General features: G+C 70.2%; 55 protein-coding genes (2 of these 55 cut by a window edge). 25 read left to right on the top strand and 30 right to left on the bottom strand.

Annotated features, from left to right (window positions below):
* Positions 1–1,965, top strand: the 3' portion of a protein-coding gene (locus AC1D29_RS16950) for a TonB-dependent receptor (protein ID WP_477899464.1). The gene continues 1,032 nt to the left of window position 1, outside the view; the window shows 1,965 of its 2,997 coding nt (coding positions 1,033–2,997); its start codon lies off the left edge, out of view; the stop codon is at positions 1,963–1,965.
* Between the two features lie 59 nt (positions 1,966–2,024).
* On the opposite strand, the gene AC1D29_RS16945 is transcribed toward AC1D29_RS16950, so the two are convergent.
* From AC1D29_RS16945 to AC1D29_RS16935, 3 genes are all read right to left on the bottom strand, one after another.
* Positions 2,025–2,279: a glycine zipper domain-containing protein gene (locus tag AC1D29_RS16945; RefSeq protein ID WP_477899462.1), complete on the bottom strand. Its 255-nt coding sequence runs from the start codon at positions 2,277–2,279 to the stop codon at positions 2,025–2,027.
* 153 nt (positions 2,280–2,432) lie between these two features.
* A complete protein-coding gene (locus tag AC1D29_RS16940; protein WP_477899460.1) occupies positions 2,433–2,732 on the bottom strand; it encodes a PsiF family protein in 300 nt (99 codons plus the stop codon).
* A gap of 94 nt (positions 2,733–2,826) precedes the next feature.
* Complete coding sequence (locus AC1D29_RS16935; protein WP_477899458.1) at positions 2,827–4,173, bottom strand: protein kinase domain-containing protein; 1,347 nt, start codon at positions 4,171–4,173, stop codon at positions 2,827–2,829.
* A gap of 30 nt (positions 4,174–4,203) precedes the next feature.
* Here AC1D29_RS16935 and AC1D29_RS16930 point away from each other — a divergent pair, with 30 nt between their 5' ends.
* From AC1D29_RS16930 to AC1D29_RS16890, 9 genes are all read left to right on the top strand, one after another.
* On the top strand, positions 4,204–4,599 hold the full coding sequence (locus AC1D29_RS16930; protein WP_477899841.1) for a VOC family protein: 396 nt from the start codon (positions 4,204–4,206) through the stop codon (positions 4,597–4,599).
* An 83-nt stretch (positions 4,600–4,682) separates the two neighbouring features.
* Positions 4,683–6,392 (top strand): arginine--tRNA ligase, encoded by a 1,710-nt coding sequence (argS, locus tag AC1D29_RS16925; RefSeq protein WP_477899456.1) that lies wholly within the window; start codon positions 4,683–4,685, stop codon positions 6,390–6,392.
* Positions 6,389–7,072 carry an SPOR domain-containing protein gene (locus AC1D29_RS16920; RefSeq protein WP_477899454.1) on the top strand — a complete coding sequence of 228 codons (684 nt, stop codon included), beginning with the start codon at positions 6,389–6,391 and terminating at the stop codon, positions 7,070–7,072. Before argS ends, AC1D29_RS16920 begins: the two co-directional genes overlap by 4 nt.
* 35 nt (positions 7,073–7,107) lie before the next feature.
* Entirely contained in the window at positions 7,108–7,770 is a 663-nt protein-coding gene (locus AC1D29_RS16915; protein WP_477899452.1) for a thiol:disulfide interchange protein DsbA/DsbL, read from the top strand.
* Complete coding sequence (locus AC1D29_RS16910) at positions 7,767–8,420, top strand: thiol:disulfide interchange protein DsbA/DsbL (RefSeq protein WP_477899450.1); 654 nt, start codon at positions 7,767–7,769, stop codon at positions 8,418–8,420. The genes AC1D29_RS16915 and AC1D29_RS16910 overlap by 4 nt, the downstream gene beginning before the upstream one ends.
* Before the next feature lie 45 nt (positions 8,421–8,465).
* Positions 8,466–9,083, top strand: coding sequence for a lipopolysaccharide transport periplasmic protein LptA (lptA, locus tag AC1D29_RS16905; protein WP_477899449.1), 618 nt, complete (start codon positions 8,466–8,468; stop codon positions 9,081–9,083).
* Positions 9,083–9,841: an LPS export ABC transporter ATP-binding protein gene (lptB, locus tag AC1D29_RS16900; RefSeq protein ID WP_477899447.1), complete on the top strand. Its 759-nt coding sequence runs from the start codon at positions 9,083–9,085 to the stop codon at positions 9,839–9,841. The genes lptA and lptB overlap by 1 nt, the downstream gene beginning before the upstream one ends.
* 166 nt (positions 9,842–10,007) lie before the next feature.
* Positions 10,008–11,510 (top strand): RNA polymerase factor sigma-54, encoded by a 1,503-nt coding sequence (locus tag AC1D29_RS16895; protein WP_477899445.1) that lies wholly within the window; start codon positions 10,008–10,010, stop codon positions 11,508–11,510.
* A gap of 11 nt (positions 11,511–11,521) precedes the next feature.
* Positions 11,522–12,013, top strand: a complete 492-nt coding sequence (locus AC1D29_RS16890; RefSeq protein ID WP_477899443.1) for a hypothetical protein — start codon at positions 11,522–11,524, stop codon at positions 12,011–12,013.
* Between the two features lie 73 nt (positions 12,014–12,086).
* Here AC1D29_RS16890 and AC1D29_RS16885 read toward each other — a convergent pair whose 3' ends face one another.
* The gene (locus AC1D29_RS16885) at positions 12,087–12,950 is read right to left on the bottom strand and encodes an alpha/beta hydrolase (RefSeq protein ID WP_477899441.1); all 864 of its coding nucleotides are present in this window, start codon (positions 12,948–12,950) and stop codon (positions 12,087–12,089) included.
* A 58-nt stretch (positions 12,951–13,008) separates the two neighbouring features.
* Here AC1D29_RS16885 and AC1D29_RS16880 point away from each other — a divergent pair, with 58 nt between their 5' ends.
* Entirely contained in the window at positions 13,009–14,271 is a 1,263-nt protein-coding gene (locus tag AC1D29_RS16880) for a THUMP domain-containing class I SAM-dependent RNA methyltransferase (protein ID WP_477899439.1), read from the top strand.
* The gene (locus AC1D29_RS16875) at positions 14,261–14,755 is read left to right on the top strand and encodes a hypothetical protein (RefSeq protein ID WP_477899437.1); all 495 of its coding nucleotides are present in this window, start codon (positions 14,261–14,263) and stop codon (positions 14,753–14,755) included. The genes AC1D29_RS16880 and AC1D29_RS16875 overlap by 11 nt, the downstream gene beginning before the upstream one ends.
* Here AC1D29_RS16875 and AC1D29_RS16870 read toward each other — a convergent pair.
* The 7 genes from AC1D29_RS16870 to AC1D29_RS16840 form a co-directional block, all read right to left on the bottom strand.
* Positions 14,743–15,900 carry an MFS transporter gene (locus AC1D29_RS16870; RefSeq protein WP_477899435.1) on the bottom strand — a complete coding sequence of 386 codons (1,158 nt, stop codon included), beginning with the start codon at positions 15,898–15,900 and terminating at the stop codon, positions 14,743–14,745. The genes AC1D29_RS16875 and AC1D29_RS16870 overlap by 13 nt on opposite strands.
* Complete coding sequence (locus tag AC1D29_RS16865; RefSeq protein WP_477899433.1) at positions 15,897–16,613, bottom strand: 16S rRNA (uracil(1498)-N(3))-methyltransferase; 717 nt, start codon at positions 16,611–16,613, stop codon at positions 15,897–15,899. The genes AC1D29_RS16870 and AC1D29_RS16865 overlap by 4 nt, the downstream gene beginning before the upstream one ends.
* Before the next feature lie 39 nt (positions 16,614–16,652).
* Positions 16,653–17,177, bottom strand: a complete 525-nt coding sequence (locus tag AC1D29_RS16860; protein WP_477899431.1) for a hypothetical protein — start codon at positions 17,175–17,177, stop codon at positions 16,653–16,655.
* Between the two features lie 81 nt (positions 17,178–17,258).
* Positions 17,259–18,932, bottom strand: a complete 1,674-nt coding sequence (locus AC1D29_RS16855; RefSeq protein WP_477899430.1) for a long-chain-fatty-acid--CoA ligase — start codon at positions 18,930–18,932, stop codon at positions 17,259–17,261.
* A gap of 94 nt (positions 18,933–19,026) precedes the next feature.
* Positions 19,027–20,502, bottom strand: a complete 1,476-nt coding sequence (locus AC1D29_RS16850) for an NAD(P)(+) transhydrogenase (Re/Si-specific) subunit beta (protein WP_477899428.1) — start codon at positions 20,500–20,502, stop codon at positions 19,027–19,029.
* Entirely contained in the window at positions 20,499–20,816 is a 318-nt protein-coding gene (locus tag AC1D29_RS16845) for an NAD(P) transhydrogenase subunit alpha part 2 (protein WP_477899426.1), read from the bottom strand. Before AC1D29_RS16845 ends, AC1D29_RS16850 begins: the two co-directional genes overlap by 4 nt.
* 2 nt (positions 20,817–20,818) lie before the next feature.
* Positions 20,819–21,934 (bottom strand): Re/Si-specific NAD(P)(+) transhydrogenase subunit alpha, encoded by a 1,116-nt coding sequence (locus AC1D29_RS16840; protein ID WP_477899424.1) that lies wholly within the window; start codon positions 21,932–21,934, stop codon positions 20,819–20,821.
* An 84-nt stretch (positions 21,935–22,018) separates the two neighbouring features.
* On the opposite strand from AC1D29_RS16840, the gene AC1D29_RS16835 reads away from it, so the two are divergent.
* Genes AC1D29_RS16835 through AC1D29_RS16820 form a run of 4 tightly spaced genes read left to right on the top strand, consistent with a single transcriptional unit; the run spans position 22,019 to position 25,515 of the window.
* Complete coding sequence (locus AC1D29_RS16835) at positions 22,019–22,519, top strand: NUDIX domain-containing protein (protein ID WP_477899422.1); 501 nt, start codon at positions 22,019–22,021, stop codon at positions 22,517–22,519.
* A 25-nt stretch (positions 22,520–22,544) separates the two neighbouring features.
* Positions 22,545–23,663, top strand: coding sequence for a tRNA 2-thiouridine(34) synthase MnmA (gene mnmA / locus AC1D29_RS16830; protein ID WP_477899420.1), 1,119 nt, complete (start codon positions 22,545–22,547; stop codon positions 23,661–23,663).
* On the top strand, positions 23,660–24,871 hold the full coding sequence (locus AC1D29_RS16825; protein WP_477899418.1) for a sensor histidine kinase: 1,212 nt from the start codon (positions 23,660–23,662) through the stop codon (positions 24,869–24,871). Before mnmA ends, AC1D29_RS16825 begins: the two co-directional genes overlap by 4 nt.
* A complete protein-coding gene (locus tag AC1D29_RS16820; protein ID WP_477899416.1) occupies positions 24,862–25,515 on the top strand; it encodes a response regulator in 654 nt (217 codons plus the stop codon). Before AC1D29_RS16825 ends, AC1D29_RS16820 begins: the two co-directional genes overlap by 10 nt.
* 79 nt (positions 25,516–25,594) lie before the next feature.
* On the opposite strand, the gene AC1D29_RS16815 is transcribed toward AC1D29_RS16820, so the two are convergent.
* Positions 25,595–26,131: a CAP domain-containing protein gene (locus AC1D29_RS16815; RefSeq protein WP_477899414.1), complete on the bottom strand. Its 537-nt coding sequence runs from the start codon at positions 26,129–26,131 to the stop codon at positions 25,595–25,597.
* A 43-nt stretch (positions 26,132–26,174) separates the two neighbouring features.
* Between AC1D29_RS16815 and AC1D29_RS16810 the strand changes: the two genes are divergently transcribed.
* The 3 genes from AC1D29_RS16810 to AC1D29_RS16800 all read left to right on the top strand — a co-directional run bounded on the left by AC1D29_RS16810 (position 26,175) and on the right by AC1D29_RS16800 (position 30,645).
* The gene (locus AC1D29_RS16810; protein ID WP_477899412.1) at positions 26,175–26,603 is read left to right on the top strand and encodes a hypothetical protein; all 429 of its coding nucleotides are present in this window, start codon (positions 26,175–26,177) and stop codon (positions 26,601–26,603) included.
* A 187-nt stretch (positions 26,604–26,790) separates the two neighbouring features.
* On the top strand, positions 26,791–27,513 hold the full coding sequence (locus AC1D29_RS16805; protein WP_477899410.1) for a PEP-CTERM sorting domain-containing protein: 723 nt from the start codon (positions 26,791–26,793) through the stop codon (positions 27,511–27,513).
* 27 nt (positions 27,514–27,540) lie between these two features.
* On the top strand, positions 27,541–30,645 hold the full coding sequence (locus AC1D29_RS16800) for a S8 family peptidase (protein WP_477899408.1): 3,105 nt from the start codon (positions 27,541–27,543) through the stop codon (positions 30,643–30,645).
* A gap of 71 nt (positions 30,646–30,716) precedes the next feature.
* On the opposite strand, the gene AC1D29_RS16795 is transcribed toward AC1D29_RS16800, so the two are convergent.
* The 11 genes from AC1D29_RS16795 to AC1D29_RS16745 form a co-directional block, all read right to left on the bottom strand.
* Entirely contained in the window at positions 30,717–31,331 is a 615-nt protein-coding gene (locus AC1D29_RS16795) for a type II secretion system protein (protein WP_477899406.1), read from the bottom strand.
* A gap of 2 nt (positions 31,332–31,333) precedes the next feature.
* Positions 31,334–31,714, bottom strand: a complete 381-nt coding sequence (locus tag AC1D29_RS16790) for a type II secretion system protein (RefSeq protein ID WP_477899405.1) — start codon at positions 31,712–31,714, stop codon at positions 31,334–31,336.
* Positions 31,715–32,185 (bottom strand): type II secretion system protein, encoded by a 471-nt coding sequence (locus tag AC1D29_RS16785; RefSeq protein ID WP_477899403.1) that lies wholly within the window; start codon positions 32,183–32,185, stop codon positions 31,715–31,717.
* Between the two features lie 7 nt (positions 32,186–32,192).
* Complete coding sequence (locus tag AC1D29_RS16780) at positions 32,193–34,352, bottom strand: secretin N-terminal domain-containing protein (RefSeq protein WP_477899401.1); 2,160 nt, start codon at positions 34,350–34,352, stop codon at positions 32,193–32,195.
* Positions 34,349–34,873 carry a hypothetical protein gene (locus AC1D29_RS16775; protein ID WP_477899399.1) on the bottom strand — a complete coding sequence of 175 codons (525 nt, stop codon included), beginning with the start codon at positions 34,871–34,873 and terminating at the stop codon, positions 34,349–34,351. The genes AC1D29_RS16780 and AC1D29_RS16775 overlap by 4 nt, the downstream gene beginning before the upstream one ends.
* Positions 34,870–35,385 carry a hypothetical protein gene (locus AC1D29_RS16770; RefSeq protein WP_477899397.1) on the bottom strand — a complete coding sequence of 172 codons (516 nt, stop codon included), beginning with the start codon at positions 35,383–35,385 and terminating at the stop codon, positions 34,870–34,872. Before AC1D29_RS16770 ends, AC1D29_RS16775 begins: the two co-directional genes overlap by 4 nt.
* Complete coding sequence (locus AC1D29_RS16765; RefSeq protein WP_477899395.1) at positions 35,382–36,518, bottom strand: hypothetical protein; 1,137 nt, start codon at positions 36,516–36,518, stop codon at positions 35,382–35,384. Before AC1D29_RS16765 ends, AC1D29_RS16770 begins: the two co-directional genes overlap by 4 nt.
* Positions 36,511–38,022 carry a GspE/PulE family protein gene (locus tag AC1D29_RS16760; RefSeq protein ID WP_477899393.1) on the bottom strand — a complete coding sequence of 504 codons (1,512 nt, stop codon included), beginning with the start codon at positions 38,020–38,022 and terminating at the stop codon, positions 36,511–36,513. The genes AC1D29_RS16765 and AC1D29_RS16760 overlap by 8 nt, the downstream gene beginning before the upstream one ends.
* A 70-nt stretch (positions 38,023–38,092) precedes the next feature.
* Complete coding sequence (locus AC1D29_RS16755) at positions 38,093–39,286, bottom strand: type II secretion system F family protein (protein WP_477899391.1); 1,194 nt, start codon at positions 39,284–39,286, stop codon at positions 38,093–38,095.
* Positions 39,286–39,708: a type II secretion system major pseudopilin GspG gene (gspG, locus tag AC1D29_RS16750; RefSeq protein ID WP_477899389.1), complete on the bottom strand. Its 423-nt coding sequence runs from the start codon at positions 39,706–39,708 to the stop codon at positions 39,286–39,288. The genes AC1D29_RS16755 and gspG overlap by 1 nt, the downstream gene beginning before the upstream one ends.
* Before the next feature lie 181 nt (positions 39,709–39,889).
* Positions 39,890–41,305 (bottom strand): TIGR03790 family protein, encoded by a 1,416-nt coding sequence (locus AC1D29_RS16745; RefSeq protein ID WP_477899387.1) that lies wholly within the window; start codon positions 41,303–41,305, stop codon positions 39,890–39,892.
* Positions 41,306–41,755: 450 nt separating this feature from the next.
* Between AC1D29_RS16745 and AC1D29_RS16740 the strand changes: the two genes are divergently transcribed.
* Positions 41,756–42,517 (top strand): sulfite exporter TauE/SafE family protein, encoded by a 762-nt coding sequence (locus tag AC1D29_RS16740; RefSeq protein WP_477899386.1) that lies wholly within the window; start codon positions 41,756–41,758, stop codon positions 42,515–42,517.
* A 36-nt stretch (positions 42,518–42,553) separates the two neighbouring features.
* Positions 42,554–43,372 (top strand): HDOD domain-containing protein, encoded by an 819-nt coding sequence (locus AC1D29_RS16735; protein WP_477899384.1) that lies wholly within the window; start codon positions 42,554–42,556, stop codon positions 43,370–43,372.
* 20 nt (positions 43,373–43,392) lie between these two features.
* Here the strand turns inward: AC1D29_RS16735 and AC1D29_RS16730 are convergent, their stop codons facing one another.
* Positions 43,393–44,379, bottom strand: a complete 987-nt coding sequence (locus tag AC1D29_RS16730) for a GGDEF domain-containing protein (protein ID WP_477899382.1) — start codon at positions 44,377–44,379, stop codon at positions 43,393–43,395.
* Between the two features lie 96 nt (positions 44,380–44,475).
* On the bottom strand, positions 44,476–45,354 hold the full coding sequence (locus AC1D29_RS16725; protein WP_477899380.1) for an amino acid ABC transporter substrate-binding protein: 879 nt from the start codon (positions 45,352–45,354) through the stop codon (positions 44,476–44,478).
* 77 nt (positions 45,355–45,431) lie between these two features.
* On the opposite strand from AC1D29_RS16725, the gene AC1D29_RS16720 reads away from it, so the two are divergent.
* A complete protein-coding gene (locus tag AC1D29_RS16720; RefSeq protein ID WP_477899378.1) occupies positions 45,432–46,106 on the top strand; it encodes a hypothetical protein in 675 nt (224 codons plus the stop codon).
* Here the strand turns inward: AC1D29_RS16720 and AC1D29_RS16715 are convergent.
* From AC1D29_RS16715 to AC1D29_RS16700, 4 genes are all read right to left on the bottom strand, one after another.
* Positions 46,078–47,175 (bottom strand): GGDEF domain-containing protein, encoded by a 1,098-nt coding sequence (locus AC1D29_RS16715; protein WP_477899376.1) that lies wholly within the window; start codon positions 47,173–47,175, stop codon positions 46,078–46,080. The genes AC1D29_RS16720 and AC1D29_RS16715 overlap by 29 nt on opposite strands.
* A gap of 256 nt (positions 47,176–47,431) precedes the next feature.
* On the bottom strand, positions 47,432–48,340 hold the full coding sequence (locus AC1D29_RS16710) for a pseudouridine synthase (protein WP_477899374.1): 909 nt from the start codon (positions 48,338–48,340) through the stop codon (positions 47,432–47,434).
* A complete protein-coding gene (locus AC1D29_RS16705) occupies positions 48,337–49,206 on the bottom strand; it encodes a TIGR02285 family protein (RefSeq protein WP_477899372.1) in 870 nt (289 codons plus the stop codon). The genes AC1D29_RS16710 and AC1D29_RS16705 overlap by 4 nt, the downstream gene beginning before the upstream one ends.
* Positions 49,207–49,246: 40 nt before the next feature.
* The gene (locus AC1D29_RS16700) at positions 49,247–50,575 is read right to left on the bottom strand and encodes a UDP-N-acetylglucosamine 1-carboxyvinyltransferase (RefSeq protein WP_477899370.1); all 1,329 of its coding nucleotides are present in this window, start codon (positions 50,573–50,575) and stop codon (positions 49,247–49,249) included.
* A 128-nt stretch (positions 50,576–50,703) separates the two neighbouring features.
* On the opposite strand from AC1D29_RS16700, the gene AC1D29_RS16695 reads away from it, so the two are divergent.
* The 3 genes from AC1D29_RS16695 to AC1D29_RS16685 all read left to right on the top strand — a co-directional run bounded on the left by AC1D29_RS16695 (position 50,704) and on the right by AC1D29_RS16685 (position 54,396).
* Entirely contained in the window at positions 50,704–51,816 is a 1,113-nt protein-coding gene (locus AC1D29_RS16695) for a hypothetical protein (protein WP_477899368.1), read from the top strand.
* A gap of 133 nt (positions 51,817–51,949) precedes the next feature.
* Positions 51,950–53,860 carry a TOL_0244 family TonB-dependent receptor gene (locus tag AC1D29_RS16690; RefSeq protein WP_477899366.1) on the top strand — a complete coding sequence of 637 codons (1,911 nt, stop codon included), beginning with the start codon at positions 51,950–51,952 and terminating at the stop codon, positions 53,858–53,860.
* The gene (locus AC1D29_RS16685; RefSeq protein WP_477899364.1) at positions 53,848–54,396 is read left to right on the top strand and encodes a TOL_0243 family YfiR-like periplasmic protein; all 549 of its coding nucleotides are present in this window, start codon (positions 53,848–53,850) and stop codon (positions 54,394–54,396) included. The genes AC1D29_RS16690 and AC1D29_RS16685 overlap by 13 nt, the downstream gene beginning before the upstream one ends.
* Before the next feature lie 11 nt (positions 54,397–54,407).
* Here AC1D29_RS16685 and trhO read toward each other — a convergent pair whose 3' ends face one another.
* Positions 54,408–54,928: the 3' portion of an oxygen-dependent tRNA uridine(34) hydroxylase TrhO gene (gene trhO / locus AC1D29_RS16680; protein ID WP_477899362.1), read on the bottom strand. The gene runs 280 nt beyond the window's last position; only the last 521 of its 801 coding nucleotides appear in the window; the start codon falls outside the window, past its right edge; it ends in the stop codon at positions 54,408–54,410.

The raw sequence follows: 54,928 nt of genomic DNA, 5'->3' as shown, positions 1-54,928 counted from the left end.
GAGCCGTTTGGCGCGGTGACCGCCGCCGCGGCCAACACCAGCTCCAACGGCCAGCAGGTGTTCGCGTCCATCAAGAACCCGCAGATCGTTGAAGAAACGACGATCTACGGCGACAAGATCCGCGTGCTGCGTGGTGCCACCATCGCGTTCGCGCCGGGCACGACGCCGCAGTACATCGGCAACTCGGAAGGGTTCTTCCGCAGCGGCGCCAGCGCCAGCAGCGGCTTCCTGGACCTGGACGCGACCTACAAGTTCAGCAACGATTTCAAGGTCAAGGGCTTGTTCAGCACCACGCGCGGCGTGGGCACGACCGATCAGGACCGCGGCGTCACCTACGCCCGCTACGGCACCGGCGTGACCTACCAGCTGCAAGGCGTCAACGAAGCACCGACCTGGAGCTACCAGGGTGCCGGCGACGGCACCAAGCCGGTGTTGGCCGCCGACGGCAGCGGTTACTCGTTGATCAGCCGCGCCGTGCCGACCCGCTACCTGACCATCGACCGCGAGAAGAGCCTGGCGGTCGATGCTGAGTACGTGCAGAACAGCGGCGTCTTCCAGAGCCTGGAGTTCGGCGCGCGTCACGCCGATCACCGCCGCGACCATCGCCGCTCGCAGCCCGCGATCAAGAGCGCCGCCACCGTGGCGCCCGACCCCTCGCTGGCCGTGTCCTACCCGGGCGACTTCGGCGCCGACCTGGGGAGCGGCTTCGAGACCACCGGCTTCTACTACCCGCGAGAGGTGCTGCGCTCGTTCTACGACGGCATCACCAAGACCACCACGCCCGAGTTCGAGCGCCGCGTGGCCGCCGAGATCGAGATGCGCGAGCGCCAGAGCGCGCTGTACTTCCAGCAGAACCTGGAGACGGCCGACGGCAAGCTCAGCGGCAACGTGGGCCTGCGCTATGCACGCACCATCGTCGACGCGCAGATCGCCACACCCGTGCCCACCGGCAAGTGCCTGCGCATCGAGCCCGGCAAGACCGTGGTGCCTTGCGCGGCCTACCCCACCGCCATCGTCACGGCCGGCGACGGTGCCAGCTACTTCGATGGCGTGCCCTTCAACCCGAGCACCGGCACCATCTACTACAAGGTGCCCAGTCACAAGGTGTTCGACGACATCCTGCCCAGCCTGAACGCGCGCTGGCAGGTGGCGCCGAACTGGATCGCGCGCCTGGGCCTGTCCAAGACGCTGGGCCGCCAGAACTACAACCTCTATGGCGCGGGATTTACCGGCCAGGCCTGCACGTCACAGGGCTGCACGGTCAACGGTCCCAACCCCGCGCTGGAGCCGATGACGGCGGCCAACACCGACCTGTCGCTGGGCTGGTACTACGCCAAGCGCTCGGCCCTGGTGCTGAGCCTGTTCGACTCGCTGGTGCGCGGCTATCCCAAGACCGGCACGGTGAAGCAAGGCGTCACCGTGGACCTGCTGGACAACCAGAACGTGGTGCAGACCTACCAGATCAACTCCACGGGCCAGCAGCGTGCGCGCATCCAGGGCGCCGAGCTGAGCTGGGAACAGCCCATCTGGGGCGGCTTCGGCTTCCAGTCCAACCTGAGCTACGCAGACACCAGCGTGGAGGACGGCCGGCCGATGGTGGGCGCTTCGCGCAAGAGCGCCAACCTGGTGGGCTACTTCGAGACCGACACGTTCAGCGTGCGCCTGGCCTGGAACTACCGCAGCGAGTACATCAACAGCACCACGGCGCCGGCGCCCACCGCCAACAGCCAGGGCTTGTCGGTGGTGCAGGGCATCACGATGCCCACCGCACCGACCATCCAGGCCCCCGTCACCAACGTGGCGCTGACGGTCAACTACACCGTCATGAAGGGGCTGGAGGTGTCATTCAGCGGCACCAACCTGACCAACCCGTCGCGCGGCCAGTACCGCTACAGCGAGCTGGAACCGCAGAAGGTGGACTCGTCGGGCCGCCAGTACTACCTGGAAGCGCGCTACAAGTTCTGAGACTCTTCACGCGCTCTTCGACAAAGGCCGGCATCGCCGGCCTTTGCCGTTCAGCACGCTCAGTGCTTCTTCTTCGAGACTTCGTTGCCGATGACGCCACCGGCCGCCGCGCCAACGGCGGCACCCGTGGTCGTGCCGGTCAGCACGCCGCCGACCACCGCACCTGCCGTCGCACCGACGACGGTGCCTTGCTCACGGCGCGTCATGCCCGAGCAGCCGGACAAGGCCAGCATGGCGGCGGCAACCAGCGAGACCAGCGTGACGCGCCAGTAGATGGCGCCGCTGTCGGAATGCATGTTGAGGGTGGTGTTCATGGTCGTCTCCAGAAGGGATGCGATTTACATGACTCCACTTTGGGCGCTGGCGGGGCGCGGCGGCACCAGCGAGCCGGCCAACCGGGTGTCGGACGGGGCCTACCGAAAAGCAAAAAGCCACCCGAAGGTGGCTGTTGAGCGGGGCCGGACGACTCAGGCCTTGGCGCTGAGGCATTCCTTCATGAAGGCCTTGCGCTCGGCGCCTTTCTTGTCCTTGGCGTCGACGTTGCAGGCCTTCATCTTCTGCTGCTGGGGCGTGCCGCTGGCGGCGGTGGCCGCGGGCTTGGCGGACAGGCACTCCTTCATGAAGGCCTTGCGTTCATCGCCTTTCTTGTCGCCGGCGTCCTTGTTGCATGTGCTCATCTTGGACTGCTGCGCGGTGGGTGCCTTGTCGGCCGCCTGGGCGGCGAATGCGGCGACGCCGAGTGCGAGCGCGAGGGTGAAGCGTTTCATCGGGAACTCCTTCCTCTGGGAGGGTCAATTGGCCGGGCCATTCAAGCATGGGCGCCAGGCGCTGCCAAGCATCCTCAACCCGCTGTCAGCCAACTCACAGGATGCGCCTGGGGTGGGCCAGCGCCTCGTGCGCTGCATGCAGCCGGCGCACCAGCACGCGGATGAAGCCGCGGTCGAAGCGGTGCTGGCACTCGGGGCTCAGCTGGCCGATGGACTCGGGCGTGAACGAGATCGTCGTGCACTCCTGGCTGACCTTGATGTCGGTGCTGTGGCGGCGCAGGTCGGGGTTGGGCGCCAGGTAGGCCATCTCGCCCACCGACGTGCCCGTGCCCAGCGTCGCCACCTGGCGGCCATCGCGGAACACCTCCACCTCGCCCTGCGCAATGATGTGGAAGTTGTTGCCCTCCTGGCCGCGCTTGAACAGTGGGTAGCCGACGGGATAGCGCTTCCAGCGCGCGCGCCGCACGACCTCCCACAGCTGCACGTCACCGAACTCCGCAAAAAACTCCAGCGAACGCAACAGATTGAAACGCTCCGAGTCGCGCACCTCGCCCAGCCGGTTCAGCGGCACCTGCTGGCTGGCGACCAGCGCCGACAAGGCTTGGGCAAAGCCGTCCCAGTCGGCGTAGCGCTCGTGCGGCGACTTGGCCAGCGCGCGCATCACGACGGCATCCAGCGCCTCGGTGACGCCCTGGCGCTGGCCCACCAGCGGCAGCGGCGGCTGGTGGTAGATCTGGTGCATCAGCGCCATCTGGTGCGGCGCGTCGAACGGCGGACGGCCGCCGATCAGGTGATACAGCACGGCGCCCAGCGCATAGATGTCGGCGCGGCAGTCCACGTCGCCGCCCTCGATCTGCTCCGGCGGCATGTAGGCCAGCGAGCCGACGCGGTGGATCTGCGTCGCGTCGGCGTTCAGGTTCAGCGCCGAGCCGAAGTCGCTGACCTTCACGTCGACGACCTGGCCACCCGCGTCCAGCACGGCCAGCAAGTTGGCCGGCTTCACATCGCGGTGGATCAACCCCTGGCGGTAGACATAGCCCAGCGCCATCGCGCACTTGAAGCCCAGTTCGACGATCTGGTCCAGCGCCAGCAGCCGGTCGCTGCGGCAGAAGTGCTTCAGCGTGACGCCGGGCACGTACTCCATGACCAGGTAGGGCGAGGAGTCCTCGGCCACCGCGTCCAGGATGGCCACGACGTTCGGGTGGTGCAGCCGCCCGGCCAGCGCGGCCTCGGCGCTGAAGAAGCGGTTGCTGAAGTCGCTGGAGGGGGCGTCCGCCGGCGGCGCCCAGGCGCGCATGCGCTTGATGGCCACGTCCTGATCCTGGAACGGGTCGCGGGCCAGGAAGACATCGCTGGTGGCCCCTTCGCCCAGGCGCTTGAGCACCTGGTAACGGCCGATATGGGCGGGCAGATCGTCGGCGGAGGCGGTCACGCGGGGCATGATACGGGCCGCTCCGTGGAGACTTGTCCCTTGTTCTCGCACATCTACATCAGCACCCGTGACTTCGACCGCGCCCTGGCCTTTTACCGGCCGCTGCTGGCGCTGCTGGGCGTCACCGAGCGCTTCTGCAACCGTGAACAGCAGTGGGCCGGCTGGCAAAGCACGCCCGGGCCGCGGCCGCTGCTGGTACTGGGCCGGCCCTTCGACGGCGAGCACGAGCCCGGCAACGGCCAGATGGTGGCACTGCTGGCTGCCAGCCGCGCCCAGGTGGACGAGGCCCATGCCGTGGCGCTGGCTCGCGGTGGTCGCAGCGAAGGCCAACCCGGGCTGCGGCCGCACTACCACCCGAACTACTACGGCGCCTACTTCCGCGATCTCGACGGCAACAAGCTGTGTGTCGCCTGTCACGACGCGCCCGCAGCCTGATTCGGCTTGATTCGCCGCCGGTCAGCGCAAGGGCCCGCCCATGCGTTCAGTCAGTCTGAGGCCTGCCTCCTAAAATCGCCCCCATGATCCAAGCCAAGCAGGCGCTGCTCGCCGCACTCGCCGACTCTCTCCAGGAAATCGCCCCCGGCTCCAACGCCGTCGCGGCCTTCGAATCGCCCAAGCAGGCCGCCCATGGCGACTTCGCCTGCACCGCCGCCATGCAGCTGGCCAAGCCGCTGAAGGCCAACCCGCGCGAACTGGCCACCCGCCTGATCGCCGCGCTCGAAGCCAAGCCCGCCTTCCAGACCTGGGTTCAGGCCCTGGAGATCGCCGGCCCCGGCTTCATCAACATCCGCCTGAAGCCCGAGGCCAAGCAGGCCGTCGTGGCCGAAGTCCTTGCCGGCGGTGCCCAATTCGGCCACCGCCCGGCCACCGGCAAGCACGTCATGGTGGAGTTCGTGTCCGCCAACCCGACCGGCCCGCTGCACGTGGGCCATGCCCGCCAGGCGGCCCTGGGCGACGCGCTGTGCTCGGTCTTCCGCAGCCAGGGCCACGACGTGACCCGCGAGTTCTATTACAACGACGCCGGCGTGCAGATCGCCACGCTGGCCAACTCCACGCAGATGCGCTTGAAGGGCTTCAAGCCCGGCGACGCCGAGTGGCCCGAGGCCGCCTACAACGGCGACTACATCCAGGACATCGCCGACGCCTTCCTGCGCAAGGAGACCGTCAAGGCCGATGACCGCGAGTTCACCGCCTCCGGCGACGTCAACGACCTGGACAGCATCCGCCAGTTCGCCGTGGCCTATCTGCGCCACGAGCAGGACCTGGACCTGCAGGCCTTCGGCCTGCGGTTCGACAGCTATTTCCTGGAAACCAGCGTCTACGCGGGCGGCCAGCTGGAAAAGGCGGTCGAGCGCATCGTCGCCAGCGGCAAGACCTATGAAGAAGGCGGCGCGCTGTGGTTCAAGTCCACCGACTACGGTGACGACAAGGACCGCGTGATGCGCAAGCGCGAAGGTGGCTTCACCTACTTCGTGCCCGACGTGGCGTACCACATCAACAAGTTCGAGCGCGGCTACACGCAGTGCATCAACATCCAGGGCACCGACCACCACGGCACCATCGCCCGCGTGCGCGGCGGCCTGCAGGCGGTGAACCTGGGCATCCCGCAGGGCTTCCCGGACTACGTGCTGCACAAGATGGTCACGGTCATGAAGGGCGGCGAGGAGGTCAAGATCTCCAAGCGCGCGGGCAGCTATGTGACGCTGCGCGACCTGGTCGACTGGACCAGCCGCGATGCGGTGCGCTTCTTCCTGATCAGCCGCAAGGCCGACACCGAGTTCGTCTTCGACATCGACCTGGCACTGAAGGCCAACGACGAGAACCCGGTGTTCTACGTGCAGTACGCGCATGCGCGCATCTGCTCAGTGATCCGCAAGTGGGGTGGCGACCTCTCCGACATCGCCGGCGCGGACCTCAGCCTGCTGACGGCGCCCACCGAGGAGGCGCTGATGCTCAAGCTGGCTGCCTACCCCGACATGCTGGCCGGTGCCGCCGCCGGCATCGCGCCGCACGACGTGGCCTTCTACGCCCGCGACCTGGCCGGCGCCTACCACTCCTACTACGCCGCCGAGCGCGTGATGGACCAGGCGCCCGAGCTGAGCCGCGCCCGCGTTGCGCTGCTGGCCGCCACGCGCCAGGTGTTGGCCAACGCCTTGGACATGCTGGGCGTCAGCGCGCCCGAACAGATGAACCGCGACACTGCTGAAACTACTTCGGAGAGCGAATGACTGCTGCGTCCAAACCCGCCGGCCACAAGAACCAAAAAGGCGGCTTCGTCCTGGGCCTCATCGTCGGCCTGCTGGTCGGCCTCGCGGTCGCCCTCGGCGTGGCGCTCTACATCACGAAGTCGCCCTTCCCCTTCATGAACAAGGTGCCCCAGCGCACCGCCGAGCAGGACGCGCAGGAAGCCGAGCGCAACCGCAACTGGGACCCGAACGGGCCGCTGGCCGGCAAGGGCGCCGCGCGCAGCGCCAGCGGCGTGGTGGCCACGCCCGCGATCACGGCCCCGCCGCCGCCCACCACCACGGCCAGCGTCGCCGCCGCCACGGCCAGCGCCGCCGCGGCGACCGCGCTGCCGCCACTGAAGCCTGCGGCCAAGCCGGACACCTCTGCCGCCAAGGCCGACGCCTCGGCAGCGACGCCCGTGCCCGCCGGCACGACCGGCGTGGAGGCCTATGTCTACTTCGTGCAGGCCGGCGCCTTCACCCGCCCCGAGGAGGCCGAGGCCCAGAAGGCCAAGCTGGCCATCCAGGGCTTCACGGCCAAGCTGATGGAGCGCGAGCAGAACGGCCGCACCGTCTACCGCGTGCGCCTGGGGCCCATGGACACGCGCGAAGGCGCCGAAGACCTGCAGCGCAAGATTGAAGGGGCTGGCTTCGAGGCCAATCTCGTTCGTGTACAACGCTGAATCACCTGAACACCGCCTGAAGGAAGCCTGACGCCATGAAGCGCCGTGATTTCTCCGCCCTGCTCGCCACCGCGCCCGCGCTGGGCGCCTCGGGCACCGCCCTCGCCCAGGGCGGCCCCGTCGAAGGCCGCCACTACACCGTGCTGGGCCAGCCCCTGGCCACGCCGCCCGGCAAGATCGAGGTCGTCGAGTTCTTCTGGTACGGCTGCCCGCACTGCTACGTGTTCGAGCCGCTGATCGAGCCCTGGTCCAAGCAGTTGCCGGCCGATGTGGTCTTTCGCAAGGCGCACGTGGCCTTCCGGGCCAACCTCAAGCCCCACCAGCGCATGTTCTACGCGCTGGAGGCCCTGGGCAAGGAAGCCGCCGCCCGCCCGGCCATCTTCGCCGCCATGCACCAGCAGAACCTGCCGCTGGACGACGCCAAGAGCCAGGCCAAGTTCCTCGGCAACCTGGGTGTGGACCCGGTCAAGTACCAGGACGCCTACAACTCCTTCGGCGTGCAGACCAAATGCACGCAGGCCGACAAGCTGTTCGAGGGCTACCGCAGCGACGGCGTGCCCAGCATCGGCATCGGCGGCCGCTTCCTGACCTCGCCCAGCATCGCGGCCGGCGGCCAGCGCCTGCCCGAGCAGGAACTGGGGGTGCGAGCGCTGCAGGTCAGCGACTTCCTCATCCAGCGCGTGCGCAACAAGGCATGAAGCGCCGCGAATTCGCGCTGGCCGGCGCCGCCATCGGCCTCGTACCCGCCGCCCAAGCCCAGGGCGGCCCCGTGGAAGGCAGGCACTACACCCGCCTGCCCCAGGCCTTGCCGGGCACCCCGGGCAAGATCGAGGTCATCGAGTTCTTCTTCTACAAGTGCCCGCACTGCAACGCCTTCGACCCGCTGCTGGAGGCCTGGGTGCACCAACTGCCGGCCGATGTCGTCTTCCGCCGCGTGCCGGTGGGCATGCAGGCCGTGCTGAAGCTGCACCAGCGCATGTACTACGCACTGGAGGCCATGGGCGCGCTGACGCCGGCCGTGCACAGCGGCATCTTCAATGCCTTCCATCGCCAGGGCGTGGAGGCCAATGACGAGGCCGCCGTCACGGCCCTGGTCGGCAAGCTGGGCGTGGACACGGCCAAGTTCAAGCAGACCTTTGCGTCGTTTGGCGTGCAGGGCAAGCTGGCGCAGGGCCAGAAGCTGGCCGAAATGAGCGGCTCCGACAGCGTGCCGGCGCTGGTCATCGGCGGGCGCTACATGACCTCGCCCGGCATGGGCGCCAACCCCAACCAGAGCGAAGCCGCCCACGGCCAGCAAGCGCTTGCCGTCGCGGATTTCCTGATCAAGTTGTCGCGCGGGAAAGGCTGAGGACGGCGGCACGCCCATAGAATGGCCTGCAACTTCCGTGCCGCCATGTCCCAGCGCCTGCCCCTCCTGATCGCGTCCCTGTTGACCGCGGCCCTCGCCGCCGGCCCCGCGCTGGCGGAGAAGGCCGACCGGCTCAAGCCGATCGTCTTCACGGCCGAAAAGGAAGGCCGCCTGGACGGCGTGAACCAGCGCACTGAGCTGAGCGGCAACGTCGTCATCACCCGCGGCAGCCTGCTGCTGCGCGCCGAGAAGGTGGACATGCGCGAGACGCGCGACGGCTACCACCAGGCCTATGCCAGCGGCGCGACGGGCAAGCCGGTCACCTTCCGCCAGGCCCAGGACAAGCCCGGCGAGGCCATCGAGGGCGTGGCCGACCAGCTGGAATACGACACGCGCACCGAGACCGTGCGCTTCATCGGCAACGCCACCGTGCGCCGCACGCGCGGCACGACAGTCGCCAACGAGGTGTCCGGCGCCGTCATCCTCTATGACAGCCGCAGCGAGGTCTTCACGCTGGAGGCCGGCAACGCGTCGCCCAACCCCAGCGGGCGCACCCGCATCGTCATCATGCCGCCGCCCCAGCCGGATGAGCCGGCCTCGGCGCCAGCCGCGGGCCTGCCCCTGAAGCCGTCCACGACGCTGACGCCGGGCAAGGCCTCGTGATGGCCGAAGCTGCCTGCTCGAGCCGGCTCGAAGCCGAGGGCCTGGCCAAGACCTACGGCGTCCGCAAGGTCGTCAAGAACGTGCATGTGCGCGTCGACTGCGGCGAGGTCGTGGGCCTGCTGGGCCCCAACGGCGCCGGCAAGACGACCAGCTTCTACATGATCGTGGGCCTGGTGCGCTCGGACGCCGGCGTCATCCGCATCGACGGCGCCGAGGTGCAGCGCCTGCCCATCCACTCCCGCGCACGGCTGGGCCTGTCCTATCTGCCGCAGGAAGCCTCCATCTTCCGCAAGCTGACCGTGGAGCAGAACATCCGCGCGGTGCTGGAGCTGCAGCAGGACGACAAGGGCAAGTCGCTGGGCAAGGCGCGCATCGACGAGCTGCTGAACGGCCTGCTGCACGACCTGTCCATCGACGGCCTGCGCGACAGCCCGGCACCGGCGCTGTCGGGCGGCGAGCGGCGCCGCGTCGAGATTGCCCGGGCCCTGGCCACGCAGCCGCGCTTCATCCTGCTGGATGAACCGTTCGCCGGCGTCGACCCCATCGCGGTGCTGGAGATCCAGCGCATCATCAGTTTCCTGAAGGCGCGCGGCATCGGCGTGCTGATCACGGACCACAACGTGCGCGAGACGCTGGGCATCTGCGACCGCGCCTACATCATCAGCGAGGGCGCCGTGCTGGCCGAAGGCACGCCCGACGAGATCGTGGCCAATGCCGACGTGCGCAAGGTCTATCTCGGCGAAAACTTCAGGATGTGATGAGCCCCCCGCCCAGTCTTGCTCCGCTGAACGCGGGCCAGCCTGACCGCCTCCCCCTGGGGGCGGCGATGCTTGCGGCATTGAGCCGCAAGCACATCGCCAGCGCGGGCCGGCTTGGGAGCGGCCCGGCGCTCGGCCCGCAGGCCGCACGCTGTGGCATTGCGCCATGAAGCAAACGCTCCAGGTCCGCCTCAGCCAGCATCTGGCGCTGACGCCCCAGCTGCAGCAATCCATCCGCCTGCTGCAGTTGTCGACGCTGGAGCTACACCAGGAGGTCGAGCAGATGCTGGCCACCAACCCGCTGCTGGAGACCGAAGAGGAATTCACCGTCAGCACGCCCGAGCTGGCGACGAACGCGCCGGCCGAAACCGGCACGGAGGCCTCGGCGGGTGAGTCCGACAGCAGCGGCGAGGTCGCCGAGGCGCCCGAGCTGAACGCCGAGGAGTTCGGCGGCACGGAGCGCGAGGACTGGGAGAACGGCACCGAGCGCGACGACTTCGACGGCATCCGCGAGCTGCCCAGCAACGCCGGCGCCGGCAGCGACGACGACGGCGAGCGCGAAAGCCAGGAGTCCGCCGAGACAACGCTGGCCGAGCACCTGACGCAACAGCTCGCGGGCCTGAGCCTGTCGCCCGAGGACCGCGCGGCGGTGCGCGTCCTCATCGAGTCGCTGAACGAGGACGGCTACCTCGAAGACCCGCTGGAAGAGATCGCCGCCGCGCTGTCCGACGACGCCGAAAGCCGCGAGGAGGTGCTGGACGCGCTGCGCATCGCGCTGCGCCTGCTGCAGAGCCTGGAGCCGGCCGGCATCGCCGCGCGCGACCTGTCCGAATGCCTGGTGCTGCAGCTGCGCGCCTGCGCCAAGTGCCCCGCCCAGGTCATCGCCATCCTGATCTGCAAGAGTCATTTGGAGCTGCTGGCGCGCCGCGACATGCGCCGCCTGATGGCCGAGACCGGCGCCGACGAAACGCTGCTGCGCGAAGCGCAGGGGCTGATCACCCAGCTGGAACCCAAGCCCGGCCGCCGCTTCGCCGCCGGCGCGGCCGCGGCCATCATCCCCGACGTCATCGTGCGCAAGGTGGGCCGCGAGCTGCGCGTCATGCTCAACCCCGAGGTGGCGCCCAAGCTGCGCATCAACGAGCTGTACGCGAACGCACTGCGCGCCACGCGCGGCGGCATCAGCAACTCGCCGCTGGGCGGCCAGCTGCAGGAGGCGCGCTGGTTCATCAAGAACATCCAGCAGCGCTTCGACACCATCCTGCGCGTCAGCCAGGCCATCGTGGAGCGCCAGCGCGGCTTCTTCACGCATGGCGAGCTGGCCATGAAGCCGCTGGTGCTGCGCGAGATCGCCGACGAGCTGGGCCTGCACGAGTCCACCATCTCGCGCGTGACGACGGCCAAGTACATGGCCACCAGCTGGGGCACCTTCGAGCTGAAGTATTTCTTCGGCTCGGGCTTGTCCACCGAGGCCGGCGGCGAGGCGTCCAGCACGGCGGTGCGCGCGCTGATCAAGCAGTTCGTCGCCGCGGAGGACATCAAGAAGCCGCTGTCCGACAGCGCGCTGGCGGGCATGCTGGAAGAGCAAGGCATCCAGTGCGCGCGGCGCACGGTGGCCAAGTACCGCGAAGCGATGAAGATCGCGCCGGCGAATCTGCGCAAGGCGCTGTAGGAGTTCCATTCATGCCCAGAGGCCTCATCCTGATCACTGCCGTCGCCGCCCTGCTGGGCGCCGGCGCCGTCCACGCACAGAACCTGGCGGGCGACGTCAAGGCCTGCCGCCAGATGACCGACCCGGCCCGCCGCCTGGGCTGCTACGACGCGCTGCAGTTGCCTGCCGAGCCGACGGCTGCGGTCGCTGCGCCCGCACCGATGGCGGCTGCACCGGTTGTCGTCGACCCCGTGGCCAGGTTCGGCCAGGAATCCGTGAAGCCCGTTGCCGGCACACCGGAGCTGAAGCAGATCGAGAGCCGCATCCGCGGCAAGTTCCGCGGCTGGGGGCCCAACACCCAGTTGTCGTTCGAGAACGGCCAGGTCTGGCGCATCGCCGACGGCAGCAGCGCCGACTACGACCTGCTGGACCCCAAGGTCACGGTGCACCGCGGCATGCTGGGCGCCTTCTATCTGGAGATCGAGGGCATCGGCTTTCAGATGCGGGTGACCCGGGTGCGCTGATCGCGACGGCCTGGGGCGGCGGTGAAATGCGCTGCGCAACGGCCTTCACTGCACAGCACCTGAGGCACGGCCCTCAATCCTTGGACGGCCCCGTCTGCGGCGCCAGCGGCTCGAACACGAAGCGCATGCCCCGCGTGTAGCTCTCGGCCTTGGTGCCGGCGTGGCGCTCGCCGTCGATGGTGCGGTTCTGGAACACCAGCCCCGGGTGCTTCAGCTCCGGCAGCAGTGCCTGGTAGCGCTTGATGCCGGCCAGGAAGCCGGGCCACTCGTACTCCGCGCCGGTCACGTAGAGCCGCGCCTTGATGGGCTTGCCCGTTGCGGCATAGGCCTTGGCCTGGCCGATGATCCAGTCGCCGCCGACGACCACCGCCGGGCTGGCGGCGATGTAGCCCTCGAACAGCGCGGGCTTGCTGTACATCGCGTACAGCGCGAACAGGCCGCCCAGCGAGCTGCCCGCCAGCACACGGTGGGCCGGGTCGGCGCGGTACTCGCGCTCCATGAAGGGGATGATGTCGCGCTCGATGGCGGCGAGGAACTTGTCCGCGTGGCCCGTGCTGCCGGCCTGCCGGGGCATGCTCACGGGCGACAGTTCCCAGCCTCGCAGCTCCCCGTAGTCCAGGTTGTCGCCCGCGTAGCCCAGGCCCACGATGATGAACTCCGGCAGCACCTGGTCGTAGACCATGTTGTTGTAGGAAGCGACGACGGTCGCGAAGTCCCAGTAGCCATCGGTCACGTAGAGCACCGGGTAGCGGCGCTTGGGCTCCTTGGCGAACGAGGCCGGCAGGTGGACGTGCAGCTGGTAGCTGCGGCCGTCGGCGGTCTTGGGCAGGGCCCGCAACTGCGTGTTGGGGATACTGTGGGGCGGATAGGCCGCCGGCGTGTCGGCATGCGTCATGGGGCTCAGTATCAAGCTCAGGATCAGGACGAATCGCTTCATGGCACGGCGCACGCTGATGGCAACGTTGTCAGTTTAGAGGCCGGCGACAATGCGGCCCGTGAGCCTGCCCAACAAACTTTCCCTCTTTGTGTCCTGCGCCGGCGGCGTAGAGCCGCTGCTGGAGGAGGAGCTGAAACGCTTCCTGCCGCCCGGCGTGCGCAGCAAGGTCGAGCCGCTGCGCGGCGGCTGCGGCGTGGTCGGCAGCCTGGAAGACGCGATGCAGATCAACCTGGAGAGCCGGCTCGCCCAGCGCGTGCTCGTCGAGCTGATCGAAGGCCCCTACCGGCACGAGGACGACCTCTACGCGCTGGCCCGGCGCGTCGACTGGCGCGACTGGATCACGCCGCGCGAGACCATCCGCATCGACACCATCGCCCAGCGCTCGCCGCTGAAGAGCCTGAACTTCACGACGCTGCGCATCAAGGACGCCATCTGCGACCAACTGCGCGAGGCCACCGGCGAGCGCCCCAGCGTGGACACGCAGTCGCCCGACCTGCCGGTGCTGCTGCACGTGGGCCCCGAGCGCGCGGCGCTGTATGTGGACACCTCCGGCGAGCCGCTGTTCAAGCGCGGCTGGCGCGTCGACAAGGGTGATGCGCCGCTGAAGGAGACGCTGGCCGCCGCGATGCTGGCCGCCGCCGGCTGGCGCGGCGAATCGGCGCTGCACGACCCCTGCTGCGGCTCCGGCACCATCCCCATCGAGGCTGCGCTGATCGCCTGCGACGCGGCTCCGGGCCTGACACGCCGCTTTGCCTTCGAGCGCCAGATCCCGTTCTCGACGCCGGCGATGAAGACTGCCTGGGCCGCGCTGACGCAGGCCGCCCGCGCGCGCATCCACGCGCCAGCCGTGCCCATCTACGCCAGCGACGTGGCCTTCCGCATGGTCGACTTCGCGCGCCGCAATGCCGAGCGGGCGGGCGTCGCCGCCTACATCCAGTTCAACGGCGGCGACGCGCTGGAGCGGCCCGCACCGCAGCTGCCCGAAGGCATGGCCGGCAGCATCCTGATGAACCCGCCGTATGGCGAGCGCATCGAGGTGCGCGGCAAGGCGGCCATGTCGCGCGACGCGCGCGGCTCCGAGGAACTGGACGCCGGCGACGACTTCTTCCCCCGGCTGGCCGCGCACTGGAAGCGCCAGTACACCGGCAACCCGGCCGGCTGGACCGCCTGGATGCTCAGCCCCGACATGAAGCTGCCCAGCAAGATGCGGCTGAAGGAATCGCGCCGCGTGCCGATGTGGAACGGCCCCATCGAATGCCGGCTGTTCCGCTTCGACCTCGTCAAGGGCTCGGCGCGCAAACCCGAGAGCGATGCGGCGTGAGCTGATCGGCGTCGCGCTGGCGCTGGTCGCCGGCCTGGCGCAGGCGGACTGCACGCTGGTGTTCGGCCAGGGCCGCAACGCGACGCTGCTGGGCGGCCCGAACTGGGACGAACTGAACGGCCGCTTCAACAGCGCCGTGGCCGGCGCGCTGGAAGCCGACGGCCGCCATGTGCATCCGACGACGGCCTCCAGCCAGCAGATCGATCCGCAGGCTGCCGGCCGCGCGCTGCTGGCGCAGGCCGACAAGCTGGGCTGCCGCACGCTGGTGGAGACGGCCGTGTTTGCCGAGGCTGACACGCTGGTGCTGCGCCTGCGCGTCTACCCGCTGCTGCCGCAGCTTGGCGACGCTGGCAGCGTCGTGGGCCTGCGCATCGGCGCGCCGCAGTTCGTCACGCAGCGCGACGTACCGTCGGCGGCGCTGCTGCGCCTGAAGCCCGAACTGCTGGCCGCGCAGATGGCCGCCGAATACCTTCAACGGCGCTGATAGACAGCCAGCCCGGCCAACGCGGCCGCGCACAGCGCGATGGGCACCAGGCTGGCCCAGTTCATCCACTGCCAGCCGCCGGTCGTCACCAGCGCGCCGGACGAGAACGAGGTCAGCGTCATCGTCGCGTAGATGCCGGTGTCCAGCAGGCCTTGCGCGCGCGTCTTCTCCTCGGGGCGGTAGGCCTGCGTGAACAGCGTCGTGCCGCCGATGTACAGGAAGTTCCAGCCCACGCCCAGCAACAGCAGCGCGCCGAGGAAATGGGCGCGGTCCTGGCCCGACAGCGCGAACGCGACGCAACCCAGATTGAGCAACACGCCGACCCACATGACGGGCTGCACGCCCACGCGCTTGATCAGCGAGCCCGTGAAGAAGCTGGGCACGAACATGCCCAGCACATGCCACTGCAGCACCATGCCGGCGTCCGAGAACGGCAGGCCGCACTGGCCCATCGCGATCGGCGTGGCGGCCATCAGCAGGTTCATGACGCCGTAACCGAGCGCACTCGCTGCCAGCGCAACCAGGAAGACCGGCTGGCGCACCAGCTCGGCGCTGTCGCGCCCACCGGCGCCGGGCGCGGGCTGCACAAGCGGCGGGAAGGCGATCAGCGAGATCACCACCAGGCCGACCAGCGCGACGCCCATCAGCAGCAGGTAGGCGCCGGCAAAGGGCGCGATCAGCAAGTCCTTGCTGGCGCCGGCCAGCCACGGGCCGAGGAAGGCGCCCAGGCAGCCGCCGGCCAGTACCCAGGAGATCGCGGCCTCGCGCTTGTCGGGCGCGACCAGCTCGGTCGCCGCGAAGCGATACAGCGCCGCGTTGGCCGTGTAGTAGCCGGCCACCAGCGTCGCCAGGACGACGCCCCAGAACTGCTGATGCAGCACGCTCCACAGCGACACCGCGCAGCTCGCGAAGGCAACGCCCAGGCCGATCTGGAAGGCACGGCGGCGGCCAAAGCGCAGCTGGTGGCGGCCCACCATGCGGGCCATCAACGCGCCGCCGGTCACGTAGGCGCAGATGGGCAGCGTCGCCATCCACGGCCGCGGCGCCAGCGCCAGGCCCACCAGGCCGTTGATGGCCATGAAGCAGATGTTGTTGGTCAGGAACAGGCCCTGGGCCAGCACCAGCAGCGCGAGCTTGCGGTTCATGCGGTCAGGGCCAGCCAGGACAGCACGGCCAGCGGCGCCGTGTCCGCGCGCAGGATGCGCGGGCCCAGGCTGACGGCCGAGAAACCACGGGCGCGCGCCGCCTCCTCCTCGGCGTCGCTCAGGCCACCCTCGGGGCCGCTGAGGAAGAGCGCGCGCTGCTGCGGGAAGGCCACCAATGGCGCGGCGGCACGCGGGCTCAGCAGGCCGCGCCATTCGTCGGCCGGCTCTGCCAGCGACGCCAGCCAGGCGGTCAGCGACATCACCGGCTCGATGCGCGTCGGCACCGTGCGACCGCTCTGTTCGGCCGCGGCGATGGCCACGCCCTGCCAGTGGGCGCGCTTCTTGTCGGCACGCTCGCCGGCGAGGCGCAGCACCGAGCGCTCGGACACCAGCGGCTGCAGCGCCGCGGCGCCCAGTTCGGTGGCTTTCTCGACGAGGAAGTCCATCCGATCGTTGGCCGGCATGACGACGGCCAGCGTGATCGCCCGGCCCAGTTCCCGATGCGCCTGTTCGGCGCGGATCAGCCGCACGCGCACCTCGCTGCGGCCCATGGCGGTGACTTCGGCCTGCCACTCGGGGCCGCTGCCGTCGAACAGGGTCAGCGCGTCACCAGGCTGCAGGCGCAGCACCTGCACATGGCGGGCGGCGCCCGGCGGCAGTGCGACATCGCCGTCGGTGGCGGCGAGGGGTTGATCGACGAAGAAGCGGGGCAAGGCGGTGGACGGTGGCGGCGGGTCCGCCAGTGTCGACGATCAGCGCAGGCCCAGCGCCTCGCGCACGGCGGCCGCGGCGGCTTCGCCCTTGGCCTTCTGCACACGCTCGACGAGCTGCAGCGCCAGCGCCTGGAGCGCCGACAGGCTGTCGGCCCGCTCGACCTCCAGCGCAAAGGCATAGCCCTTGAAGGGGCCCAGCAGCTTGGTCGCCTCGCCGCTCAGATAGGTGTACAGGGCCGCACGGTCCAGCAGCGGCGAACCGCTGGCGACGGGCGCGGCGCCGGCAGACGCCGCCGCAGCGGGCGGCGCGGGTGCGGCCGGCGCCGCTGCAGGTGCAGCGGCGGGTTGAGGCGGCAGCGCCTGGCCTGCCGCGTTCTGCGGCGCGATGAGGCCTTGCTGGCGCAGCGCCTCCAGGTCGGCCTCGGTCGCGCCGGCAACCAGGCGCAGCCACTCGCCCGCCGGCTTGCTGGCGTCCAGCACCAGCAGCAGATTGCGCGCGGCACGCGACAACGGCAGGGCACGCGCGCGGATTTCAGCGCGACCAGCGTCGGTCTTGGAATGCAACAGGTCAAGCACGTTGGGGGGCCTCACCGTGGACGGGGTCACCGTCCACGATCTCATCGGAGAAACGCGATCAATGAGCGATCAGCTCTTGTCCCGCAACTCCCGGCGCAGGATCTTGCCCACGGGTGTCTTCGGCAGCTCGGTACGGAACTCGACGATCTTGGGACGTTTGTAGCCGGTCAGGTTGGCTTCGCAATAGGCCCGCACATCAGCCTCGCTGATATTCGGGTCTTTCTTCACGATGACGACCTTCACGGCCTCGCCGGCCTTGGCGTCCGGCACGCCGACGGCCGCGCATTCCAGCACACCGGGCATCTGCGTGAGGACGTCCTCGACCTCGTTCGGATACACATTGAAACCGCTGACCAGGATCATGTCCTTCTTGCGGTCGACGATCTTGAAATAACCGCGCTCATCGACGGTGCCGATGTCGCCCGTGCGGAAGTAGCCGTCGGCCGTCATGACCTTGGCCGTCTCGTCGGGGCGCTGCCAGTAGCCGGCCATGACCTGCGGGCCGCGGATGGCGATCTCGCCGGGCTGGCCCATGGGCACTTCGTTGCCGTCGTCGTCCAGCAGCTGCAGCTCGGTCAGCGGCATGGGCAGGCCGATGGTGCCGCTGTAGGCCGTGCTGTCGGTGGGGTTGCAGCTGGCCGATGGCGAGGTCTCGGACAGGCCGTAGCCCTCGACGATGGGGCAGCCGGTCTTCTCCAGCCACAGCTTGGCCGTGGCCTGCTGCACGGCCATGCCGCCGCCCACCGAAATGACCAGCTTGCTCCAGTCCACCGAGCCGAACTCGGGGTGGTTGGCCATGGCCATGAACAGCGTGTTGACGGCCGGGAAGCTGTGGAAGCGGTGTGCGCTGAGCTCCTTGAACATGCCCGGCAGGTCGCGCGGATTCGGGATCAACACGTTGGCGCCGCCCATGTGCATGGACAGCATCATGTTCGTGTTGAAACCGAAGATGTGATACAGCGGCAGCGCGCAGATGGTGACGACCTGCTCGCCCTTGGGGATCTTCTTGAGCGCGGGCTGGTACCAGGCCTCGCTCTGCAGGATGTTGGCGACCAGGTTGCGGTGCAGCAGCACGGCACCCTTGGACACGCCGGTCGTACCGCCGGTGTACTGCAGCACGGCAATGTCGTCCGGGCCCAGCTTGGGCGCCTTGTAGCTCAGGCCGCGGCCCTTGGCGACGGCGTCGTTGAACTTGACGGCACCGGGCAGGTCGAAGGCCGGCACCATCTTCTTCACCTTGCGCACGACGTAGTTGACGATCATGCCCTTGGCAAAGCCCAGCATGTCGCCCATCGCGGCCAGGATGACGTGCTTGGTCGGCACGTTCTTGATGACCTGCTGCAGCACCGAGGCGAAGTTCTCGATGATGACGATGGCCTTGGCGCCGGAGTCCTTGAGCTGGTGCTCCAGCTCGCGCGGCGTGTACAGCGGGTTCACGTTGACGACCACATAACCCGCCCGTAGCACGGCAGCCACCGCCACCGGATACTGGAACAGGTTGGGCATCATCAGCGCGACGCGGTCACCCTTCTCCAGGCCCAGGCTCTGCAGATAGGCGGCGAACGCGCGCGAGGCCTCGTCCACCTGCGCGAAGCTGACGCTCTTGCCCATCATCAAATAGGCGGGCTTGCCGGCGTTCTTCTTGAACGAGGTGTCGAGCAGATCGACGAGGCTGGGATAGAGCGACAGGTTGATGTCGCGCGGCACCTCGGCCGGGTATTGCTTCAGCCAGATCGGCTCCATGCCTTGTCTCCTTCTTTATGGTTTGGATTCTGACCGAAGGCTGACAGCGGGCCGATCAGGGGATTCGATAGCGCGGCCTAGGGGCCGCGCCCGGTCACTCGACCGCCTTCAGCATGTCCTCGACGACCTTCTTGGCGTCGCCGAAGACCATCATGGTCTTGTCCATGTAGAAGAGTTCGTTGTCCAGCCCCGCATAGCCGGCCGCCATCGAGCGCTTGTTGACGATGATGGTCTTGGCCTTGTAGGCCTCGAGGATGGGCATGCCGTAGATGGCGCTGCCCTTCACGTGCGCGGCCGGGTTCACGACGTCGTTGGCGCCCAGGATGATGGCCACGTCGACCTGGCCGAACTCGCCGTTGATGTCTTCCATCTCGAAGACCTGGTCGTAGGGCACCTCGGCCTCGGCCAGCAGCACGTTCATGTGGCCCGGCATGCGGCCGGCCACCGGGTGGATGGCGTACTTGACCGTGATGCCTTTCTCAATGAGCTTGGCCGCCAGTTCCTTCACCGCATGCTGGGCGCGCGCCACGGCCAGGCCGTAGCCCGGCACGATGACGACGCTCTCGGCATTGCCCAGCACGAAGGCCGCGTCGTCGGCGCTGCCGCTCTTGACCGGACGTGCCTTGCCGTCACCCGCCGCGGCCGTGCCGGCCTCGCCGCCGAAGCCGCCCAGGATCACGTTGAAGAACGAGCGGTTCATCGCCTTGCACATGATGTAGCTCAGGATCGCGCCCGAGCTGCCCACCAGCGAACCGGAAATGATCAGCATGCTGTTGTTCAGCGAGAAGCCGATGCCCGCCGCGGCCCAGCCGGAGTAGCTGTTCAGCATGGACACGACGACCGGCATGTCTGCGCCGCCGATGGGGATGATGAGCAGCACGCCCAGCAGCAGGCCCAGCAGCACGATGAGACCGAAGTCCAGCGCCGACTGCGAATGCCAGAAGCCGAACACGAAGAAGACCGCCGCCAGGCCCAGCACCGCGTTCAGCGCATGCTGGCCCTTGAACACCACCGGTGCGCCCTGGAACAGCCGGAACTTGCTGCCGCCCGACAGCTTGCCCCAGGCGATGACGGAGCCGGTGAACGTGATGGCGCCGATGAAGGCCCCCAAGGCCAGCTCGATGCGGTTGCCGCCTGGGATGGGCGCCAGCGTGCGCGCGGCCACGCCGTCCTCCGGCGGGATGGCGGCCAGGGCCGCATCCATGGCCGGCGTGATGCCGAAGGCCGCCGGCTCCGCGACGGCTGCGACCGCGATGGCCACGGCCGCCAGGCCGATCATGCTGTGGAAGAAAGCGACCAGTTCAGGCATCTTGGTCATCTCGACCGTCTTGGCCCGCCAGGCACCGTAGCCGCCGCCGACGACCAGGCCCAGCAGCACCCACGCCAGGCCCATGCCGTGGCCGGCCAGCTTGACGATGAGGGCCCCTGTCGTCAGCACGGCGATGGTCATGCCGGCCATGCCGAAAAGGTTGCCGCGGATGGAGGTCGTCGGGTGCGACAAGCCCTTCAGCGCCTGGATGAAGCAGATGCTCGCGATCAGGTAGAGCAGCGTGACGAGATTGAGGCTCATGGCTTGGCCTCCGTCACAACCTTCTTGTCCTTCTTCTTGAACATCTCCAGCATTCGCCGCGTGACGAGGAAGCCGCCGAAGATGTTGACCGCGGCCAGCGCCACGGCCAGCACGCCCATCGCTTTCGCGAAGTTGGTCTCGGTCAGTGCCGCGGCCATCATGGCGCCGACGATGACGATGGCCGAGATCGCATTGGTGACGGCCATCAGCGGCGTGTGCAGCGCGGGCGTCACCGTCCAGACGACGTGGTAGCCCACGTAGATGGCCAGCACGAAGATGATCAGGTTGATGATGGTGTGGTCGACGACTTCCATGCTCAGCTCCGGGTCACTTGACCGTCTTGGGTGACGCGGCAGGCCGCGACGATGTCGTCATCCAGCGGCACGTTGAACGTGCCCTCCTTGGTGATGACGAGCTTCAGGAAGTCCAGCACGTTGCGCGCGTACAGCGCGGACGCATCGGCCGCGACCAGCGCCGGCAGGTTGGTCTCGCCGACGATGACGACGCCGTGCTTGGTGACCGTCTTGCCGGCCTCCGTCAGTGGGCAGTTGCCTCCCGCCGGTGCGGCGATGTCGACGAGCACCGAGCCCGGCTTCATCGCCTTGACCATCTCTTCGGTGACCAGCACCGGCGCCGCGCGGCCGGGGATCAGCGCCGTCGTGATGACGATGTCGGCCGCGGCAACGCGCTTGGCGACCTCAGCCTTCTGGCGGTCCAGCCAGCTCTGCGGCATGGGCCGGGCATAGCCGCCCACGCCCTCAGCCGCTTCCTTCTCCTCGGCGGTCTCATAGGGCACGTCGATGAACTTGCCGCCCAGCGACTCGACCTGCTCCTTCACCGACGGCCGCACGTCGCTGGCCTCGATGACGGCGCCAAGCCGCTTGGCCGTGGCGATGGCCTGCAGGCCCGCGACGCCGACGCCCAGGATGACGACGCGCGCGGCCTTCACGGTGCCGGCCGCGGTCATCAGCATCGGGAAGAAGCGCTGGTATTTGTCGGCCGCGATCATGACGGCCTTGTAGCCGGCGATGTTGGCCTGACTGGACAACACATCCATGCTCTGCGCCCGCGTCGTGCGTGGCGCGGCTTCGAGCGCGAAGCTGGTCAGCCCCGCGCCGGCCATCGCCGCGAGGCCGTCGCGGTCGAAGGGGTTGAGCATGCCGACCAGCGCCGTGCCGGGCTTCATCAGCGGCAGCTCGTCGGCACCGGGTGCGCGCACCTTCAGCACCAGCTCGCTGCCGAGGGCCGTGGCCTGGTCGACGATCTCGCAGCCGACCGCCTCATAGGCCGCATCGGTCACGCTGGCTGCGACGCCGGCGCCCGCTTCGATGCGCAGCGCATGGCCGGCGGCCTTCAATTTCTTGGCCGTTTCGGGCGTGACCGCCACACGGGTCTCTCCGGCCGCGCGTTCACGCGGGACGCCGATCTGCATGGAATCTCCTCCGGGGGACAGGGGTGCGCGGCAGCTTACACAATGCTTGCGCTTGTCCCGTGCGGGATTTCGATTGGAGGAAGCATGGCCGCCACAGATAGGTTTCGACCCAGCGTCACTGTCGCTGCGGTGATTGCACGCGACGGCCGCTACCTGCTGGTCGAGGAAGAAACGCCCGAAGGCCTGATGCTGAACAACCCGGCGGGCCATCTGGAGCTGGGCGAAAGTCCCATCGCGGCCGTCGTGCGCGAGGCGCTGGAGGAGACCGCGCGGGCCTTCGTGCCCGAGACTTTCCTGGGTGTCTACCTGGCCCGTTTCGTGCGGCCGGCGCGATTAGAGGATGTCACCTATGTTCGGCTGGCCTTCAGCGGTTCGGTGGGCGAGGAGGTCGCCGGCCGCACGCTGGACCGCGGCATCCACCGCACGCTGTGGATGAGCGAGGCCGAACTGGCGGCCTGCGCCGAGCGCCACCGCAGCCCGCTGGTGCTGCAGTGCGTGCGCGACCATGCGGCCGGGCGGCGGCTGCCGCTGGACGCCGTGTTCGCGCACACCTCGCTGCATCAGCCCTGGGTCAAGCAGGCCTGATGCCCCCTGCGGGACAATCCGGAACATGAGTTCCGCCAAGAAACATCGCGTCGTCGTCGGCCTGTCCGGCGGCGTGGACTCGGCCGTGACGGCCCACCTGCTCAAAGCACAGGGCCACGAGGTCATCGGCATCTTCATGAAGAACTGGGAAGACGATGACGACGACAAGTACTGCTCGACGCGCCAGGACTTCCTGGACGCCGCGTCCGTCGCCGACGTGCTGGGCATAGAGATCGAGCACGTCAACTTCGCGGCCGAGTACAAGGACCGCGTGTTCGAGAGCTTTTTGCGCGAATACCAGGCCGGCCGCACGCCCAACCCCGACGTGCTGTGCAACGCCGAGATCAAGTTCAAGGCGTTTCTCGACCATGCGATGCGGCTGGGCGCCGAGAAGATAGCGACGGGCCATTACGCCCGGGTCCGGGAATTGAATGGCGAGTTCCAGCTGCTCAAGGGTCTGGACCCGCTGAAGGACCAGAGCTATTTCCTGCACCGCCTGACGCAGGCCCAGCTGAGCAAGTCCATGTTCCCAGTCGGTGACCTGCCCAAGACCGAGGTGCGCCGCATCGCCGCCGAGATCGCGCTGCCGAACGCGAAGAAGAAGGACTCGACCGGCATCTGCTTCATCGGCGAGCGGCCCTTCCGCGAGTTCCTGAACAAGTATCTGTCGCACCAGCCGGGGCCGATCAAGGACGAGCGCGGCCGCAAGCTGGGCGAGCACGTGGGCCTGTCGTTCTACACGCTGGGCCAGCGCCAGGGCCTGGGCATCGGCGGCGTCAGGGAGAAGGGCAGCCCGCGCGGCGGTGGCGAGCACGAGCCTTGGTTCGTCGCGGCCAAGGACATCCCCAGCAACACGCTCATCGTCGTGCAAGGCCACGACCACCCGTTGCTGCAAAGCCCGGCCCTGGTGGCCGACGACCTGAGCTGGATCGCCGGCCGCGCCCCCACCACCAGCGCGGCCGCGGCCAAGACGCGTTACCGCCAGGCGGATGCCCCCTGCAGCGTCGGCTTCGATGCGGGCGGGCACCTGACGCTGCGCTTCCCCGACCCGCAATGGGCCGTCACGCCCGGCCAGAGCGCGGTGGTCTATGACGGCGAGGTCTGCCTGGGTGGCGGCGTCATCGCGCAAGCCATCGCCGAATGACCCGATTCGACCGGTTGCTCGCGCGGCTGGCCGAGCCCAGCGTCGTGCTGCGCCTCGCGGCGCTGGCCTTCTGCGCGATGGAGCTGGTCAGCGCCGGCGCGGCGCTGCTGGGCGCGCGCACCGAGCCTTACGACGGCCTGGCGGCCTGGGTCTGGCGCCAGCTGGGCGGCGACGTGAACGACCGCGGCCTGGTGGTCGTCTGCGTGCTGCTGCTGCTGGCCTTCGTCGCGCTGATCTTCCGGCTGGCGCGCCAGGGCCAGACGGCCGTGCCGGTGAACCTGCGCCTGGCCTGGCTGCTGCTCGTGGATCTGCTGGCCTTCGGCGTCACGCCGGGCCTGCCCTTCCTCGTCACGGCGCTGGCCGCCGTCGTGCTGCCGGCGCGGCTGGCGCTGGGCTTTGCGTTCGCGCAGGTGCTGCTGAACACCGGCATCTACGTCTACGTGTCGACAACCGCCTGGCTGGACCAGTTCGGCATGCTGTCGTCCATGCTGGCCTTGCACGGCCTGGCCTTCGGCCTGGGGCGCATGGCCGCCGCCGAGGGCGAGAAGCGCCGCTGGCTGCAGGCCGTGCTGGCCGAGCAGATGTCCGGCGAACACCTGCTGGCCGAGCAGATGCGCTACAGCGAGCGCATGCAGATCGCCCGCGAGCTGCACGACCTGATGGGCCACCACCTGACGGCGCTGAACCTGCAGTTGCAGCTGGGCGGCGCGCTGCTGGCGCGCGCGGACACGCCCGGCGCGGGCCAGGCGCTGGGCCGCGCCCAGGGTGTGGCGGCGCAGCTGCTGGCGGACGTGCGCGAATCCGTGTCGCAGCAGCGCAGCTCGCAGCGCATCGACCTGTCCGCCGCGCTGCAGGCGCTGGCCGAGGGCATCGCCAGTACGCGCATCGAGCTGGCCCTGGACGAAGCCGCGCGCGACCTGGGCCCCCGCGCCGCGCATGCGCTGCTGCGCTGCGTGCAGGAGGGCGTGACCAACAGCGTGCGCCACGCCGGCGCGCGGCGCGTGCAGGTGGAACTGCGGGGTGATGGGGATGAGATCGCCGTCAGCATCGACGATGATGGGCATGGCGCGCCAAACTGGCATGAAGGCCGCGCCGGCAATGGGCTCTCGGGCATGGCCGAACGCATGACCGAGCTGGGCGGGCAGATGCGCGTGACGCGCACGAGCCCTGGGTTTCGAATCGAGCTGAGATGTCCGCGATGGGTGTGATCAAGATCCTGCTGGTCGAAGACCAGCAACTGGTGCGCGAGGGCTTGAAGGGCTTGCTCGCGCTGCACGACGAGCTGAAGGTCGTCGGCGAGGCCAGCGACGGCGCCGAGGCGCTGGAATGGCTGTCCGCCGCCGCGGCCGAGGACATGCCCGATGTGATCCTGTCCGACATGCGCATGCCGCGGCTGGACGGCGTGGGCCTGATCCGCGCACTGGCCGCCCGCGCGCTGCGCCTGCCGGTGCTGCTGCTGACCACCTTCGACGACACCGCCGCCTTCGACGAGGCCGCGCGCGCTGGCGCCAAGGGCTTCCTGCTGAAGGCCATCAGCCCCGACACGCTGCTGCAGGCGCTGCGCGACGTGCACGCCGGCGGCACCGCGCTGCGCCCCTCGCTGACCACGCGCATGGAAACCCGCGGCGGCGAGCGCGCCTTCACGGCGGCCGACCATCCCGACCCGCTGTCCCCCAAGGAGCTGCAGGTGCTGCGCCTGGTCGCCAGCGGCCGCAGCAACACCGAGATTGCCGGCCTGCTGGGCAACAGCGAAGGCGTCATCAAGAACCACTGCTCGGCCATCTTCTCCAAGATGGGCGTGCGCGACCGCACGCAGGCGGTGCTCAGGGCGATCGATCTGGGCTGGATTTAGAGCGCCGAGCGCCGGGCCGCTCCTAAGCCGGCTCGCGTCCTTCGGGGACCTGGCCCAGGTACGCCTTGGATGAGGGGCTTCATTTCGCCGGCGCCGCGAGCTGCAGCACCCAGTAACGCTGCAACCGGCCGGGGCCGGCGACGCAGGCCAGGCCGAATTCCTGGAAGTCGGCCACCATCAGGTTTTCGCAATGCGCCGGGCTGGCCAGCCACTGCGCCAGCGCCTCGTCCAGCACCTCGGGGCCACCCGCCAGGTTCTCGCCCGCCACGCGCATGACATAGCCGGCTTCACGCAGCCGCGTGCGCAGCGTCGCGCCGCCGGCGCCGACATGGTCCAGACGGTCGCGCGCCGACAGTTCCAGCGCATAACGCCGTGCCGAATCGGCCAGCGCCGCCTGCCAGCGCAGCGCCGGCACGGCCGGCCAGAGCCGCTCGCCGCATTGCTGCGGCCGCTCCCGCAACGCGTTCAAGGCCGCCACCGCGGCAGCGCGCTCGGGCTGGCAGTCCGCGGCCGCCGGCAGGCACCAGGCCGCCAGCGGCAGCGCCGCCAGAGCGAGTGCGCAGAGCCGGGCACCGCCAGCACCGGGCTTGCCAAGCCCGGACCCGCGGCGCAGCATGGCTGCATCGCCGTCACCGCTGTGCCACCTGCCAACACATCTCATGCCACACCTCCGATGCTTCAATTTACCGCTGGCGGCGGGCCGCGGCCTGCTGGCCATCGCGTTGCTGCCGCTGGCCCTGGGCGCACCCGTGCGGGCCGACGAACCAGCCCCGCCGCCGACGCCCGCCCGTGACGCCATGGGCGCCATCGAGCGCGCCATCGGCGACGCCCCTTGCAGCGACACGGCGGACTGCCGCACCGTCGGCGTGGGCGCCAAATCATGCGGTGGACCGGAGCGTTACCTGGCATGGTCGGTCCGCTACACGCAAGCGGCCGAACTGGACCCGCTGGTGGCTCGCCACCGCGCCGCCCGCCGCGCCGAGGACGTCAAGGACGGGCGCGTCTCCAACTGCGCGGTGACACCGGAACCAGCCGTCGCCTGCGTCGCCAAGCGCTGCCAGCTGCAGCCCGCCCTGCCCACCCGCTGACACCACCCCGCCTCTAGCAGATGGCCGACCCCATTTGCGGGTTTGTGCTCCCCCGAAGGCACGGGATTCGATGAATCTTGCCGAGTTCGGCGCGGTTACCCTGGCCAGCCCCAGGCGCCTGTCGGCGCCCGCCCGCCTTTCAACCCCGCAATGTCGCGCGGCACCAACGGCCGCGTCAGGAGTGATGATGAAGTTCAAACAACGTCTGCTGGCCGGCCTGGCCCTGTCGGCTGCCTTCGCCTACCCCCTGACGGCTTCGGCCGGCTTCCAGTGGACCGAGACCGGCGCCACCGGGGCCGGTGACAGCCTGACCACCGCGCAGATCACCTACAGCGCCGGCTACGAGACGCTGAGCAGCATCACCGGTGGCCTGACCGCCAGCCTGGCCGACCCCAACGGCGGCAGCCCCATCTACCAGGTGGACCTGTTCAAGATCCGCGTGGCCGATGTCTCCGCCTTCAGTGCCTGGACGACCGGTCAGACCGCCTTCGACACCCAGCTCTACCTGATCGACAAGGACGGCAAGGGCGTCTACAGCAACGACGACAACGGCTTCGACCTGCTGTCGCTGCTGCCGGCCGCCAGCGCGCTGGGCCCCTTGTCTGCCGACGTCTACTACCTCGCCATCGCTTTCAGCGGCTACGTGGCGCTGGACACCAGCGCGGCCTCCCTGTTCCAAAGTGGCGGCTCGTCCGACGTGCTGGGCGGTGACTCGTCGAGCGGCCCGCTGGCCAGCTGGGGTCGCACCTACGACAACAACAACTCCGAAGCGCTCTACAGCTACGAGATCGGACTGGCCGGCGCCACCAACGCCGACCTGCCCGAGCCGGGCGCCATCGCGCTGGCTGCCGTCGCACTGGGCGCCGCGGGCATCGCCCGTCGCCGCAAGACGACCGCCGCCCAAGCCTGATCGCCCATCCACGTCATAGGAGTCGCCATGCTGTCTCTTAAGTTCGCCAAGAAATCCCTGCTCGCCGCCGCCGCACTGGCCGCCTGCGCCCAGCTGAGCGCGCAGACGGCGCTGCCGTCCGTCGACGCCAGCGCCCAGCTCGAGACGGCCGTCACCGGCACCGCCGAGCTGCGCAACCGCACGCTCACCGGGAGCGTGCAGGTCGCCGTGCGCCTGACCGACGCGCCATTGGCGCTGGCCGTGGGCGCCAACGCCAAGCGCGTGGGCACCGCCATGACGCTGGCCCAGCGCCAGGCCTATGTGGCCTCGCTGAAGTCCAAGCAGGATGCCGTCATGGCCCAGGTGGCCGGCCTCGGCGGCACCGAGGTCGCGCGACTGGGCAAGGTCTACAACGCCGTCGTCATCAACATCGACGCCGCCCAGCTGCCGGCCGTAGCGGCGCTGCCCGGCGTCACGGCCATCAAGCCCATCGTCAACCACGACCTGTCGCTGACGACCACCGTGCCCTACATCGGCGCCAGCGCGCTGCACGGTCTTGGGCTGACCGGTGCCGGCGTCAAGATCGCCGTGCTCGACTCGGGCATCGACTACACCCACAAGAACCTCGGCGGCTCCGGCAGCGTGGCCGACTTCACCGCCGCCGCCGCGGCAGCCGCCACCACGGCGCCGGCGGGCTTGTTCCCGACGGCCAAGGTCATCGGTGGCTATGACTTCGTCGGCGAGGTCTGGCCCAACGGCGCCGTCGCGCCCGACGCCAACCCCATCGACGCCGGCAGCGGCTCCAGCCACGGCACCCACGTCGCCGACATCGCCGCCGGCGCCAGCCTGGACGGCACGCACAAGGGCGTCGCGCCCGGTGCCCAGCTCTACGCCGTCAAGGTCTGCTCCAGCGTGGCGACCTCCTGCAACGGCCTGGCCATCCTGCAAGGCCTGGAATGGTCCATGGACCCCAAGGGCGACCTGAGCTTCGACGGCGCCGCCGACGTGGTCAACCTGTCGCTGGGCGCCAACTACGGCCAGCGCGAGAACCCGTCGACCGAGGCCGTGTCCAACCTGGTCCGCTTCGGCATCGTGGCGGCCATCGCCGCGGGCAATGCGGGCGACCGCCCGTACATCGTCAGCTCGCCGTCCAATGCGGCCGAGGCCATCAGCGTGGCGCAGACCGCCATGCCCGGCGCCAAGGCCATGGCACTGACGGTCAACACGCCGGCCAGCATCGCCGGCACCTATGGCAACACCAACACGCTGGACTGGGCGCCCGTCGTCAACGGCTTCAGCGGCACGCTCAAGCGCGGCAGCACCCTCGCGCAACGGGAAGCCTGCACGCTGGCCGACACGCCGGACTTCACCGGCAGCGTCGCCTATGTCGACCGCGGCAGCTGCTCCATCAGCTTCAAGGTCAGCAATGCGGCGGCCAAGGGCGCGACCGGCGTCATCATCGGCAACAATGCCGCCGGCGATGCGCCCACCTTCAGCAACGGCGGCTTTGCGCCGGGCACCAGCAGCTTCGTTGAAGCGCTGGTCGTCACGCAGGCCATCGGCAACACGCTGAAGACCGTGGCCAGCGGTGCCGCGACGGTGACGGTCGACCCGAACGCGGCGATCTCGCTGGCGGGCAGCATGGCCTCGACGTCGGCGCGCGGCCCAGGCTACAACTTCGCTGCCATCAAGCCCGAGATCGGCGCCCCCGGCGCATCGGTGTCCGCCTTGAACGGCACGGGCAGCGGCGAAGAGAGCTTCGGTGGCACCTCCGGTGCGACACCGATGATCGCCGGCTCCGCGGCGCTGCTGCTGCAGAAGTTCCCGAACGCGACGCCGCCCGAGATCAAGTCGCGGCTGATGAACTCGGCCAACACGACGGTCTACACCAACCCGGCCACGCTGCCGGGCGAACTGGCCCCGATCTCGCGCATCGGCGGTGGTGAAGTGCGTGTCAACAAGGCCGCCGCCGTCACGGCCGGCATCTGGGACTCGACCAACCCCTACAGCGTGGGCCTGGCCTTCGGTGCACCGCGGCTGAGCGGCGCGACGACCATCAGCAAGAAGGTCGCCGTGCGCAACTACAGCAACTCGGCGCGCACCTTCAACATCACGCGCAGCTTCCGCTATGCCAATGACGCGGCCAACGGCGCCGTCACGCTGAGCGCCCCGGCCACGGTCAACGTGGCGGCGAACGGCACCGGGTCGTTCGTGCTGACGATGACCATCGACCCGACCAAGCTGCCGAGCTGGAACCTGAACGGCGGCGCCGTGCAGGGCACCGGCGCCTTGCTGCAAGGTGTCGAGTACGACGGCTACGTGACGGTCAGCGACGGCAGCGACACGGTCAGCACGCCCTGGCATGTGCTGCCGCACAAGAGCGCGAATGCGGCCGCACCGGCGTCGCTCGCGATGGGCGGCGCCGCGTCGGCCGCGCTGGCGCTCAGCAACACCGGCGGCGCCACACCGGGTCGCGTCGACGCGTTCGCGCTGACGGGTTCCAGCGCCCAGGACTACCCGACGCCGCCGGCCTATGGCGGTGGTCAGGCCCTGATCGACCTGCGCGCTGTGGGTGTGCGGGGCGCGGTCTCGGGTGGCACGCAGCTCGTGCAGTTCGGCATCGCCACGTTCGGCTCGCGCGCCCATCCGGCCTACCCGGCGGAGTTCGACATCTACGTGGATGCGAACAACGACGGCGTCGATGACTACGTGATCTACAACACCGAGACCGGCGGCTTCGGCGCGACGGGCCAGACCGTCGTGACCGTGCAGAACCTGAGCACGGGTACGGCAGTGACGCGCTTCTATGCCGGCGCCGACCTGAACTCGGGCAACATGATCTACACGGTACAGGCCAGCGACATCGGCATCACGAGCACCGCGCAGAAGTTCCGCTTCAGCGTCTACACCTTCGACAACTACTTCAGCGGTCAGTTGACGGACGCCATCACCGGCATGACGCACACGCTGGGCTCGCCGCGCTACCAGCTGCAACTGGATGCCTTCAATCTGCCGATCGGCTTCAACGGCAGCCTGAACGTGACCAAGCCTGCCGGTGGCGCCGCGGCCTCGCCGTCGCAGACCGGCCTGCTGCTGCTCTACACGGACGGCCGTGCGGGTCGCGAGGCCGATGTCGTGACGATCTCGCCCTGATCCCACGAGGCCGGTCCAGCACCGGCCGCGCCACGCCAGCCACTGCGCTTCGTCGCAGTGGCTTTTTTTCGTCAGTCCGGCGTGATCCTGCCGGGCGGCGTGGGCGGCAACGGCACCCCGGGCTGGCTGGGGTTGACAGGGCTGGGTGACGGCTTGGCAGGGCCGTTCGGCAGCACCGGCCCCGCCGGCACACTGGCCGCCTGGCCGGGCGCGGCCACCTGACGGGTCCTCAGCGCCAGCGGGTCGAACACCCAGTCGCTGGCCTTGGCAATCGCCTGGCCGTCGGGCGAGGTGCTGCGCAGCAGCGCGGTGTCGGCGCGGCTGCGCACGGCGCGAAAACGCTGCGGGTTGACCGGGTCGGGCACCAGAACCCAATCGGCCTGCCCCGTGAACGGGTCGACGTACAGGCGCCGCAGATGCCGCCTGACGCGCGGCCCGCGGTCGTCCTCCAGCAAGTCCTGCAGGCGGGCCGGATAGGGCGCGGGCTCGACGGCGGCGGCGCGCTGATAGCTGGCGATGGCGCGCGCGATCTCGCCGCCGCGGAACTCCAGCTCGCGCTCACGCTCGCGTTGCGCCGCCGTGCGCCAGGCCTGGCCCAGCCCAGCCAGGCCGGCGGCCGTCAGCGCAACCAGGAAGAGCACGGCCAGATAGCTGTAGCCCTGCTGAGCCCGACGGGGCGACGCCATGGCTACCAGTCCGCGTAAAGCCGCCCGTCGGCGCTGCGCCCGGCGGCGCCGCTGCGCACGTCCCACAGGCGGCCGGCGGCTTGCATGTCGCTGGGCGGCGGCAGTTCGACCCAGCTCTCGCGGCTGGCGGTCAGCGGGTCTTCCGGCACGTCGCGGATGTAGCGCGCCGCTGCCAGCTCCTGCAGCGACTCGGGGTAACGCCCCTTGTCCGCCGCGTACTGGTCGATGGCATCGCGCATCGTCGTCAACGACTGCAGCAGCGCCGTCTCCTTGCCTTTTTGCAGCGAGTTGAAATAGCGCGGCGCAGCGATGGACGCCAGCAGCGCCACGATGGCCATCACGACGATGAGCTCGATGAGGGTGAAGCCGCGCGCCCGGGTCATCTACCAGTCCCTCAGCCTGCTGCCGTCCAGCGCCGTGCGCTCCGCGCGCGAGAACACATCGAACACGTCCTTGCCGGCGCGCGGCTCGTCGGCCGGGCTGTCGTAGGCGCGCAGGCCCCAGGTGTCCGCAGCCGGCAGCTCGGCCGGCGCGAACGGGTCGCGCGGCAGCCGGCGCAGGAAGTAGAGCTTACGGCCGTTGGGCGACTTGGCGTCGGGCACGCCGTCGACCAGCAGCTGCAGCCGCGGCGGGTAGCCGCTGTCCTCGGGGCTTTGCATGATGCTGCCGGCCTCGGCGGCGCGCTTGTAGGCGTCCAGCGCCTCGCGCAGCGTGCGCAGGCCCTGGCGCAGCTCATGCTCGCGGCTGCGCTGCACCGACAGCTCCAGCAGCGGCCGCGCGGCGCTGGCCAGCACGCCCAACAAGGCCAGCACCACCAGCATCTCGATCAGCGTGAAGCCCCGGTTGGCGCGCATGACAGCCTTACTTCGCCGCTTCCACGGTGACCAGACCGCTGCCGTCGACGCGCACAGCCGCCGACTCGCCGTTCGCGCCGGTCGCCGACAGGCCGCTGATGCCGATGTTCAGGGCCTGCCCCGCGGCCGACGGCAGCGCGCGCAGCACCACGACGCGCTCGCCGCGGGGTGGCAGCTCGACCGGGTAGCGCCCCGGCGTGGCATTGGGCAGCGGTTGCGCCGGTGTCAGCCGGCCGGCGTCAAACTCCAGCTCGCCCTTGACCTGCAGGCCGCTGTCGTTCTTCAACGCGACCGAGACGCTGCCGCCGACCGCGACCTGTGGCGTCACGTCGAGCTTCAGCGTGGCTTCGCCACTGGGTGCTGCATTGGTCGCCGAACTGGCCGGCGCGACGGCGCCGCTGGGTGCCACGCCCACGCGGGCCTCGCGCCGCAGCAGGCTGCTGAACGCGCCGGGGCTGGCGTCGGTGCCGCTGGCCAGGCGCGTCAACGACGCGTCCGGCACGGCCAGGTTGCGCACCACGCGCGGCGTGATCAGCAGCACCACCTCGGTCTTGTTGCGCGTGTCGGTCTGCGTGCCGAACAGCCGGCCCAGCAGCGGCACGCGCGACAGCCCCGGGATGCCGACCGCGCTCTTGCGGTCCTCGTCGTTGATGAGGCCGGCCAGCACCTGCGTCTCGCCATCGGCCAGGCGCAGCACGGTGGAGGTGTTGCGCGTGCCGATCTCGTAGGCCGTCGTGCCGCCGGGGCCGGTCACCTGGCGGATCAGGTTGCTGACCTCCAGGCCGATCTTGATGACCACGTCGTTGTCCAGCTGCACGGTGGGCTCGACATCCAGCTTCAGGCCGATGTCCAGGTAGCTGACCGACGCCGCGACCGACGTGGAGCCGGTGAAGTTGGTCGTCGTCGTGAACACGGGCAGCTTCTGGCCGATGTGGACCTTGGCCTTGTCGCGGTTGCGCACGCGGATCTTGGGGTTGGCCAGGATGTTGGAGTTGCCAGCCGTGCCGCGGATCGTCGCGACGACGGCCGGGTTGGCCACGCTGGCGCGGAACTGGTCGCGCTGGCTCAGCAGCACCTGGCCGACGACGCCGGGCAGACCGTACTGCACCGTCTCCGGCCATTGCAGGCCCAGCGCATCGACCTGGTCCGTCGCCAGCTCCATGACCTCCACCTCCAGCATCACCTCGGGCTCGGGCAGGTCGACGGACGCGATCAGCTTCTCCACCAGCCGCAGCACCTCGGGCGTGTCGCGCACGACCAGCAGGTTCAGCCGCTCGTCGATGTGGATGTCGCGCACCTTGGCGATGGTGCGCACCATGGCCTGCACCTGCTTCACGTCGGCATTGGTCAGGTACAGCGTGCGGGTGATCAGCTCCTGGTGCTCGCGCTGCTTGGCGGCCGTGTTGGGGAAGATCAGCACCGAGGTCTCATTGAGCAGCTTGCGATCCAGCTGCTGCGTGCCCAGGATGACGCGCATGGCCTCGTCCATCGTCACGCCGCGCAGGAAGACGGTCACGCGCGCATCGGCGCGCACGTCCTTGTCGAACACGAAGTTGACGCCACTGCTGCGCGCCAGCGCCTCGAAGACCTGGCGCAGCGGCGCCTCGCGGAACTCCAGCGTGACCGGCTTCTGGAAGGCCGCGCCCAGCTCGCCCACCGCCGCCTCCAGCGGCCGCGCCTGCGCCACCTGGCTGGCCAGCAGGCGGGCGCCGGGGTGCTGGGGCGACTCAGCCAGGATCTCGCGGGCGATGGCGTCGGCGCGGTCGATGCGGCCCTCTTTGAGCGCCGCGCGGCCGGTGGCCAGCTGGGCCTCGTGGCGGCGGCCGCGTTCGATGTCGACGCTCAGCGCGGCCAGGCGCGGGTGCTTGGCATCGGCCAGCGCCAGCTGGCTCAGCAGGGCCGAGGCCTCGTCCCAGCGGCCGGCGCCGCGCAGCGCCTCGATCTGCAGGATGAGGCGGGCCGTGGCCTGCTCGCGGGCGCGCACCTGGGCGGCGCGCAGCTGCGGGTCGGTCGGGTCCTTGGCGAGGGCATCGTCCAGCACGCGCAGCGCGGCCGGCCACTGGTTGCCACGGCCGAGGTCTTCGGCCTGGCGCAGCGCCGGGTTGGCGCAGGCCGCCAGCAGCGCGGTCAGCAGCGCAACGGGGGCGAGGGCGAGGAGCTGCTTCATGGCATGGCTTTGAAAACGAGGTTCTGGGGGAGCTTGGCCGGCAGCCAGGTCAGGTTGACGCCGCTGGGCGACACCTGATCGACACGCCACTGGCCGTCGATGACGTCGCCACGCCTGACGCTGAGCGCCCGGTTGGGGCCGCTCAGCAGCGCCACCTCGACGGCCTTGGTGCCCTCGCCTTCCACGACCCGGCCGATCATCTGGTAAGGCAGCGGCGGCGCCATCGGCGGCGGGGGCGGGGGCGCCGCGATGGGCGGCGGCGCAGGGGGTGGCGGCGGTGGCGGCGGGGGCTGCCAGGCCGCCAGCTGGGCGGGCGAGGCCTCGGCCCAGGGCTGGCGGGCTGCGCCGGTTGGGGCAACCTGCAGCGCCGCCGACGCCGACGCCGCGGGCGCAGCTTGGCGCACGGGGGCGGCGACCGGCACGGCCGCGTCGTCGGGCCGTGTGGCGACCCAGGCTGTGGCGGCCAGCGTCGCGGCGAGGGCGCCGCCAAGGGCGAGCTGGCGGGGCTGCATCGGCCTCATGGCGCGGCCCTCCCGTGCAGCGACCACTGCAGCTCGGCGTCCACATCGGTGCTGACCGGGCTGACGCGGCGCAGCTTGATCGCATCCAGACTCAGCGCCGGGTCGTGTTCCAACGCCGCGCCGATGAAGCGGCGCAGCTGTGCGTAGCTGCCCGTCAGCGGCATGGTCACGCGCAGCCGCTCCAGGCCCTCGCTGGTGCTCAGCCGGTGCTCCGTGCGCGTGCCGTTCAGGTCCAGGCGTATGCCCAGCTCCAGCAGGTCGGCCAGGCGCTGTTGGCGGTCGCGCGGCGCGGGCAGCGTGGCCTGCCACTGCTGCACGCTGACCGGCAACGCCTGGGTCGCCACCGCCGGCCGGGCCTTGGCGCGCAGCCCGCGGGCTTCGGCCTGCAACGCTACGGCCTGCGCGTCCCAGCGCTGGCCGGCGACGATGGCCACGGCCGCCAGCAGCAGCGCCACGAGGCCGGCGAGGCCCGGCCAGCCCAGCGCCCTGGCGAGACGGTGCAGCGGCGTCACGAGCCACCCCCAGCAGTCGGCACGCGCGCACTGATCTCGAAGCGCTGGCCCACCAGGCCGGTCTCCGCGGCCGAGAAGCGTGACAGCACGACCTGGCCCCAGCCCGGCGTCGTGCCGAGCTGCTCGGCCAGCTGCAAGGCCAGCAGCTTGTCGGGCGTCAGGCCTTCCAGGCGCAGCTCGCCGCGGCCGGCGCTGGCGTCCAGGCCCAGCCAGGCGATGGTCCTGGCGTCGGCACCCACCGTCTCGACACGGCTCAGCAGCGGCTCCCAGGGCATGGCCAGCAACGCGCGCGCATCGGCGGCCGCGCGGTTCTCGGCGGGCGCTGCCGCCGTGCGGCGTGGCTGGGGCTTGGCGGCGGGGCGCAGCTGGGCCACGCGGTCACGCGCAGCCTGGGCGGCCTCCAGGCCGCGATGGCTGTCGACGGCACTCCACGCGGCCGTGGCCAGCACCAGCGCGCCCGTCGCGGCCAGCGGCCAGGCCAGCGGCGAACGGGCGGAGCGCGGCAGGAAGTCGGGCTGCGGCGTGGCCGGGCCGGGCTGGGGCGCCAGGTCGCCAGCGGGCGTGCCGACGGCCAGCGGCGTGTCGGGGCCGAGGTCGGCCAGCGTGCCGACACGGCGCGACTGCAGGCCGGTCACGCGGCCACGGTCGAGCTGGATGAGGACCGCCGTCATTGCCCCTGCAACGCCTTCATGCCAGACCGCGCGGCCCGAGCCCGCGCGCGTCGCCGCGGGCAGCGAGGCCAGCCAGGCGGCCCAGGCCGGGCGCACGGCAGCAAGGCGCACGCGGGCCGCGTCGGCCTGCGCGCGCAGCACGGCCAGGTCCAGGCCATGCAGCGCCGATGCCCCGGCCGCCTCGCCCAGCTGCCATGGCGCGACGGCGTAGCGCTGCGCGGCCGCGCCGAAGTAGTGGGCGAACTGCTGCTGCGCATAGGCCTGCACGGCGTCCAGGTCGGCCAGCGGCAGGCCGGGCTCGGTGACCAGCTCATGCAGCGCGCGGGCCGAGACGACCAGCTCGACGGCGGTGCCGGGGCATTCGCGGCACCAGGCCTCGAACTCGGCCCCGCCGGGCGTGACGAACAGCTGCCGCGGCTTGGCGAGCCGCGCGGCGAGCTGCTGCCTCAAACGCTCACTCATCGAGGGTGACACGTTCCAGCTCCTCGAAGGTGGTGTCGCCGCGGCAGACGGCCGCCAGCGCCATGTCGCGCAACGACTTCATGCCGCGCGCCTTCGCCGCGGCCTTGATCTCGGACATGGGCGCGCGGCCGGCGATCAGGTCGCGCAGGCCATCGTCCAGCTTGAGCAGTTCCGCCACCGCGAGCCGGCCCTTGTAGCCGGTGCCGCGGCAGTGGCCGCAGCCCTCGCCCTTCATGAAATTGCCATTGATGACGCCGTGCCGGGTCAGCGTCGCGGCGTCGGGCATGAAAGGCTGCGCGCAGTGCCTGCACGTCAGCCGCACCAGGCGCTGCGCCAGCACGGCGTTCAGTGCCGACACGACGTTGTACAGGTCCAGCCCCATGTGCATGAAGCGGCCGATGACATCGAACGCGTTGTTCGCGTGGACGGTGCTGAAGACGAGGTGACCCGTCAGCGCGGCCTGCACGGCGATCTGCGCGGTTTCGGCGTCACGGATCTCGCCGACCATGACGCGGTCCGGGTCGTGGCGCAGGATGGAGCGCAGGCCGCGCGAGAAGGTCAGGCCCTTCTTCTCGTTGACGGGGATCTGCACGACGCCGGCGAGCTGGTACTCGACCGGGTCTTCGATGGTGATGATCTTGTCGGCGCCGGTGTGGATCTCGGCCAGCGTCGCGTACAGCGTGGTCGTCTTGCCGGAGCCGGTCGGGCCGGTCACCAGCAGCATGCCGTGCGGCTGGCGGGCCTGGTGGCGGATGGCGGCGCGCTCCTCGTCGCCGAAGCCCAAAGCGTCCAGCGTCAGTGCCCCGGCACGGGCGATGGCCGCGCGGTCCAGGATGCGGATGACGGCGTCCTCGCCGAACACGCTGGGCATGACGCTCAGGCGGAAGTCAATCTCACGGCCCTGCACGCGCAGCTTGAAGCGGCCATCCTGCGGCAGGCGGCGCTCGCCGATGTCCAGCTCGGCCATCACCTTCAGGCGCGACACGAGCTGCTCAGCGACCTGCGGGCTGTCGACCTGGCGCACCAGCGCCATGACGCCGTCGACGCGGAAGCGGATCACCGCGCCACGCGCCGTGCATTCGATGTGGATGTCCGACGCCGTGTCCTGCAGCGCGTCGTAGATGGTGGCGTTGAGCAGGCGCACGACCGGGCTGGCCTGCTCGCTGAGCGCCAGCGCCGACAACTCCTCGGTGTGGTCCTCGACCGCCGTCAGCGCGTCTTCGACGTCGGACAGCGCGCGGAAATCCGCCTCGCCGGCGCCCAGGAAGTGCGTCACCGCCTCGGTCGATGCGCGCTGCCAGCCGACGGGCGCGTTCAGGCGTGACTCGACGCTCTGCAGCAGCATCGCGTCCTCGTCGCGCTCGGCCAGCAGCACGCGTTTGTCACCCGCTCCCACAGCGAGCACCGCTCGCCAGCGCTGCGCCTGGGCCTGCGGCCATTGCTCGAAATCGAGGTGCCAGGGGCCCTGATCGGCCGGCAGCCAGTCGGCAAGCGACGTGCTCATGCGGCCCCCTTGGCGCTACGCGCCGTCCCCACGAGGGGGAGCGAGCGCCTCCGGAGCGGCCGCGCGGCGCTCATTGCACCTGCTCCACCAACTGGAAGATCGGCAGGTACATCAGCACGATGATCCCGCCGATCAGCACGCCCATGACCAGCATCAGCGCCGGGTTCACGAGGCGCGACAGCAGGTCGGTCAGGCGCGCGGCCTCCTCGTCATGGAAGGCCGCGGCACGCTCAAGCATGGCGGCAACCTCGCCGCTGCGCTCACCCACGCGCAGCATGCGGCGCGCGACCGGCGTGGCGAGGTCTTGCGCGTCGAAGGCGGCGGACAGCCGCTCGCCGCGCTCGATCTGCGCCGCCGCGGCCTGCACGGCGGGCCGCCACGGTGCGGCCACCACGTCAACGACGATCTTCAACGCCGCCAGTGCCGGCACGCCCGACGCGAGCAGCATGGCCAGGGACCGGTACAGCCGCGCCAGCGCCAGCACGCGCAGCCGCGGGCCCAGGCCCGGCAGCGTCCACAGCGCCGCCTGTGCGCGCTGGCGCACGGCCGGCTGGCGCAGCAGCGTGAAGATCGCGAACGCCACGGCCGCGATGCCGCCGATGACCAGGCCCGGATGCGCGCCGGCCGTCTGGCCGAACTCGATCAGCACACGCGACGCCCAGGGCAGGTCGGCGCTGGTCTGCTCCAGGATGCCGGCAAAACGCGGCAGCACGTAGAGCAGCAGGAACAGGATGACCAGCGAGCCGACGCCCAGCAGCATCAGCGGGTAGACCAGCGCGGCGACAAGCCGAGACCGCAGCGCGTCGACCCAGGCCAGGTAGCGCGCGTGCTGGGCCAGCGCGGTGGACAGCTGGCCGGTGCGTTCATTGGCCGCGACGATGGCGCAGATCAGCTCGTCAAACGCCTGCGGCTGCTGGCGCAGCGCGGTGGACAGCGGCTGCCCCTGCTCGATGTGGGCGATGACGGCGTCCAGCGCCGCGCGCACGCCGGGCTGGCCCTCCTTCTCGCGCAGCGTCTGCAGCGCCTCCAGCAGCGCGATGCCGGCGTCCAGCAGCACGGCCAGTTCCTGGCTGAACAGCTGCAGCGGAAAGCGCGCATTGCGGCGCCAGGGCTTCGCGGCGGCGCTTGCAGCGATCTCGCGCACCTCCAGCACATGCTGCGGCGGCACGCCCAGCACCGTGGCCACGGCGGCGCGGTCGGGCGCCTCGACACGTTCCGAGCTGACTACCCCCGCGCGCAGCACGCGGGTCTGGAATTGCGCCATCACCAGGATGTGAGGTCGGCGTCCTCACCCTCGCCGCCGGGGCGGCCGTCCTTGCCGAAGGACAACAGGTCGTACTCGCCATGCTCGCCGGGGGCGCGGTACTGGTAGTCGTTGCCCCAGGGGTCCTTGGGCACCGCCTTGCTCAGGTACGGCCCGGCCCACTTGGGCTCGTCGGCGGGCTTGGTCACCAGCACGGCCAGGCCCTGCTCGGTGCTGGGGTAGCGGCCGACGTCCAGCCGGTACTGGTCCAGCGACTTCTGCAAGGCGTCAATCTGCGCCTTGGTCGCCTTGACCTCGCTCTTGCCGATCTGGCCGAAGAACTTCGGGCCGACGTAGCCGGCCAGCAGGCCGATGATGACCATGACCACAAGCAGTTCGAGCAGCGTGAAGCCGCGGCAGCGGGCGGGGCGGGATGGCGTCATGGTCGAGCGGGGTACAGCGGGAGGGCGACTTTTGACTGGGCGGGGCCGCCCGGCAATCGGGATTTGACCGCCCCGCATTCTCAGGGGCTTATGTGACGCCCCTCGGCCAAGACGCACCTTGGCCGGGCCCCCGAGGAGACGGCGATGCTTGCCGGCTTGGCCGGCGCAGCCGCCAATCCCGTCACGGCGACTGGGCCAGCGTGCAGCTGTTGCTGGCGTTGTCGGCGCACGGCCCTTGCCAGCGGATCTGCACCGCCGCGGCCGGTGGCAGCGGTGCGCGGCCGTCCAGCACCTGGCCGCGCGCGCCAGTGAAGTCGGCCAGCGTCGTCCACGCGGTGCTGCCAGACAGCCGGTATTGCAGCGAGTAGCGGCTGCCGGGGCGCAAGGCCCGCGTCTTGATCTGGTATTCGCCGGCCACGATGGCGAAGCTGGCCGTGTCGCGGAAGGGCTGGGCCAGCGGTTCACCGACGAACAGGCCTTGGCCCGGCCACTGCACGGCCTTCCAGTAGGCCTCGATGGCCGTGGCGCCGCGCCAGTACTGGTCGATGAGCACCGACGCGCGCGAGAACTTCTGCTGGAAGTTGCAGGGCTCCTCCACCGTGCCGTAGCTGGCCGTCGCGCCGGCGTCCAGCCAGGCGGTGATGGGCATCTGGCCATTGCCGTTCGGCAGCACGCCACCCGTGGACGTCAGCGTGTCGGCCAGCGCGCCAGGGCGGAACTGGATCGTCGACAGGTTGGCGACGTTGACCAGACCGGTCAGGTAGAAGAGCACGTCGCTCTTGCCCGACAGGGCATTGGCACTCACCGGGCCGACGCTGTTGTCGACGTAGTTGAGCTTGAGCGCGCTGCCCCAGGCGGTCGGCAGCGGCGCGAAATCGGGCCAGCGCGGGCTGCGGTCCTCGTCCGTGGTGCGCACCAGCCAGCCCTCACCGGCCGGTCGCGTCGCGTCCGCGGCCACGCCCCGGTTGATCAGCGCCTGGGCCGCGGCCAGCGTCGTCGCGCCCAGCAGCATGGCCGGGCGAACCTGCAGCTCGGCCTGCGGGCGGCGTGACTCACTGTCGTACAGCGGCGATGCCGTCGTGGTCGCACAGGCATTGGTCGACGGATTGGGGCTGCAGTAGCGCGTGTCGAAACCGAAGGCCATCGCGCTCGTGATGCCCATGCTGCAAGTCCCCGCCACGCGGCTGGGCGCGGCCCAGGCGAGCAGCGTGGCCTGCACGCCGGGGGCCGCCGCCGCCAATTTGGCGTCGATGTCGGATTTAAGCAACGCGAAATCGGCCGCCGTGATCGTGGCGCTGGCCGTGTTGACCTTGACGCGGATCAGGTTGGCCGCCGGCACGCCGCGGGCCGCCAGATAGGCCGCGCCGGCCCCTTCGCTGAGGGTGTCACCCTCGGCCACAACGACGGCCAGATCGGCCGCCGCGAGGCCGTTGGCGGGCAGCGTCAGCGTGAGCGTCTGCCCTATGCCAGCACCGCCCGTTCCCGTCCCGCCGCCACCGGTGTCGCCGCCCGTGCCACCGCCGCCCCCGCCGCCACCACCGCAGGCACATAACAGCGTTAGCAAAACGGGCGACAACAGGCGGGCGAGACGCGGCATGCGGTCATTCTCCACGGGGTCGGCGGCCCTCGAAATGCACGCTTTCGGTGCGTCCATGCCCTTTCGTGCTCCGCGAACCCGGGCTTACCCCAGTTTCATGCACCGTGGCGGGGCAATACATTCTCGTCACTCGACGCGGTTCCGGACTCCGGTCTCGGGCCGCCGGGCGGGTTGTGAGGAGACAAGACAAGCGACAAGCGCACAAGGTTGCTTCGTAACCCCGAAGACAATCACACCGGCCACCAAGGCACCCCTTGGTGGCCGTTTTATTTTGCACCCCTCGCCCGGTCTTGCACCGCTGGACGCGGGCAAGCCCAGTCGGTCCCCCGAGGGGACGGCAAGCTTGTGGCATCGAGCCGCAAGCACATCGCCAGACGGGCCGGCTCGGGCGGCCAAGCGCTCGGCCCGGTCAGGGCACGACGGCCGCCTCGTGCGCCGATGGATCTGCACATGCTCGAACTCGCTACCGTTGCCCTCGCCTCGCTGCTCGCCGGCTTCATCGACGCGGTCGCCGGCGGCGGCGGGCTGGTGCTGGTGCCGGCGCTGTTCAGTACCTTCCCGACCGCCGCACCGGCCACGCTGCTGGGCACGAACAAGGGCGCGTCCGTCTGGGGCACGGGCTGGGCGACGCTGCAATACGTCAAGCGCGTCGACCTGCCCTGGAAGCGCCTGATGCCGGCCGCCGCGATGGCCGGCCTGGGCAGCTTTGCCGGCGCGTGGGCGCTGACCCTGGCCAGCCCGGACGGCCTGCGCAAGGCCTTGCCGCTGGTGCTGCTGGCCGTGCTGGTCTACACGCTGGCCAAGAAGGAACTCGGCCGCGACCACAGGCCGCGCTACACGGGCCGCACCGAAGCGCTGGTGGCCGCCGGCATCGCGCTGGCCGTGGGGTTTTATGACGGCTTCTTCGGCCCCGGCACCGGCAGCTTCTTCGTCTTCCTGTTCGTGCGGCTGCTGGGTTACGACTTCCTGCACGCGTCGGCCACGGCCAAGCTGATGAATCTGCTGACCAATGCGTTTGCGATCGCGCTGTTCGTCAGCAAGGGCCACATCTGGTGGCATGTGGCCGCCGTCATGGCCGTGACCAATGTGATGGGCAGCCTGGCCGGCACGCGGCTGGCGCTCAAGCACGGCGCCGGCTTCGTGCGCGGCGTTTTCGTCATCGTCGTTGGTGCTCTCATCCTCAAAACAGCCTGGGACGCCTTCTTCCGCTGATCTACCATCAGGCATTCCCCAGCGCCTCCATTCACCATGCCCGTCGATCCTCAACTGCGCAACCTGGACATCGAGATCCCGACCCAGCCCGAGGTCCTGGTCAAGCTCTCGCTGCTGATGGCGGCTGAGGACATCGACCTGCAGGCCATGTCCGCGCTGGTCGAGACCGACATGGCGCTGGCCGCCGCCGTTATGAAGGCGGTCAACTCGTCGCTGTACGGCCTGCGCGGTCGCGTGCAGACGGTGCACCAGGCACTGACCTACCTGGGCATGCGCGAGGTCGCGGCCATCACCTTCGAGATGGGCCTGCGCGCCGCCTTCCCGGCCGCCGCGGAGCTGGAGTCGGTGTGGTCGCGCGCCTCGCAGCGCGGCCTGCTGATGGGCCGCATGGGCCAGATGCTGGGCGTGGACCCCTGGGCCGCCCACTCGGCCGGCCTGTTCGAGGAATGCGGCAAGGCGGTGCTGTACCGCCATGCACCGACGCACTACCCCGCCATGCTGCGCGCCGCGCCGCGCGATGCCGAACTGGTCGAGCTCGAGAAGACGGCCTTCGGCGTCAGCCATGACGCGCTGGGCGCCGCGCTGTGCGAGAGCTGGGGCCTGGCGCCGGCCGCCGTCGCCAGCGTGCGCCACCACGTCGAGGTGCAGGCCACGCTGACCATGCCCGAGAGCCTCGCCCGCCGCAGCGTCGCCGCCATCTCCACGGTGGCCTGGGCGCTGCTGAGCCACCCCGACCAGCTCGACGACGTGGCCAGCCAGATCGCGCCGCAGGCACAGCTCGACGAGACGCTGGTGCTGCGCGCGGCGCGTCGGGTCAACGAACAACTGCAGGCCGCGCAAGAGCACGGCCGCTGAACTTAGCGGCCGCCGGTTGTTCAGGCGGCCAAGCTGAGGCGGTCCCTGCCGGCGTGCTTGGCGATGTACAGCGCCTCGTCCGCCGCCTGCAGCAACGCCTGCGCGCTCAGGTAGGGGTGGGCCGGGCTCGCGGCCGCGAGGCCCACGCTGATGGTCAGGCTGCCGCTGCCGTCGGGCAGGCGCAGCGCGCGCAACTCGTCGCGCAGTGACTCCAGCACGCCCTGGGCCTCGGCCATGCCGAAGCCGGGCAGCAGCGCGACGAACTCCTCGCCCCCCAGGCGGGCCACGACGTCGGTGTCGCGTTTGAAGCGCTCGCTCAGCAGCGCCGCGACGCGCTGCAGCGCCAGGTCGCCCACCGCCGGGCCATGCGTGATGTTGAACTGCTTGAACTGGTCCAGGTCCAGCACGGCCAGCGCCAGCAGGCCGCGCAGGCGTTGGGCGCGCTTGAACTCGCGGCGCAGCGCCTCGTCGAAGGCGCGCTGGTTGGCGATGCCGGTCAGCGCGTCGGTGCGCGCCAGGCCGTCAAGCTCGCGCTGGTTGGCCTGCAGTGCCGCGTGGGCTTCCTGCAGCAGGCGGCGTTGCTGGGCCAACTCGCGCCTGAGCTCACGGGCGTTCTGGTCCTGCTGCCACAGCGAACCGCGGGCGCGCAGCATGGCGTGACCGATGCGGTCCAGCTCGGCCGCAAGGCCCGGCGCCGGCGTCGCATCCTCGGGCGTCAACGGCACGGGGGCGGACTCCATCGCCTCGCAGCCCGCGGCCAGCAGGCGCAGCGGGCGCAGCAGCAGCGCCTCGATGAGCACCAGCTGGGCCGCGCTGAGCAGCAGCACCATCCAGGCCGCGCGGGCCAGGCCCTCGCCATGCGGCTCGAAGCCGCCCAGGCTCCATTCGAAGACGGCCACGATGAGCCCGTTGAGCAGCGGCACGCCCAGCGTCAGCCGCAGCCGCAGCGAACCGAGCCGGCGCGGCACGGCGTGCTCCAGGGGTTCGGCGAGGGAATCGGTCGTCATCGGTGTCGCGTACTGCGGCACAAATTGTCACGGCCTTCGCCGCGCAATCGCTCGGGGTTTGTCTGGGCGTGACCGAACGCTACGCGGCCGGCGCACTCAGTAAGGCACCTGGTCCGAGGGGTATTTCCAGAAGTCCTTGAGCAGATAGTTCATCGGCAGGTTCAGCGCCGTGTTCTTGGGCGGAATGGCCTTCATGAACCAGCGCTCGTAGATCGCGTGCGCCTCGTGGCTGGTGATGAGGCGCTTCATCTCCTCGTCGACGATGGCCTTCAGCTCGGGGTCGTTCCGGGGCAGCACCAGGGACAGCGGCTCGATGGTGAGGAACTTGCCGACGACGCGGAACTTGGCCGCGTCGGGCCGCGCGGCGACGATGCCGTAAAGCAGCACGTCGTCCATGACGAAGCCGTCGGCCTGGCCGGCTGCCAGCATCTCCATGGCCTTGGCGTGGTCGGGCGCTTCGAGGATGTTGATGTGCAGCGCGCGCTCGTTGTTGGCCTGCGTGATGGACTTCAGCGGCGTCGTGCCCTTGGTGGAGACCAGCGTCTTGCCGTCGAACTGCGCCAGCTCCGTGATGCCGCTGTCGGCCCGCACCAGGTAGCGCGCGCCGGTGATGTAGTGCGGCACGGTGAAGGCGACCTTCTCGCGGCGCTCGGCGTTGTTGGTCGTCGAGCCGCATTCCAGGTCGGCCTTGCCATCCACCACCATCTGGATGCGGTTGGCCGGCGTCACGAGCAGGAACTGCGGGCTCAGCTCCTTCATCTTCAGCTTCTTGCGCAGCGCCTCGGCAACTTTCAGGCACAGGTCCACCGCATAGCCGGCCGGGCGGCCGTCGGGCAGCAGGTAGCTGAAGGGCACCGAAGACTCGCGGTGGGCGAGCACGATGCGGCCGCTGGACTGGATTCGCTCCAGCGTGGGGCCGGCGGCGGCACCGACCGTGAGACCGAGCGCGAGCAGGAGGGACAGCAGGGTTTTCATGTTGCCGGCCATTGTGAGCCAGCCTCTAGAGTGCCCGCATGAAATGCGGCAGCTGGGTCGTGGCAGGGATAACGGCTTTGGCCTCCTCGGCCATGGCCGACCCGGGCTACTACGTCGTCACACCCTATGACCAGGCCGGCCGCTGGGGTGCCGAGCTGCGTTACTGGACCGTCAAGCCGCCCGACGAGGCCGCCACGCTGTGGCCCGAGATCGGCGTGAGCTATGGCATCAACACGCGCTGGACGACACGGCTGCTGGCCAGCTGGATAGGCTATGGCGCCTCCGACCAGGTGCTGTCGACGCTGAACTGGCAGAACGTCGTGCTGCTGACGCAGGGCGAGAAGCCCTATGACCTGGCCATCCACGCCCAGCTGATCCGCAACCGCGGCGAGAGCAACGCTCTGGAGCTGGGCCCGGTCTGGCAGACCGATCTGGGCCGGCTCAGGCTCAATGCCGGCGCATTCTGGGAGTACGACAGCGCCAAGCACGACACACGGCTCAAGCTGCAGTGGCGCGGCGTCTACCGCGTGGCCCCCGGCTGGCGTGCGGGCGTCGAGGGCTTCAGCGAGGTGGGGCAGTGGAACGACTGGTCGCCGCGGCCACGCCAGTCGCACCGCGCCGGGCCGGCGCTGCTGGCCACGCTGTGGGACGAAGGCCCCGATACCGTGACGCTGAACGCGGCCTTCCTGTTCGGCAAGACCTATGGCAGCCGCGGCGACATGTTCACGATGCAGCTGCAGTGGCTGCGCTGAGGTCGTCGGAGACGGTGCGGTTGCGGCCGGTGCGCTTGGCCTCGTAAAGGGCGCGGTCGGCAGCGGACAACAGGTCCGCAAAGCTGGTCGCGCCGGCCGGCAACATGGCCAACCCGGCCGACAGCGTCGCGCTGACGGTGCCGCCGTCGGGCGTCACGAAGGGCGCCTCCTGCACCATCAGCCGGATGCGCTCGGCCACCTCGCAGGCGCCGGCCAGGTCGGTGCGCGGCAGCAACACGACGAACTCCTCGCCGCCGTAGCGCGCCGCCAGGTCGCCGGTGCGCAGCGAGCGCAGGATCAGCCCGCCGACCTGGCGCAGCACCTCGTCGCCGGCCGGGTGGCCGTGGCCGTCGTTGATGGCCTTGAAGTGGTCGATGTCCAGGAACAGGCAGGCCAGCGGGTAGCGGTGGCGCACGGCCTGGCTGAACTCGATGAGGCTGCGGTGGTCGAAATAGCGGCGGTTGTGCACGCCGGTCAGGCCGTCGGTCATGCCGGCGCGGCGCAGGCGCTCGCGGTTGAGCATGCTCTCGATGGCGATGGCCGCGATGGCCGCCAGACGGTCCAGGAACTTGGTGCCCGAGGCCGCGTCGTAGCGCCCCGCGTCACGCGAGCCCAGGTGCAGGCTGCCGATCAGCAGGCCTTGGCGGATCAGCGGCAGCAGCGCGGCCGAACGCACGCCGGCGTCGGCGTCAAATGCCTTAGCCAGCAGCGCCTCGTCCGGCCCGGGGCCGATGAGGCGGGTCGTGCGCGCGGCGCCGAACAAGTCCTTCAGCGGCGCATGGCTGTCCAGCAGCACCGGCGCCTTGACCATGGGCAGCGTCGGCAGCGCGCGGCGCAACTCTTCCTCAGGGTCCAGCAGCCACAGCTCGGCGGCGTCCAGCCCGAAGTCGGCCCGGCATTCGACGAGCAGCAGGCTGACCAGCTCCTCCATCGAGCTCACCGCGATCAGCCGGCGCTCCAGCGCGTCGAAGCGGTCCAGCTTGCGCTCGTTGGCATGCGCGGCTTCCAGCAGCGACTGCAGCTGGCGGCGCAGCTCCTGCACCTGACCTTCGGCAGTAGGCGCGCTCATGTCAGTGGTCCCATCCGCGTTTTCAGCGGCTTGCAGACCGAGCGCCGGGCCGCTCCCAAGCCGGCCCGCCTCGGGCGATGTGCTTGCCGGTCAGCCCGGCAAGCATCGCCGTCCCCTCGGGGGCTGAGGCCGGACACATGGCGCCCGGTGGGCGGCATGTGCCTGCCGAAGGGCTGCGGCCCAAGCCGCAGCGCGGTCTGCAAGACCGACCGGGCATGCCCGCGGTCAACGGGGCGGGACTGGGCGAGGGGTCGTTTCATGGCGGCGCGATTGTCGCGGTGTCGCGTGAAAAGCAGCGGACCTGGCCCGTCAGCGGGTCCATGAACGAAATCTCGCGGGCGACCAGTTGCAGCGGCGCGTCGAAGCGCGGCGGGTCTTCGTGAGCTTGCAGCACGGGATAGAGCCGATCGCCGAGCAGCGGCAGGCCGATGGCGCTCATCTGCGCGCGCAGCTGGTGCTTGATGCCGGTCGTGGGGCGCAGCTCGTAGCGCGCCACGCCGCCGTCGTCCAGCGCTTCGACGAGGTCGACCCAAGTCTCGGCATTGGCCTCGCCGGCCACGGCCTGCATCTGCATGAAGGCGTCGCCCTCGCGCTCCACCAGCCGGTGCCGCAGCACGCGCGGCCAGGGGCCGGGGCCGGCGGGCGCGACGGCTTCGTAGACCTTGCTGACGGCGCGGTCGCGGAACAGGTTCTGGTAGGCCGCCCGCTCGGCCGCGCGCACGCTGAAGACGACCAGGCCGGCCGTCTCGCGGTCCAGCCGGTGGATGGGACTCAGCTCGGCCAGGCCGGTCGTGCGGCGCAGCCGCGTCAGCAATGTCTGCTGCACATAGCGGCCTCCTGGGGTGACGGGCAGGAAGTGCGGCTTGTCGGCGACCAGCAGGTGCTCGTCCTGGAAGACGACGCGCTCGGCGAACGGGATGTCAGGCTCGGCGTCCAGCTGGCGCCAGTAGAAGACCCGGCGATGCGGGCGGTAGTCGCAGGCCACCGGTCGGCCGGTCTCGTCGACGACCTCGCCGCGGGCGATGCGCGCCGCCCAGTCGTCGACCTTGGGCAGGCGCTCGGCGAGGAAGACGGCCAGCGTCACCCACGGCCCGGGCGGGCAGAACACGGCGCTGGCACCCACGCCGTCACGCAGCGGCAGCGTCGGCTTGGCCGGGCGGGTCACTCGATGCGCGGCCCGCCGCGAGCGCGCTCGTCCATGTAGGCGTTCAGCCGCTTCATGTCCTGCGCGTCGGCACGGTTGCCGCGCCACTCGCGCACCCAGGCTTCGCGCTGCGGGTCGCGTGCCAGCTCGCGCACCGCCGCGTCGATGGCCTCGATCTGGCGGCGCCCCTCGGGCGTGCGGCTGCAGGACACGGTGGCCAGCAGCGTGCTCAGGCCCTCGGCCACCGGCAGCGCCACCAGCGCGCCAGGGTCGCCCACACGGGCCAGGTAGTCCTTGACGACGGCGGGGTACTCCAGCGTGTAGTCCATGCGGCCGGCACGCAGCATGTCCAGCAGCTGGGTGCTGAGCTGCGCGCCGACGGCCAGGCGCGGCACGACCTGCTGGGCCAGCAGGTTGTCGATCTGCGCGCCGAAGGCCCGGTCGCGCGCCAGCAGCAGGCGCAGCTCCTGGCGCTTCAGCAGCTCGGCCAGCACCAGGCGGCCGTCCTGCGGCCGGCCCTCGGACAGCTGGGCCAGCGCGTCGCGCCGCACGATGACATGGAGCTCGCGCGAGACCAGCGGCGGGTAGAGGTGGGAGAAGTACAGCCAGTCCAGCCGCGCCGGCGTGCGCACGTGCATCGTCGAGCACAGCGTCTCGCCGCGGCGGCTCTCGGCCTCGTAGCGGGCCGTGCTGGCCTCGACGAACTCGTGCCGGTACTGCGGCATGCGCGCCAGCAACACGCGCATGAAACCGTCCACCTCGCCATGGCCCAGCTCGGCCACGCTGCGCGGCGGGCGGCCCTGCACGAAGCTGAAATGAGGCGGCACGTCCTGCGCCACCCAGCGCAGCGTGTCGACAGGCGGCGCGCCGTGGGCGGCGGAAGCCATCAGGCATGCGGCCGCGCAAAGCCGGCGCAACATGAAGGTCTTAATCCCCGTCGACCCACTCCATGCGCGCGCCCAGCTCGCCGATGTGCTCGACGAAATTAGGGTGGGCACGGCGGATCGGCGTCGCGTTCTTGATCACGCTCTTGCCCGGGATGCTGGCGGCCACCATCAGCAGCGCGATGGCGACGCGGATGATGTAGGGGCTCTCGACCTCGGCCGGGCTCAGCGGCTTGCCGCCGAAGGTGATCATGCGGTGCGGGTCGCTGAGGAAGGCATGCGCGCCGAACTTGGCCAGCTCGCTGGTCCAGCCCATCGCGCCGTCATAGACCTTGTTCCAGAACATCACGCTGCCCTCGGCCTTGACGCCCAAGGCCACGAAGATGGGCAGCAAGTCCACCGGCACATAAGGCCAGGGTGCCGCCTCGACCTTTTGCAGGATGTTGCGTGTGAAAGGTTCCTTCACCTTCAGCGGACCGTCGGTCACGCAGCGGCTCCACCCGTCCTCGTGCACGATCTGCACGCCGAACTTGGCGAAGGTGCGGTCCAGCAGCGGGAACATCTCCGGCGCGCCGTTCTTGACCTGCACGTTGCCGCCGGTGATGGCGCCCAGGGCCAGGAAGGTGACGATCTCGTGGAAGTCTTCGGTGAAGGTGTAGTCGGCGCCGCCGAGTTCGGCCACGCCGGTGATCTTCAGCTTGGACGTGCCGTGGCCGTCGATCTTCGCGCCCAGCAGCGACATGAAATTGCAGAACTCCTGCACGTGCGGCTCGCTGGCGGCGTTGGTCAGCGTCGAGACGCCGTCGGCCAGCGCGGCACAGAGGACGAAGTTCTCGGTCGTCGTGACGGAGGCGTAGTCGGTCCAGTGGTCATTGGCTTGCAGTCGGCCGCTGGGGGCACCCACATCCGCCTGGTGCACCACCCGCACCACCAGGCCGTCGGGATGGCGCTCGACGCTGGCGCCGAAGCGCTGGAAGACCTCCACATGCGGGTCGATCTCGCGCGCACCCAGCGTGCAGCCCTTGACGTCGTCCTCGATGCGCGCGGCGCCGAAGCGGGCCATCAGCCCGGGCACCAGCATGATGGACGAGCGCATCTCTTCCGGCAGCCGGTCGGTGGCCGGGTCGAAGTGCGTGTCGCGGTGGTGGACGTCGAGGATGCCGGTCTTGAAGTCCAGCTCGACCTGCGAGCCGAGCTTGCGGAAGACCTCGACGATCTTCTTCACATCGGTGATCTCGGGCACGCCGCGCAGCCGCACCGGCTGCTTGGTCAGCAGCGTGGCGCACAGGATGGGCAGGACGGCATTCTTGTTGGCCGAGGGGGTGATGCGGCCCGAAAGGGGGGTGCCGCCGTGGACGATCAGATGGGACATCGAATGAGGGGATTTCGGTGCGCGCAAGTGGCGCGCGGTGGCATTGTCGGCGTTTGCGGCGCGGCACACGCGCCGCCGCCCGGAAGCTTCGTTCCGCGCTGGGGGAATCAATCTTCCGCAGCAGGGCGGTGGCGCCGCGCGGTGAATGGCGTCGCCATCCGCAGGTGCGGCATGATGCGCGCCACCACTCCAACAGCGGGACAAGACATTCGATGATCCCAACCCCGGGTTTCTGGCGCTGGGCGTTGTGCCTGGCTGTCTCCATGCCCGCCGCCGCTTCGGCCGCGCCGCCCTCGCCCTTGCAGGCGGCCTGCATCGCCGATCAGCGCGAACGCGACGCACATGACCGCGATCCCGCGGCCACCGACTGGGCCGCCATCGGCCGACGCGATCGCGAACGCCAGGACCTCGCCATCGCCGCCCTGCGCGCCGGGCGCGTCCGCAGCTTCGAGGACCACCGCTGCGCCGCATTGATCCTGCTGCATGCCGGCGAGGAAGAACGGCTGCGGCTGGCCCTTGCCGTGGCCACCGATGGTGAGCTGAAGTTCGGCGACCGCTTGGTTTTGCCCAAGCTCGCCGCCCGCGCCTGGGACCGGCTGATGATGGCGCGGCGTCAACCGCAGTGGTATGCCACGCAGTTCGAGGCCACCGGGAGCGGCAAATTCCAGCTATACCCGCTGGCGGCTGACGCGATGACTGTGCAGGAGCGGGTCGAGCGCGGCGGGCTGGACGAGGCTGCCGTGGCCGAGCAACTGCGGCAGCTGAACGCCAGCGCGCTGGCGACTGCCCCGCGCGCCGCCGCTCCAGCCCCCACCGAAACCCTGAAATTTCGCATCGCCCCTGAGGTGCTGAGGTCAGCGCTGACGCAGGACGAGGGTCTAGGCAATGCACTGGCGCTTTTCGCCTACCGCGGCGTTGCGTTCTCGCGCGACGGCGAAGTGCCCCAGGGCCGGCTGATCTTCCTGCCGCGCCGGGCCGAGGCGCTGGCCGCCTTCGTCGCAGATCCGTCGACGCCCTTCCCCAAGCCCACGGGGTCGGCCACACCGACGACTGGCAGCGGCGTGGTGTACTGGTTGCAGCATGAATCGGAGGGCGGCCGACGTTTGCTGCTGGGCCTGGACGATGCCGTGCAGGCCGCGGCCCAGCTCGTCGTGACCCCCGGTCGATGGTTCGAGGTCACCGTGACCGTGGGCGAAGGCGAACTGGTCGCGTCATCCTGGCGCGCACTGCCCGGGCGCTGAGCGATCAGTCGCAATGCTGGTCGGCCGGGTTTGTCGACCCGCGCCGGCGACGCCGCATCCAGGGGACGGCGTTGTTATGCTGGCACCACCAGCCCGGGTCATGTCAGACCCCAAGCGACAGGCGAGGTGATCCATGCGCCAGCCCACTGACAAGGACAAGCCTCATCCCACCCACCGCCGAGCTGCCGGCGGGGCCGTGCTGCTGGCGCTGCTGGCCGCCCCCGCAGCCGCGCAGGATCTGAGCCAGCTGTCGCTGGAGCAGCTGTCCAACATCGACATCAGCTCGGTGTCGCGGCGCCGCGAGAAGCTGGCGCAGGTGCCGGCCTCGTTGTACGTGATCAGTGCCGACGCGATACGGCGCTCCGGCGCGCGCAGCCTGCCCGAGGCGCTGCAGCTGGCACCCAACCTGCAGGTCGCGCGGGTCGATGCCAACCAGTACGCCATCAGCGCACGCGGCTTCAACAACTCGGTGGGCAACAAACTGCTGGTACTGATCGACGGCCGCACGGTCTACGCGCCCTACTTCTCGGGCGTGCAATGGGACCAGCAGGACGTGTTGCTGGACGACGTGGCCAGCATCGAGGTCATCAGCGGCCCGGGTGGCAGCGTCTGGGGCACGAATGCGGTCAATGGGGTGATCAACATCATCCGCCGGCCGGCCGCGGAAACGGAGCTGCTGCTGCGCGTCGATGCCGGCACGGACGAGCGCTCGGCCGCGCTGCGCCACGGCGGCAAGCTGCCGCTGCAGGGTCACTGGCGCGCCTACGCGAAGCTGCAGCAGCGCGATGCCACCGAGACCGAAGCCGGCACGGCCGTGACGGACAAGTCAAGGCGCTGGCAGCTGGGCTGGCGCGCCGACTGGCTGGACGACGAGGACGGGCTGACATTGCAGGGCGACGTCTACCGCGGCGACACGGCGGACCGCGTGAGCGGCGCACGGAACCTGGGCGGCGTGCGCACGTCCGGCGCGAACCTGCTGGCGCGCTGGACCGGCCGGCTGGACGGCGGCTCGCGCTTGCGCGTGCGGGCCTACTACGACCATGTGGAGCGCGAGGACGCGATCCTGTACAGCCCGCGCTTCACGGTGCTGGACCTGGAGGCGCAGCACAGCCTGACCTGGGGCGCGCACTACATCGACTGGGGCGGCGGCTGGCGCAGCGCGCGCGACCACGTCGCGCCGGGGCTGGTGTTCGGCTTCGTGCCCGACCACGCACGGCAGCAGTGGCACAACCTGTTCGTGCAGGATGAGTGGCATCTGGCGGACGGCTGGCGTCTGACGGCCGGCACGAAGTTCGAGCACAACGACTACACGGGCTGGGAGACGCTGCCGTCGCTGCGCATGGCCTGGTCGCCATCGCCGCGCTGGCAGTGGTGGGCCTCGCTGTCGCGCGCGGTGCGCGCGCCGGCCCGGCTGGACCGCGACCTGCGCCTGCCGCCGCAGCCGCCCTTCATCATCGCGGGCGGGGCCGGCTTCGTGTCGGAGGTCGCGCGCGTCGTCGAGCTGGGCCATCGCGGCCAACCGAGCAGCACGCTGAGCTATGCGCTGACGCTGTACCACCATGACTGGCAGCGGCTGCGCAGCGGCCAGCCGCCGCCCAATGCCATGGTGCAGAACATGATCGCCGGCAACAGCTGGGGCCTGGAAGCCTGGGGGAACTGGCAGCCATTGGCCTGGCTGCGGCTGAGCGCCGGCTTCAACCGCCTGCAGCAGGACTTGGCGGTGCAGCCGGGCAGCCGCGACCCGGTCGGGCCGTCCGCCCTGGGCAACGACCCGCCGCGGCAATGGCAGCTGCGCGCCTCGCTGCAGCCGGCGGACCGCCATGAGCTGGACTTGGCGCTGCGCCATGTCGCCAAGCTGCCGCAGCCAGCCGTGCCCGCCTACACCGTGCTGGACGTCAGCCACGGCTGGCGCGCCAGCCCCACGCTGGCGCTGACGCTGGGCGGCCGCAACCTGCTGCATGGCCGCCAGGCGCAAGCCAATGCCTTGCCGGGCCGCAGCGTCTTCGGGCCCGAGGCCTACGCGCAACTGCGGTGGACCCCGTGACACCGGCGAGGCGCCGGCCGCTGCTTGCCCTTGCGCTGGGCTTGCTGATGGCCGGCGTGGGCCGCGCGCAGCCCGACGATCCCGGCGGCGAGGTGCGCATCAAGGCCGAGTTCCTCTACAAGTTCACGGCCTACGTGGACTGGCCCGACGGCGCGCTGGGCGCCGCCGATGCGCCCTTTGTCATCGGCGTGCAGGGCTCGGAGGCCATGCTCAGCGAGCTGAGCCAGGCCGTGCAGGGACGCACGGTACAGGCGCGACCGGTGCAGGTGCGGCGCGTGCGCGCGGCCGATGTCGATCAAGGCCTGCACCTGCTGTTCCTGGCCCGCGGCGAGACGGCCAGCACGCGGCGCGGGCTGTTGCTGGTCAGCGAGGGCGCGGCCGGTGAGGTGCCGCCGCGTGCCAGCGCCATTCACTTCGTCGTGGTGGGCGGGCGCGTGCGCTTCGAGGTGCTGCTCGACGGCGCCGAACGCGCCGACCTGCGCCTGAGCTCGCGACTGCTGTCCGTCGCTCACAAGGTGCATGCGGCGACGCGTTGAGGCCGCCGGCCTCAGGCAGCGCCGCCCTCGGGGTCCAGCCGCCGCGCCCGCGCCAGCCGCCAGGCGTCCGCCGGGTCGGTGAACACGGCTTCGGCCTTCGTGCCCGTCTCGCGGCCGGCGGCGTCGATGGCGATGCGCTTGTCGAAGACATAGCACTCGCCCTGCCAGTCCTTTGATGCGTCGGGGAAGGCTTCGAGGAAGGCCAGGATGCCGCCGTCCAGCTGCGCCACCTTGAGCCCGCGTTCCTGCATCCACGCCGCCGTCTTCTCGCAGCGGATGCCGCCGGTGCAGTACATCGCCACCGTCCTGCCCTGCCATTCGTCGCGGTGGGCTTCGACATAGGCCGGGAAGTCGCGGAAGTGCGCCACGCCCGGGTCGATGGCGCCCCGGAAGCGGCCGAGCTTGAACTCGAAGGTGTTGCGGTTGTCCAGCACCACGGTGTCCGGGTCGTCCAGCAGCTCGCGAAAGCGCTGGGGGCTGACGTGCGTGCCGGTATCGACGCCACTGACGCCGGGCACGCCGAAGGCGACGA

The sequence above is a fragment of the Roseateles sp. P1_C6 genome (genome assembly GCF_056406315.1).
The sequence above is the reverse complement of the archived record's forward strand: the minus strand, read 5'-3'. Positions and strand labels throughout refer to the sequence as shown.

Excerpts from the sequence above, each read along its gene's own strand:
- AC1D29_RS16890 (WP_477899443.1), top strand. The coding sequence starts at position 11,522 with ATGCCCAGAGGCCTCATCCTGATCACTGCCGTCGCCGCCCTGCTGGGC.
- AC1D29_RS16795 (WP_477899406.1), bottom strand. The coding sequence starts at position 31,331 with ATGGCGTCGCCCCGTCGGGCTCAGCAGGGCTACAGCTATCTGGCCGTG.
- AC1D29_RS16775 (WP_477899399.1), bottom strand. The coding sequence starts at position 34,873 with ATGAGGCCGATGCAGCCCCGCCAGCTCGCCCTTGGCGGCGCCCTCGCC.
- AC1D29_RS16810 (WP_477899412.1), top strand. The coding sequence starts at position 26,175 with ATGCCACACCTCCGATGCTTCAATTTACCGCTGGCGGCGGGCCGCGGC.
- AC1D29_RS16725 (WP_477899380.1), bottom strand. The coding sequence starts at position 45,354 with ATGAAAACCCTGCTGTCCCTCCTGCTCGCGCTCGGTCTCACGGTCGGT.
- AC1D29_RS16765 (WP_477899395.1), bottom strand. The coding sequence starts at position 36,518 with ATGAGTGAGCGTTTGAGGCAGCAGCTCGCCGCGCGGCTCGCCAAGCCG.
- AC1D29_RS16760 (WP_477899393.1), bottom strand. The coding sequence starts at position 38,022 with ATGAGCACGTCGCTTGCCGACTGGCTGCCGGCCGATCAGGGCCCCTGG.
- AC1D29_RS16815 (WP_477899414.1), bottom strand. The coding sequence starts at position 26,131 with ATGCTGCGCCGCGGGTCCGGGCTTGGCAAGCCCGGTGCTGGCGGTGCC.
- AC1D29_RS16920 (WP_477899454.1), top strand. The coding sequence starts at position 6,389 with ATGACTGCTGCGTCCAAACCCGCCGGCCACAAGAACCAAAAAGGCGGC.
- AC1D29_RS16835 (WP_477899422.1), top strand. The coding sequence starts at position 22,019 with ATGGCCGCCACAGATAGGTTTCGACCCAGCGTCACTGTCGCTGCGGTG.
- mnmA (WP_477899420.1), top strand. The coding sequence starts at position 22,545 with ATGAGTTCCGCCAAGAAACATCGCGTCGTCGTCGGCCTGTCCGGCGGC.
- AC1D29_RS16875 (WP_477899437.1), top strand. The coding sequence starts at position 14,261 with ATGCGGCGTGAGCTGATCGGCGTCGCGCTGGCGCTGGTCGCCGGCCTG.
- AC1D29_RS16700 (WP_477899370.1), bottom strand. The coding sequence starts at position 50,575 with ATGTCCCATCTGATCGTCCACGGCGGCACCCCCCTTTCGGGCCGCATC.
- AC1D29_RS16745 (WP_477899387.1), bottom strand. The coding sequence starts at position 41,305 with ATGCCGCGTCTCGCCCGCCTGTTGTCGCCCGTTTTGCTAACGCTGTTA.
- lptB (WP_477899447.1), top strand. The coding sequence starts at position 9,083 with ATGGCCGAAGCTGCCTGCTCGAGCCGGCTCGAAGCCGAGGGCCTGGCC.
- AC1D29_RS16885 (WP_477899441.1), bottom strand. The coding sequence starts at position 12,950 with ATGAAGCGATTCGTCCTGATCCTGAGCTTGATACTGAGCCCCATGACG.
- AC1D29_RS16755 (WP_477899391.1), bottom strand. The coding sequence starts at position 39,286 with ATGGCGCAATTCCAGACCCGCGTGCTGCGCGCGGGGGTAGTCAGCTCG.
- AC1D29_RS16935 (WP_477899458.1), bottom strand. The coding sequence starts at position 4,173 with ATGCCCCGCGTGACCGCCTCCGCCGACGATCTGCCCGCCCATATCGGC.
- AC1D29_RS16800 (WP_477899408.1), top strand. The coding sequence starts at position 27,541 with ATGCTGTCTCTTAAGTTCGCCAAGAAATCCCTGCTCGCCGCCGCCGCA.
- AC1D29_RS16735 (WP_477899384.1), top strand. The coding sequence starts at position 42,554 with ATGCCCGTCGATCCTCAACTGCGCAACCTGGACATCGAGATCCCGACC.
- AC1D29_RS16945 (WP_477899462.1), bottom strand. The coding sequence starts at position 2,279 with ATGAACACCACCCTCAACATGCATTCCGACAGCGGCGCCATCTACTGG.
- AC1D29_RS16940 (WP_477899460.1), bottom strand. The coding sequence starts at position 2,732 with ATGAAACGCTTCACCCTCGCGCTCGCACTCGGCGTCGCCGCATTCGCC.
- AC1D29_RS16855 (WP_477899430.1), bottom strand. The coding sequence starts at position 18,932 with ATGGAGCCGATCTGGCTGAAGCAATACCCGGCCGAGGTGCCGCGCGAC.
- AC1D29_RS16730 (WP_477899382.1), bottom strand. The coding sequence starts at position 44,379 with ATGACGACCGATTCCCTCGCCGAACCCCTGGAGCACGCCGTGCCGCGC.
- AC1D29_RS16705 (WP_477899372.1), bottom strand. The coding sequence starts at position 49,206 with ATGGCTTCCGCCGCCCACGGCGCGCCGCCTGTCGACACGCTGCGCTGG.
- AC1D29_RS16785 (WP_477899403.1), bottom strand. The coding sequence starts at position 32,185 with ATGCGCGCCAACCGGGGCTTCACGCTGATCGAGATGCTGGTGGTGCTG.
- AC1D29_RS16915 (WP_477899452.1), top strand. The coding sequence starts at position 7,108 with ATGAAGCGCCGTGATTTCTCCGCCCTGCTCGCCACCGCGCCCGCGCTG.
- AC1D29_RS16805 (WP_477899410.1), top strand. The coding sequence starts at position 26,791 with ATGAAGTTCAAACAACGTCTGCTGGCCGGCCTGGCCCTGTCGGCTGCC.
- AC1D29_RS16820 (WP_477899416.1), top strand. The coding sequence starts at position 24,862 with ATGGGTGTGATCAAGATCCTGCTGGTCGAAGACCAGCAACTGGTGCGC.
- AC1D29_RS16790 (WP_477899405.1), bottom strand. The coding sequence starts at position 31,714 with ATGACCCGGGCGCGCGGCTTCACCCTCATCGAGCTCATCGTCGTGATG.
- AC1D29_RS16690 (WP_477899366.1), top strand. The coding sequence starts at position 51,950 with ATGCGCCAGCCCACTGACAAGGACAAGCCTCATCCCACCCACCGCCGA.
- AC1D29_RS16780 (WP_477899401.1), bottom strand. The coding sequence starts at position 34,352 with ATGAAGCAGCTCCTCGCCCTCGCCCCCGTTGCGCTGCTGACCGCGCTG.
- AC1D29_RS16910 (WP_477899450.1), top strand. The coding sequence starts at position 7,767 with ATGAAGCGCCGCGAATTCGCGCTGGCCGGCGCCGCCATCGGCCTCGTA.
- lptA (WP_477899449.1), top strand. The coding sequence starts at position 8,466 with ATGTCCCAGCGCCTGCCCCTCCTGATCGCGTCCCTGTTGACCGCGGCC.
- argS (WP_477899456.1), top strand. The coding sequence starts at position 4,683 with ATGATCCAAGCCAAGCAGGCGCTGCTCGCCGCACTCGCCGACTCTCTC.
- AC1D29_RS16840 (WP_477899424.1), bottom strand. The coding sequence starts at position 21,934 with ATGCAGATCGGCGTCCCGCGTGAACGCGCGGCCGGAGAGACCCGTGTG.
- gspG (WP_477899389.1), bottom strand. The coding sequence starts at position 39,708 with ATGACGCCATCCCGCCCCGCCCGCTGCCGCGGCTTCACGCTGCTCGAA.
- AC1D29_RS16895 (WP_477899445.1), top strand. The coding sequence starts at position 10,008 with ATGAAGCAAACGCTCCAGGTCCGCCTCAGCCAGCATCTGGCGCTGACG.
- AC1D29_RS16845 (WP_477899426.1), bottom strand. The coding sequence starts at position 20,816 with ATGGAAGTCGTCGACCACACCATCATCAACCTGATCATCTTCGTGCTG.
- AC1D29_RS16740 (WP_477899386.1), top strand. The coding sequence starts at position 41,756 with ATGCTCGAACTCGCTACCGTTGCCCTCGCCTCGCTGCTCGCCGGCTTC.
- AC1D29_RS16825 (WP_477899418.1), top strand. The coding sequence starts at position 23,660 with ATGACCCGATTCGACCGGTTGCTCGCGCGGCTGGCCGAGCCCAGCGTC.
- AC1D29_RS16870 (WP_477899435.1), bottom strand. The coding sequence starts at position 15,900 with ATGAACCGCAAGCTCGCGCTGCTGGTGCTGGCCCAGGGCCTGTTCCTG.
- AC1D29_RS16715 (WP_477899376.1), bottom strand. The coding sequence starts at position 47,175 with ATGAGCGCGCCTACTGCCGAAGGTCAGGTGCAGGAGCTGCGCCGCCAG.
- AC1D29_RS16850 (WP_477899428.1), bottom strand. The coding sequence starts at position 20,502 with ATGAGCCTCAATCTCGTCACGCTGCTCTACCTGATCGCGAGCATCTGC.